Consider the following 57,671-nt stretch of genomic DNA (forward strand, 5'->3'; position numbering starts at 1 on the left):
GGCGGCGATCAGGATCACCAGCAGCATGCCGAGCAGTTCAAGGACGAAAGTCAGCATGCGCGCAGCTCCAGAAGGATGGAGCGAAGAGTGGGATGGTGCATCACGGTGAAGCTCCCGGCCGGTATAAGTACCCATGACCACGCATCTCCCCGGCCGTTGCGGAGATCACGTGGTCAAAGGTCTTGCCAGGCAAAGCTGCTGACGACGCCATGGCCTGCGGGCCAAGTGTGTTGACGTCGCCCCCGTCGCTAAACGGTCGGCTACTCCCCAATGACGCCGCGCATTCTAGCGGATCGGGCGCGTAGCTCAACCCATGTGTCACCAGGTATCGATCAGCGGGCGCTTTTTCCCCTGGCGCGCGGCGGGCTTCGGCGTCGATGCCAGCCCGCGCAGCAGCCAGCGGCGGGTGTCGGCCGGATCGATGACGTCGTCGATCTCCAGGTAGCTCGCCATGTTCAGTCCCTTGCCGTTGCGGTAGGCCGCGGCGACCAGTTTGTCGAACAGTGCCTGGCGCTCCTGGGCGTCTTCCACGGCGGCCAGCTCCTTGGCGTAGCCGAGGCGGATCGCTCCTTCCAGCCCCATGGCGCCGAACTCGCCGCTGGGCCAGGCGACGGTGAACAGGGCGGCGTGGAAGCTGCCAGCGGCCATGGCCTGGGCGCCCAGGCCGTAGCCCTTGCGCAGCACCACGGTGAAGAACGGCACGCTGAGGCTGGCGGCGGTGACGAACATGCGCGAGACGTGGCGCACGGTGCCAGTCTTCTCTGCCTCGAGGCCGACCATGAAGCCGGGGGTGTCGCACAGCGAGATGATCGGCAGGTCGAAGGCGTCGCACAGCTGCATGAAACGTGCGGCCTTGTCGCCGGCCTCGGCATCGATGGCGCCGCCCAGGTGCATCGGGTTGTTGGCGATCAGGCCGAAGGGCTTGCCTTCGATGCGCACCAGCGCGGTGACCATGCCGGCGGCGAAGTGGCGGCGCAGTTCCAGCACCGAGCCGTTGTCGGCCAGTTGCTCGATGACCTGGCGGATGTCGTAGACGCGCAGGCGGTTCTCCGGCACCGCATGGCGCAGCAGGCGCTGGTCAGCGCATTGCCAATCAGTACTGTCGCCCTGGAAGTAGGCGAGGTACTGGCGGGCAATGCGGGTGGCTTCGATCTCGTCCTCCACCAGCACATCGATCACCCCGTTGGCGCTCTGCACGTCGCTGGGGCCGACTTCCTCCGGGGCGAACTTGCCCAGGCCGCCGCCCTCGATCATTGCCGGGCCGGCCATGCCCAGGCTGGTATCGCGGGTGGCGATGATCACGTCGCAGCAGCCCAGCAGAGCCGCGTTGCCGGCGAAGCAGCGACCTGAGACCACGCCCACCAGCGGCACCAGCCCGGAGAGCCGCGCCAGGCCGACGAAGCTCATGTTGTCGAGCCCGGCCACGCCGACGAAATCGGTGTCGCCCGGCCGCCCACCGCCGCCTTCGGCGTAGAGCACCAGCGGGATGCGCCATTGCTCGGCGAGGTGCAGCATGCGGTCGGTCTTCTTGTGGTTCATCACGCCCTGGGTGCCGGCGAACACCGTGTAGTCGTAGGCCAGTACCAGGCAGCGCGCCTTCTCGTCGCCGAACTGCGCAGCATTGATGCTGCCCAGGCCGCTGACCAGGCCGTCGGCGGGGCTGCTGGCGATCAGTTCCTCGACGCTGCGGCGCCGGCGCTGGGCGGCGATGGCCAGCGCGCCATATTCGATGAAGCTGCCGTCATCGAGCAGGTCGGCGAGGTTTTCGCGGGTGGTGCGCTTGCCGATCCGGTGGCGTTTGGCGACGGCATCCGGGCGGCGCTCGTCGAGGCCGATGGCGTGTCGTTCGAGGACTTCGGCGAGGTCGGCGCGGATTGCGTCGAGATCAACGGTGGCGCTGCTTGCATGGTCCTGCGCTTCGATGTCGGCGGGCTCGACGAACAGCAGCGCGTCACCCTCGCCGAGGCTGTCGCCGGGCGTGGCGGCGAGGCTGTGGACGATGCCGCTGGCGCTGGCCTTCACCTCGAATTCCATCTTCATCGCTTCGACCACGGCAATGGTCTGGCCCTGGGCGACGGCGTCGCCAGTGGCCACGTTCAGGCTGACCAGTACGCCAGCGCTGGGCGTGGCCAGCGGGATGCAGCCGGCCGGCGCTGCGCTGCTGCGCTGGGTTTCTGCGGTGGCGCCGGCATGGCTGAAGAAGCGATGCGGATGCGCGTGCTCCTGCGCACCGAGCAGCGTGGGCAGGTGCTCTTCGATGTAGCGGGTGGTGACCAGGTTCTCGGCCACCGCGCTCTGGCGCAGCAGGTTGAGCAGCAGCGGGATGTTGCTGGCCACGCCTTCCAGGCGGAACTCGCAGAGGGCGCGGTAGGCGCGCTGCACCAGCTGTGGATAACCGCCGTTGCCGTGGACGATCAGCTTGGCCAGCAGCGAGTCGTAGCCGGCGCTGTTACGGTAGCCGGCATAACCGTAGCCATCCACGCGCAGGCCGGGGCCGCTGGGCGGCTCGTAGGCGCTGAGGGTACCGCAGGCGAGGTGCGGCGTGCCGTCGCTGGCGAGGCTTTCCAGGTTGATCCGCAGTTGCACGGCGTGGCCGCGCGGTGCGGGGATTTCGGACTGGGTCAGATTCAGCTCGGCCAGACTGGCGCCAGCGGCGATGCGCAGTTGCGCCTGGACCAGATCAATGCCGGTCACCGCTTCGGTGACGGTGTGTTCCACCTGCAGGCGCGGGTTGGCTTCCATGAACACGAAGTCGCCGCTGTCCTCATCGAGGAGGAACTCGAAGGTGCCCAGGCCGCGATAATTCACGGCTTCGGCCAGACGCACGGCGGCGGCGAGAATGGCGCCGCGCAGGCGCGGGTGCAGGTTGGGGCTGGGGGCGATCTCCAGCAGCTTCTGGTTGCGCCGCTGCAGGGTGCAGTCGCGCTCCCACAGGTGGCTGACGACGCGGCCATCGCCGATCACCTGCACCTCGATATGGCGCGCGCGCTGGATCAGCCGTTCGACGTAAAGGCGGTCATCGCCGAAGGCCGCGCGGGCCTCGGCCTGGCAGCGTGCGTAGGCATCGGCGATTTCCTCGACGCTGTGCACAGCGCGCATACCGCGCCCACCGCCGCCGGCCAGGGCCTTGATCATCATGCCGGCGCCGCCGGGCAGTTCACGGAAGAAGCGTTCGGCGTCGTCCTGCGAAGTGGCGCGGTTGCTGCCGGCAGCCAGTGCTACGCCGTGGTCGCGGGCCAGGTCGCGGGCACGGGCCTTGTCGCCGAAGACGTCGAGTGTCTCGGCTGCGGGGCCGACGAAGGTCAGGCCGGCGGCTTCGCAGCGGCGGGCGAACTCGGCGTTCTCTGAGAGGAAGCCGTAGCCCGGATGCACGGCGTCGCAGCCGTGGGCCAGGGCGATATCGATGATCTGCTGCTGGTCGAGGTAGGCGCTGGCGCCGCGGCCCTTGAGGGCGGCTGCCTGATCGGCCTGACGCGTGTGCAGCGAGGTGGCATCGTCTTCGGCGTAGATGGCCTGCGACTGGATACCCAGCTCGGCAGCGGCGCGGGCGATACGGATGGCGATCTCGCCACGGTTGGCGATGAGCAGGCGGGACACGGGCATGGCGATTCCGTTTGTGATTCTTGTGATGGGAATCGCTACATCTTAGGTGGCGGGGCAGGGCGCGGAATCATGTGTTCCGTCGCGAATGCCTGGGGCTTCGCGGGCCTTATGGGCGGAGATGGCGGTGGCTGGGCGAGGTGCCAGCCACCGCGTCGGGGATCACCCGTTGGCTCCACCGCCGCCGCTGTTGTGCTTGAGCAGCTGCAGGGCCTTTTCAGTCTGCGCGATGCAGGTCTTGGTGTTGCCGTCAGCCTGGGCCTGGGCGGCCTTTTCCTGCAGGCGCATGGCCTGCTCCTGGGCCTGGGTGTTGTTGGTGGTGGTTTTCACCGCGTCATCGACCTTCTGCAGGTTGTCGCTGCACAGGTCGGCGGCGAAGGCCGGGGAAGCCAGCAAGGCGGCGGTAATGAGCAGGGCGGCGCGTTTCATGGCAGTACTCCTGTCAACTTGACCGTTGTCGCGGCTCGCTTGAAGCGGGCCGTGAAGGGTGGACTGCCAGGTTTGCCGCCGGGTTCAGGATTATTGGGCGACGCTGGTCGGGAGCTCCACGCACACGCCCAAGCCTGCACCTTCCAGGCCTTCGTGCAGGCTGATGCGGCCGTGGTGGATTTCCACGATGCGCTTGACGATGGGCAGGCCTAGGCCGCTGCCGGGGCTGCTGGAAACGCTCGGGCTGCGGTAGAAACGGGTGAAGATCGCCGCGTGCTCGGCCGGGGCGACCCCCGGACCGTTGTCGCGGACCCAGAGCACCACCTGCTGCTCGTCGCTGCTCAGGGTCACTTCCACGCGGCCGCCTTCGGGGGTGTAGCGCAGCGCGTTGCCCACCAGGTTGGTGAGCATCAGCTCCAGCCAGGGCGCGACGCCCTGCAGGCTCCCTCCCTGGCTGTCGAAGGTCAGGTCGATGCCCTTGTCGATGGCCTGCGGCGCCAGCTCGGCGATGGTGTCCTCGGCCAGCAGACCGAGGTTCACCGGGCGGAAGATTTCATGCAATTCCTCGGCATCCAGGCGCGCCAAAAGGAGAATCTGCTCCATCAGCGCGCTGATGCGTTCGACGCTGCGGCTGACCTGCTGCAGGCCGTGGGCGTGGGCGGCCGGGTCGGAGGAGCGCAGCGCCACCTGGGCATGGGTGCGCAGGCTGGCCAGTGGTGTGCGGATTTCATGGGCGGCGTCGCTGGTCAGCCTGCGCTCGGCCTCCATCGCGGTATTCAGGCGTTCCAGCAGCAGGTTCAGCTCGCTCACCAGGCTGTGCACTTCCACCGGGGCCCGGTTCAGCGCCAGTGGATGCAGGCTGTGGGCGCTGCGGTGGTGCACCTGCTCGATCAGGCTGCGCAGTGGTGCGAGGCCCTGGCGCACGCCGAACCAGACCAGCACGGCAAACAGTGGCAGTGCCAGCAGCAGCGGGAAGAGTGCGCTGAACAGCAGCAGGCGCAGGGTCTTGGAGCGGAAGTGCAGGTCTTCGTAGACCCAGATGCGGATCTGGTCGGCGCCGGAGGACTCGATCTGCAGCACCCGGTAGTTCACGCCGCCCTGCTGCAGGTCGGAGAAGCCCAGTGGCTGGGTGTCCAGGCCCGCGGGCGGGCGCTCGGTAGTCAGCAGGGGTTCGCCCAGGTACCAGATGGAGTAGCCGAGGGTGGCCTCGCGGTGGATCAGAGGCAGGCCTTCGATGGCCTTGCGGCTGCGCGAGAGGATTTCCCCCGGTGGCGTCGGCTCGGCGTCGATGGAGTCGGCGATGTCGACCAGGCTCAGGGCCGCCTGGCCGAAGTCGATCATGTCCTGATCGTAGAGGTGGTTCACCTGCTGGCGGGTCAGGTGGTAGGTGAACAGGCCGGCGACCAGCCAGAGCAGGGAGACGCCGCCGATCAGGGTCAGCAGCAGGCGGCGACTGATGGAGCCGGCGCGGCGTGGCGTGCCGCTCAAGCTCGCGCGGCGCCGTCGGGGCGGTCGATGCCGTAGCCGATGCCGCGCACGGTGCGGATCAGGCTGTTGCCCAGCTTGCGCCGCAGGTGGTGGATGTGGACTTCGATGGCGTTGCTTTCCAGGTCGCCATCCCAGCCGTACAGCGCCTCCACCAGCCGCGCGCGGGAGAGCACCTTGCCGCGCTGTTCCAGCAGCAGGCGCAGCAGGGCGTATTCGCGCGGGGCCAGGTCTACCGGCTCGCCGCTGAGGCTGACCTTGTGGGTGGCCGGGTCCAGCGCCAGTTCGCCGTGCTGCAACAGCGGAATGGCGCGGCCGGTGTGGCGGCGGGTGAGGGCGCGGACTCGGGCGAGCAGCTCGTCGAGGTCGAAGGGCTTGGTCAGGTAGTCGTCGGCGCCGGCGTCCAGGCCGGCAACGCGGTCGGCCACCTTGTCGCGCGCGGTGAGGATCAGCACGGGCGTCAGATCGCCGCGCTTGCGCAGCCCGCGCAGGACTTCCAGGCCGTCCTTGCGCGGCAGGCCGAGGTCCAGCACCAGCAGGTCGAACTCGTCGGTGGCCAAGGCCTGTTCGGCGGCCACGCCATCGCTCACCCAGTCCACGGTGTCGCCTTCCAGGCCCAGGCCGGCGCGGATGCCGTCACCCAGCAACTGGTCGTCTTCTGCCAACAGGATTCTCATCTTGGTCCCCTCAACCATCCGTGAGCAGCAGGATAGCTGGCGTGATGCAGTTAGGGCAGAGGGTGGCAGCGCTCGCTTAACGGGCTGTTAAGACGATTGGTCGATTTCGGCGTGGGGTGAAAGCGATCGCGGACGGAGTCCGCTCCTACGTAAGCCGATGCCTGTAGGAGCGGACTCCGTCCGCGATGCGCCGGCAAGGCCGGCGGTATTTACAGCGGGCGCGCGCGGGTCACGCGGTCCACGAGATAGACCACCCCGCGATAGTCGATGCCGCCGTGGGCGGACAGGCCGATCTCGCAGGTGCGGCTGGTGGAGACGCCTTCCTCGCAGTACTGCACCGCGTCCTTGAGCGTGCGCAGCGAATGCGCGTTCAGCTCGGGCGTGGTGAAGCCCTTGTCGCCGGCGAAGCCGCAGCAGTGGATGCCCTCGGGAATCACCACTTCGCGGGTGCAGCGCTTGACCAGGTCGATCAGCGCCTGGCTTTCGCCCAGATGCTGGGTGCTGCAGGTGACATGCACGGCTACCGGCTTGTCCTGCGGCTGGAAGTCCAGGCGCTCGACCAGATGGGTGCGGATGAACTTCACCGGGTCGTAGATCTTCAGCCGGTCGTCCGCCAGCTCCTGCACCAGGCGCAGGGTGCAGGGGCTGGTGTCGCAGTAGATCGGGTCGAGGCCGCCACGGCTGGCGCGCAGCAGTTGGGCGAGCAACTCGTCGCGCTTGGCATCGGCCTGTTCCTTGTAGCCCTTGGAGGCGAACGGCTGGCCGCAGCAGAGGTTGTCGGCGTTGTCCGGGAAAACCACCTGGTAGCCGGCTTTCTCCAGCAACTGGCGGGTCTTGTCGATCAGCGGCATCTGCTCTTCGTCCGCCGCCGCCGGGCCCATGGCGCGGGATACGCAGGCGGTGAGGTAGACGACGCGCGGCTTGCCGTTATCCACAGTCTGCGAGGCAGCTGCGAGGCGAACCGGCTGCGGCATGGCCGGAGTCCACTGCGGCACACGGCCCTTGCTGGCGTGGCTGACGGACGCACTGAGGCGGGCCAGGCGAGGCGAGCCGAGCACCATGCGCGCGCCGTTGGCAGCGTGCAGCATGAACTTCGCGCCCTTCAGCGCGGTGGCGAAGTTGCGCGCCAGCCAGGTCGCGGTGCCAGCGTGGTGTGCTTCTTCGCCGCGCAGCTTGCGGATCAGCTCGCCGGTGTTGATATTCACCGGGCAGCGCTGGGCACACAGGCCGGTGGCGGCGCAGGTGTCGATACCCTGGTACTGGTAGTCGCGCTCGAGTTCGGTGGTGTCGACGCCGGCACGGCGCTTGGCCTGGATGTCGCGCCACATGACGATGCGCTGGCGCGGGCTGAGGGTCAGCCCCTTGGACGGGCAGACTGGCTCGCAGAAGCCGCACTCGATGCACTTGTCGACGATCTCGTCGGCGGCCGGTAGCGGCTTGAGGTTCTTCAGGTGCAGCTGCGGATCGTCGGTCAGCACCACGCCGGGGTTGAGGATGCCGCTGGGGTCGAGCAGACGCTTCAACTGCCACATCAACTGGTAGGCATCGTGGCCCCATTCCAGCTCGACGAAGGGCGCCATGTTGCGCCCGGTGCCGTGCTCGGCCTTGAGCGAGCCGCCGTATTCGACGGCGACCAGGTGCGCGACGTCGTCCATGAAGGCCGAGTAGCGCGCGATCTGCTCAGGCGATTCGAAGCCCTGGGTGAAGACGAAGTGCAGGTTCCCTTCCAGCGCGTGGCCGAACAGGATGGCTTCGTCGTAGCCGTGCTTGTCGAACAGCTCGATCAGGCGATTCACGCCTTCGGCCAGCTGTTCGACGGGGAAGGTGACGTCCTCGATGATCACCGTGGTGCCGGTCTCGCGCACTGCGCCGACGGCCGGGAAGGTGTCCTTGCGGATGCGCCAGAGCTGGTTGTAGACCACTGGGTCTTCGCTGAAGTCGACCTGCTTCTCCACCGGGTAACCGGCGATGGAGGCGCTGATCTGCGCGAGTTGTTCGTGCAGCAGCGACTCAGTAGCCGCGCGGGATTCGATGAGCAGCGCGCAGGCGCCTTCGGAGAGGCTCTTCACCCACACCGGCATGCCCTGCATGTTTTCCACCGAGCGCAGGCTGCGGCGGTCCAGCAGCTCCACGGCGGACACCGGCTGCTGCTTGAGCACGGTCACGGCCTTGCAGCAGGTCTCCACATCGGGGAAGACGATCAGCGCGCTGGCCTTGTGCGGGTGGTCCGGCACGGTGTCGTAGGTCACCGCGCTGATGAAGCCCAGGGTGCCCTCGGAGCCGACCATCAGGTGGGTGAGGATGTCCAGCGGTTCGTCGTAGTCGACCAGTGCATTCAGCGACAGCCCGGTGGTGTTCTTCAGGCGGTACTTGTGGCGAATCTTCGCGGCCAGTTCGGTGTTGGCTCGGGTCTGCCGGCCCAGCTCGGCGAGCTGGTCGAGCAGTGCGCCATGGCTGTCGCGGAAGGCCGCGACGCTGGCGGGCAGTTCACTGTCCAGCAGCGTGCCGTCGGCCAGCAGCAGGCGCAGGCCCGCCAGGGTGTGGTAGCTGTTCTGCGCGGTGCCGCAGCACATGCCGCTGGCGTTGTTGGCGACGATGCCGCCGATCTTGCAGGCGTTGATCGACGCCGGGTCCGGGCCGATCTTGCGGCCGAAGGGCGCCAGCCAGGCGTTGGCCTGGGCGCCGATGACGCCGGGCTGCAGGCGAATCTGCGTGCCGCCGTCGCGGATGTCGCGGCCGTTCCAGTTGTCACCCAGTACGAGCAGCACCGAATCGCTCACGGCCTGGCCGGATAGGCTGGTGCCGGCGGCGCGGAAGGTCACCGCGACCTGGTTGGCGTGGGCGGACTTGAGCAGGGTGGCGACTTCGTCTTCGCTCTCCACGCGGATCACCAGCTTGGGGATCAGCCGGTAGAAGCTGGCATCGGTGCCGAAGGCCAGGGTCGAGAGCGCATCGTCGAAGCGGCGCTCGCGGGGGATCAGGTGTTCTACCGTGTCGAGGAAAGCGGCAGGGAGGCTCATGGCGGCTCCAGTCATCATCGGTGAGCGTGGACCGCTGGACGGCCCATCGGTGTTCTTTTGGTTCGAACGCGTTGTGGGCACGTTCTTTTCGTAGGAGCGAGCTTGCTCGCGAACCCGGTGGGCACGGAGCTTGGCAGGTTCGCGAGCAAGCTCGCTCCTACAGATGGGGCTCTCAGGCGCCCAGTTCGCGCACCAGCGAGTCACGGGTGATCTCGCCGATGCTCTTGGCGCCGGTGAGCACCATGGCCACGCGCATTTCCTTCTCGAACAGGTCCAGCAGGTTCTTCACGCCGGCTTCGCCGTGGGTCGCCAGGGCGTAGAGGAAGGCGCGGCCTATCAGCACGGTGTCCGCGCCCAGGGCGATCATCCTCACCACGTCGAGGCCGTTGCGGATGCCGGAGTCGGCGAGAATCTTCAGGTCGCCCTTCACCGCGTCGGCAATGGCCGGCAGAGCGCGGGCGCTGGAGAGCACGCCGTCGAGCTGGCGGCCGCCGTGGTTGGAGACGACGATGCCGTCGGCGCCGAATTTCACCGCGTCCTTCGCATCTTCCGGGTCAAGGATGCCCTTGATGATCATCGGGCCATCCCAGAATTCACGGATCCACTCCAGGTCCTTCCAGGAAATCGACGGGTCGAAGTTGGCGCCCAGCCAGCCGATGTAGTCGGCCAGGCCGGTGGGGTTGCCGCGGTACTTGGAAATATTGCCCAGGTCGTGGGGCTTGCCCAGCAGGCCGACGTCGAGGGCCCAGGCCGGGTGGGTCATGGCCTGCCAGACGCGACGCAGCGGCGCGTTCGGCCCGCTCATGCCAGCGTGGGCGTCGCGGTAGCGAGCGCCGGGCACCGGCATGTCGACGGTGAATACCAAGGTCTTCACGCCGGCGGCCTTGGCGCGCTCCAGGGCGTTGCGCATGAAGCCGCGGTCCTTGAGCACGTAGAGCTGGAACCACATCGGCCGGTCGATGGCCGGGGCGACTTCCTCGATGGGGCAGACCGACACCGTGGACATGGTGAAGGGAATGCCTTTCGCGGCGGCCGCTCGGGCTGCCTGTACTTCGCCGCGCCGGGCGTACATGCCGGTCAGGCCGACCGGGGCCAGGGCGATGGGCATGCTCAACGTCTCGTCGAACAGCCGGGTCTCCAGGCTCAGCTCGGACATGTTCTTCAGCACGCGCTGGCGCAGGGCGATTCCGGCCAGGTCGTCGACGTTGTTGCGCAGGGTGCGCTCGGCGTAGGCGCCGCCGTCGGCATAGTGGAAGAGGAACGGTGGCAGCTTGCGTTGGGCTGCGGCGCGGTAATCGGTAGAGGCAGAGATGATCATGGGCGTCTCATCGTTGAGGGACTTGTCGAGGCCTTCACGCTGGCGCGGGTGACCTCGAAAGACCTTAGCTGCTGTACGGACCTCCGCGCCGGGGCGCGGAGCCGGGTCTTGCCTTAGTGCACCAGCATGCCGGTGAAGATATACGCCTGCGCCAGGGTGATCAGACCCACCAGGGCGGCGAACATCAGGCTGTGCTTGAGGGTGAAGCGGAACAGGTCGGATTCCTTGCCGACCATGCCGGTGGCGGCGCAGGCCACGGCGATGGATTGCGGCGAAATCATCTTGCCGGTCACGCCGCCGCTGGTGTTGGCAGCCACCAGCAGGGTGTCATTGACCCCGATCTGGTGCGCGGTGGTGGACTGCAGCGAGCTGAACAGGGCGTTGGAGGAAGTATCCGAGCCGGTCAGGAACACGCCCAGCCAGCCGAGGAATGGCGAGAAGAACGGGAAGGCTGCACCGGTGCCGGCCAGGACCAGCGCCAGGGTGGTGGACATGCCCGAGTAGTTGGTGACGAAGGCGAAGGCCAGCACCATGCCGATGGAGAGGATCGGCCATTTCAGCTCGATCAGGGTCTCCTTGAAGGTGGTCAGACCAGTTTTCGCACCGATGCGCAGGACGATCATCGAGATCACGGCAGAGAGGAAGATCGCGGTGCCGGTGGCGGATACCGGGTCGAGCTTGAACACGGCAGCGATCGGCGTCGGGTTGGCGACGATGGGCGCGGTCTTCACGACCAACTGGTCCAGGTGCGGGATGGCGAAGTTGAACACCAGGCTGTACAGCGCACCGCCCGGAGCGAAGGCCGCCTTGAACGGCTTCAGGGTCCAGATGGTGACCAGCACGGTGAGGATCAGGAACGGCGACCAGGCCTTGAGGATTTCACCGAAGCTGTAGGGCGAAGGCTCGGCCCCACGGGAACCGCTGCCGCCCATGACCGCGGCGCCGCCGGAAGTGGCGACCACTTCGCGCTCGCTGGCTGGCTGCCAGACCTTGAGGAACAGGGTGAGGCAGATCAGGCTGACCAGGGCGGAGGTGATGTCCGGCAGTTCCGGGCCGATGAAGTTGGAGGTGAAGTACTGGGTGATGGCGAAGCTGCCACCGGCGACCAGGGCGGCCGGCCAGGTTTCCTTCACGCCTTTGAGGCCGCCCATCATGAACACCAGCCAGAACGGCACGAGGATCGACAGGAACGGCAGCTGGCGGCCGGTCATCGCGCCGATCTTGAAAGCGTCGATGCCGGTGACCTGGCCCGCGACGATGATCGGGATGCCCAAGGCGCCGAAGGCCACCGGTGCGGTGTTGGCGATCAGGCATAGGCCCGCGGCGTACAGCGGGTTGAAACCCAGGCCGACGAGCAGGGCGGCGGTGATCGCCACCGGCGCGCCGAAGCCCGCCGCACCTTCGAGGAAGGCGCCGAAGGAGAAGCCGATCAGCAGTACCTGCAGGCGCTGGTCGCCGGTGATCGACAGCACTGAGCTGCGGATCACCTCGAACTGGCCGCTCTTGACCGTGAGTTTGTAGAGGAACACCGCCGCGACGATGATCCAGGCGATCGGCCACAGGCCGTAGGCGAAGCCATAGCCGGCGGCGGCGATGGCCATGTCGGCGGGCATGCCGAAGGCGGCGATGGCGATGATGATCGAGAGGGCGAGGGTGATGCTGCCGGCGACGTGGCCCTTGAGGCGGAACACGGCGAGGGCGAGGAAGAAGAACACGATCGGAATGACGGCGACCAGCGCGGACAGGCCGAGGCTGCCGAGCGGGGTGTAAATCTGCTGCCAGGTTTGCATCTGGTTGGCTCCCTAATTGTTTTTGGGTGGAGGGCCTGGTTGCCGGTCGGGCGATTCCGATGCGCTTGTGGCGCGTTGGGCAGACGGTCGACTGATCGCGGCTTGTTGTTTTGGTGAACGGTCTTGCATGCGCTCGTTTCACAAGTGGCTTGTCGCGCAATTCAACTTCCGGTAAATTGGTATGACCAATTTACAAAGTCGAGCGCTCAGGGTAAAAGCCCTGCTGGCGGCATGTCAATTTGCTGCCTTGCGACTTTTGTCGAGCGTGATGCGAAGGAGTGGCTGGCCTTGTGGCTGGCGATAGCGCTGGTCAGATTGCCGCGCACCGCGTAGATCGCGGTCTTGAGCACGATGTCGGAGGAGTTCACCCGCATGAGTTTCGGTCAGGTCAAGCAGCGCCGTTTGTCGGACGATATCGTCGAGCGGCTGGAGGCGATGATCCTCGAGGGCACCCTCAAGGCCGGCGAACGCCTGCCCGCCGAGCGTGTGCTGGCCGAGCAATTCGGCGTCTCGCGGCCGTCACTGCGCGAGGCGATCCAGAAGCTGGGTGCCAAGGGCTTGCTGGTCAGTCGCCAGGGCGGTGGCAACTACGTCAGCGAAGGGCTGGGCTCGATGTTCAGCGATCCGCTGCTGCACCTGCTGGAGAGCAATCCCGAGGCGCAGCGCGACCTGCTGGAGTTTCGCCACACCCTGGAAGGCTCCTGCGCCTACTACGCCGCACAGCGTGCGACCGAGGTCGATCATCAGCGCCTGAAGCAGGCCTTCGATGCACTGCAGGATTGCTATCAGCGCGTGGGCAAGGTCAGCCGTGCGGAAGAGGGCGCGGCGGATGCGGCTTTCCATCTGGCCATCGCCGAGGCCAGCCACAACGCGGTGCTGCTGCACACCATTCGCGGCCTGTTCGACCTGCTCAAGCGCAACGTGGTGACCAACATCGGTGGCATGTACGCCCAGCGTGACGAAACCCGCGAGCAGCTGATGCGTCAGCACCGCGAGTTGTACGAGGCGATTATCGGCGGGCACGCGGAAGCGGCGCGGGAGATTTCCCAGCGGCATATCGACTACGTGCAGGAAGTGCTGGCCGAGGTGCAGGCGAAGGAATTGCGCCTGCAACGGGCCCAGCGACGCCAGGGTGCGGTGGACGCCTGATCGAAGGCGCGCCCTCTTGCGAGGGCGCGACAAGACTCAGTCGTCCTTGCCGTGACGAATGGCGCGCTGGATTTCCCGGTCGGAGTCACGCTCCTTCTCGGTGCCGCGCTTGTCGTACTCTTTCTTGCCCTTGGCCAGTGCGATCTCGCACTTGATCAGGTGCTTCTTCCAGTACATCGAGAGTGCGACGCAGGCGTAGCCTTTCTGCTGCACGGCACCGAACAGCTTGCCCAGCTCGCGCTTGTGCAGCAGCAGCTTGCGCGTGCGCACCGGGTCGGCGATGACGTGGGTGCTGGCAGTGGTCAGCGGCGTGATGTGGCTGCCGAGCAGCCAGGCTTCGCCATCCTTGAGCAGCACGTAGCTGTCCACCAGCTGCGCCTTGCCGGCGCGCAGGCTTTTCACTTCCCAGCCGGCCAGGGCGACGCCCGCCTCGAAGCGCTGCTCGATGAAGTAGTCGTGCAGAGCCTTCTTGTTCTGCGCGATGGTCCCCGAAGGGTGTTTCTTCTGTTTAGCCATAGGCCGCGCATTATAGGGAGTCACTCGCCGCGCCGCTATCGGGACAGCGTGCGACGGCATGCAAGCTTGAGGGTGTGTGGCTAATCTCGGACAATGCGCGCTGTTTTTTTGAGTAGCGGGCGTATGAAATGCCCCACAACCAAGCGAGACGTCTATGAGCACGCATATCCAGCGTTCGGCGCTGCTGCCCTATCCGGCGAAGGCGCTGTACGACCTGGTCAACGATGTGGCGCGCTACCCGGAGTTCCTGCCCTGGTGTTCCGCCTCCACCGTGCTGGAGGAGAGCGATACCGCCATGCGCGCCGAGCTGACCGTGGCCAAGGGCAGCATCACCCAGCGCTTCACCACGCGTAATGTGCTGGTGCCAGGGCAGAGCATCGAGATGAATCTCGAGGAAGGCCCCTTCTCACAGCTGCACGGCGTGTGGACCTTCAAGGCGCTGGGCGACAAGGCCTGCAAGATTTCCCTCGACCTGACCTTCGATTACGCCGGTGCCCTGGTGAAAGCCACCCTCGGCCCGCTGTTCACCCAGGCAGCGAACACCATGGTCGACGCCTTCTGTCAGCGCGCCAAACAGCTGCATGGCTGAATCCGCCAGCATCGCCATCGAAGTCGTCCATGCGTTGCCGGAGAAGCAAGTGCTGTTGCGCCTGAGCGTTCCCCGCGGGACGCGGATGCGCGAAGCGGTGCTGCTGTCGGGCATCGCCGGGCAGTTTCCCGGCCTGGATGTGCAGAGCTGCCCGCTGGGCATCTTCGGCAGGGCGGTAGCTCGGCCCGAAGAGCGTGTGCTGGAGGAGGGCGAGCGGGTGGAAATCTACCGGCCGCTGATCGCCGATCCCAAGGAAGTGCGCAAGCAGCGGGCGGCGCGGGCCAAGGCGGCGCGCGGCTGATTCGCGCGCAGTGCTGATCCTCGTGCGATGCTGATTCTTGCGCGGTGAAAGCGCAGGCAACAAAAAGCCCGGCATTGGCCGGGCTTTTTCGTTGGCGCGAATCCCTTACTGCGGATTCTTGTCCAGCGGTTCCGGAGTCGGGACCGGGACGGTTTCCACCTGGTCGACTTCCTTCTGGATCTGCTCTTCCACGGAGCCGGGCTTGGCCGGTTGCTCCTTGGGCTGTTCGGGCTGCTGCTGTGGAGCTTCCGGGGCCAGCGGCGGGGTAACCCCGTCCTTGCCAAGGATCGACTCGTCGCGGCTGACGCCGGGCATGAAGTCGCCATTCAGGCCGACCAGTTGGTCGTTGGCGCCGAAGAATAGGCTCATGCGCTCCTGCTGGCGCTGACCGCCGCCGGGCTGGATGCTGTAGAGGTAGTCCCAGCGATTGGGGTGGAACGTGTCCACGATCAGGGGGTTGCCCATGATAAACCGCACTTGGCGCCGGGTCATTCCGGGCTTCAACTGGTCTATCATATCCTGCGTTACGACGTTGCCTTGCTGGATGTCGATCTTGTAGACCCCCGGGAACGAGCAACCGGCGAGTGCGGCGAGTCCCAGCCCGAAAGCGAGACTGGTCAGCATGAGCTTGGCGTTTTGCATCAAGGGGTGACTTCCACTATCTTGGCTGGGCGACGAAATCCCGATCATACCTGTATTGAGAGATGCTGCGAAGCATTCAGCGGCGAGAAAGCACACATGGTTGAAAATAGCGAACTGCGCAAAGCCGGACTGAAGGTCACTCTGCCGCGCGTCAAGATCCTGCAAATGCTCGATTCTGCCGAGCAGCGCCATATGAGCGCAGAGGATGTTTACAAGGCGCTGATGGAGGCGGGCGAAGACGTTGGTCTGGCCACCGTCTACCGCGTCCTGACCCAGTTCGAAGCCGCCGGCCTGGTGGTGCGTCACAACTTCGACGGCGGCCATGCCGTCTTCGAACTGGCCGACAGCGGTCACCATGACCACATGGTCTGCGTCGATACCGGCGAAGTCATCGAATTCATGGACTCGGAAATCGAGAAACGCCAGAAGGAGATCGTTCGCGAGCGCGGCTTCGAGCTCGTCGATCACAATCTGGTGCTCTACGTGCGCAAGAAGAAGTAAGCGCACGCAGATGCAGAAACGGCGACCCTCGGGTCGCCGTTTTCGTTTGTGCTGCTTTCTGTAGGAGCGAGCTTGCTCGCGAACCGCATAAGGCCGAGCTCGCGGGTGGCTCTGTTCGCGAGCAAGCTCGGCTCCTACAACCAGTGGACTCAACCTTGTACGGCTGAGTCCACCATCTTGCGGGCGTGGGCCAGGGATTCCTTGGTCAGGTCCACACCGCCGAGCATGCGGGCGATTTCCTCGATGCGCTCGGCCTTCTTCAGGTTGGCCACGGCGGTGCGGGTTTCGCTGGTGTCGCGGTCCTTGTGCACGAACAGGTGCTGGTGGCCCTGGGCGGCAACCTGCGGCAGGTGGGTGACGGTCAGCACCTGGCCGCGATCACCCAGGCGACGCAGCATCTGGCCGACCACTTCGGCGGTGGGGCCGCCGATGCCGACGTCGACTTCGTCGAAGACCAGGGTGGGAGTGCGCGAGGTCTGCGCGGTGATCACCTGGATCGCCAGGCTGATGCGCGACAGTTCGCCGCCCGAGGCCACCTTTGCCAGGCCCTTCAGCGGTTGGCCGGGGTTGGCGCTGACGAGGAAGTCCAGTTGCTCCTGGCCGTTGACCTGCGGTTCATCCGAGGTGGATTCGCGCAGCTCGATGGCGAAGCGCCCGCCGGGCATCCCCAGACGCTGCATCTCCACTTCCACGGCCTTGGCCAGTTTCGGCGCGGCGTCCTGGCGCAGGCGGCTGAGTTCGTCGGCCTTCTCCTGATAGTGGCGGGCGTAGGCGGCCAGTTCGTCGCCCAGGCGCTCCACAGCTTCGTCGTCGGCGTTCAGCGCCTCCAGCTCATCCAGCAGGCGCTGCTGCAGGTCCTGCAGCTCGTGGGGCTGCACGCGGTGTTTGCGCGCAAGGCTGTAGATGGCGTCCATGCGCTCTTCCAGCTGCTGCAGGCGCATGGGGTCGGCGTCGAAGTGATCGACGAAGCGGTTCAATTCGCCGATGGCTTCTTCCACCTGGATCTGCGCGCTGGACAGCAGGTTCACTGCTTCGCCCAGTGCGGCCGGCTGGCTCGGGAAGGCAGTAAGGCGATTGAGGCTGGAGGTCAGTGCCGACAGCACGTTTCCGGCGTCGCTTTCACTGCACAGCTCGACCACCTGGCGGCAGGCGGCGATCAGGCTGCCGGCGTTGCTCTGGGTCTTGTGTTCGGCTTCCAGTGACTCCAGTTCGTTGTCACCCAGGCCGAGGTTTTCCAGCTCTTCCAGCTGGTAGCTGAGCAACTGGTGGCGGGCGCGCTGCTCGTCGCCGTTGCGCGACAGGCGGTCCAGCTCCTGGCGGGTCTGCTTCCAGCGCTGCGCGGCGAGGTGTACCTGGCGCGCCAGGTCCTGGCTGCCGGCGAATTCGTCGAGCAGGCGGCGGTGGGTGTCGGCCTTGAGCAGCGACTGATGCTCGTGCTGGCTGTGGATGTCGATCAGCAGCTCGCCCAGGTGCTTGAGGTCGCCCAGCGGGCAGGGTGTGCCATTGATGTACGCGCGGGAGCGGCCTTCGGCGGTGATCACCCGGCGCAGGATGCACGGGCCGTCCTGTTCCAGGTCGCGCTCGGCGAGCCAGTCGCGGGCTTCGGCAATCGCGCTGACATCGAAGCTGGCGAGAATGTCGGCCTTGTCGGAGCCTGGGCGGACCACGCCGCTGTCGGCGCGGTCGCCCAGGGCGAGGCCGAGGGCGTCGAGCATGATCGACTTGCCGGCGCCGGTTTCGCCGGTGATCACGGTCATGCCGGCGGCGAGCTCGAGATCGAGGTGCTCGACGATGGCGTAGTTGTGCACGGACAGATGAACCAGCATGGGCGGCGGCTCCATAGATAGGTCTGGTTATTTATACAGTATTTTTTGCTGCTGGCAATTCTCCCTCGTCGCCTTTGCGGACTGCCTCTTGGCGTCATGCCCTTGAAGTCGGGAAAAGCCGCCCCATATACACGGCAGAGCCGCGGACCATTGGGTTCGCCTTGTTTTCAAAGGCTTATTTTCTTTTTTAGGAGAGTGGCATGTCTGACGAACAACAGACTCAGGATTCCCAGTTCAACGAGCAGCCGGACACCGGCGCTACCGGGGATCTGAACGCCCGCGTGCTGGAACTGGAAGAACAGGTAGCTGCGGCGAAGGACCAGAGCCTGCGCGCCGTCGCCGAACTGCAGAACGTCCGCCGCCGTGCCGAGCAGGACGTGGAGAAGGCGCACAAGTTCGCCCTGGAGAAATTCGCCGGCGACCTGCTGCCGATCGTCGATACCCTCGAGCGCGCGCTGGAGATGTCGAACCCGGAAGACGAAGTGATCAAGCCGATGCGCGAAGGCATCGAGCTGACGCTGAAGATGTTCCACGACACCCTCAAGCGCTACAACCTCGAGCCGGTCGACCCGCACGGCGAGCCGTTCAACCCTGAACACCACCAGGCCATGGCCATGGAAGAGAGCATTCGTCTCGAGCCGGGCAGCGTGGTCAAGGTGTTCCAGAAGGGCTATCTGCTCAACGGTCGTCTGCTGCGTCCGGCCATGGTCGTGGTCAGCAAGGCACCGGAACAAACTCCGCCTTCGATCGACGAGAAGGCTTGAAATCCACCACCCGGTCCCCATCTGGGTAATCAACCGAGCCAAAGACCCGCAACAGGGTCAGCGCGGAATCTAATTTCTGGAGAGTGAAATATGGGCAAAATCATTGGTATCGACCTGGGGACCACCAACTCCTGTGTGTCCATCCTGGAGAACGGTAACGTCAAGGTCATCGAGAACGCCGAAGGCGCTCGTACCACCCCGTCGATCATCGGCTACGCCAACGACGGCGAAATCCTGGTAGGTCAGCCGGCCAAGCGTCAGGCTGTGACCAACCCGACCAACACCCTGTACGCCGTGAAGCGCCTGATCGGCCGTCGCTTCGAAGAAGAAGTCGTACAGAAAGACATCAAGATGGTGCCGTACAAGATCGTCAAGGCTGACAACGGTGACGCCTGGGTCGAGGCCAAGGGTCAGAAGATGGCTCCGCCGCAGGTCTCCGCCGAAGTCCTGAAGAAGATGAAGAAGACCGCCGAGGATTACCTGGGCGAGCCGGTCACCGAAGCGGTCATCACCGTTCCGGCCTACTTCAACGACAGCCAGCGTCAGGCCACCAAGGACGCCGGTCGCATCGCCGGTCTGGACGTCAAGCGCATCATCAACGAACCGACCGCGGCGGCGCTGGCCTATGGCCTGGACAAGGCCAAGGGCGACCACACCATCATCGTCTATGACCTGGGCGGCGGTACCTTCGACGTTTCCGTGATCGAAATCGCCGAAGTCGATGGCGAGCACCAGTTCGAAGTACTGGCCACCAACGGCGACACCTTCCTCGGTGGTGAAGACTTCGACCTGCGCCTGATCGACTACCTCGTCGAAGAGTTCAAGAAAGAATCCGGCATGGATCTGAAGGGCGACCCGCTGGCCATGCAGCGCCTGAAGGAAGCTGCCGAGAAGGCCAAGATCGAGCTGTCCTCGACCCAGCAGACCGACGTCAACCTGCCGTACGTCACCGCTGACGCTTCCGGCCCGAAACACCTGAACGTCAAGGTTTCCCGCGCCAAGCTGGAATCCCTGGTGGAAGACCTGGTCACCCGCACCATCGAGCCGTGCCGCGTAGCGCTGAAAGACGCCGGCCTGGACGTCTCGAAGATCGACGAAGTGATCCTGGTCGGCGGCCAGACCCGCATGCCGCTGGTACAGAAGACCGTTGCCGAGTTCTTCGGCAAGGAAGCGCGCAAGGACGTCAACCCGGACGAGGCTGTTGCCATGGGTGCTGCCATCCAGGGCGCCGTTCTGGCCGGTGACGTGAAGGACGTGCTGCTGCTCGACGTCACCCCGCTGACCCTGGGTATCGAAACCCTCGGTGGCGTGATGACCGCGCTGATCGACAAGAACACCACCATCCCGACCAAGAAGTCGCAGGTGTTCTCCACTGCCGATGACAACCAGGGCGCCGTGACCATCCACGTTCTGCAGGGCGAGCGCAAGCAGGCCGGCCAGAACAAGTCGCTGGGCAAGTTCGACCTGGCCGACATCCCGCCGGCTCCGCGCGGCGTGCCGCAGATCGAAGTGACCTTCGACATCGACGCCAACGGCATCCTGCACGTTGGCGCGAAGGACAAGGCCACCGGCAAGCAGCAGTCCATCGTGATCAAGGCTTCTTCGGGTCTGTCCGAAGACGAGATCCAGCAGATGGTCCGCGACGCCGAGGCGAATGCCGAGGAAGACCGCAAGTTCGAGGAACTGGCCGCTGCCCGCAACCAGGGTGACGCGCTGGTCCACGCGACTCGCAAGATGGTCACCGAGGCTGGCGACAAGGCCACTGCCGAAGAGAAGGCTGCCATCGACAAGGCGCTGGGCGAGCTGGAAGTTGCCGTGAAGGGCGACGACAAGGCCGAGATCGACGCGAAGATGAATGCGCTGTCCCAGGCATCCACTCCGCTGGCGCAGAAGATGTACGCCGAACAGCCGCAGCCGGGCGCTGCCGCTCAGGGCGAGGCCGCTGACGACAAGGCTGGCGACGATGTCGTCGACGCCGAGTTCGAAGAGGTCAAGGAGAACAAGTAAGCCGCGTGCTTACTTCCGCCCCGGCGCACCGACCAGCGTGTCGGTGCGCATGAAACGTCACGCGGGGGCTTGCTCCCGCGTTGGCGTGTCTGGGGGAAAGGTTTTCAAGGTGCAAAGAATTTATGGCCAAACGTGATTTTTACGAGGTACTGGGTGTCGAGCGCGGCGCCAGCGAAGCGGACCTGAAGAAGGCCTATCGCCGGCTCGCCATGAAGTTCCACCCGGACCGCAATCCCGGCGACAAGGAAGCCGAGGACAAATTCAAGGAGGCCAACGAGGCGTACGAGGTCCTGTCCGACGCCAGCAAGCGTGCGGCCTACGACCAGTACGGCCATGCCGGCGTCGACCCGCAGATGGGTGGCGGCGGGGCGGGCTTCGGTGGCGCGAGCTTCTCGGACATCTTCGGTGATGTCTTCAGCGACTTCTTCGGTGGCAGCGGCGGCCGTGGTGGCTCCCGTGGCGGCCCGGCGCGCGGCGCTGACCTGCGCTACACCCTCGACCTGGACCTGGAAGACGCGGTTCGCGGCACCACCGTGACCATCCGCGTTCCGACCCTGGTCGGCTGCAAGACCTGCAGCGGCAGCGGCGCCAAGCCCGGCACCACGCCGGTCACCTGTACCACCTGCGGTGGTATCGGTCAGGTGCGCATGCAGCAGGGCTTCTTCTCGGTGCAGCAGACCTGCCCGCGTTGCCATGGCAGCGGCAAGATGATCACCGACCCCTGTGGCTCCTGCCACGGCCAGGGCCGCGTGGAAGAGCACAAGACCCTGTCGGTGAAAGTCCCGGCCGGCGTCGATACCGGTGACCGCATCCGCCTCACTGGCGAAGGCGAAGCCGGCGCCCATGGTGGCCCAGCGGGCGACCTGTACGTGGTGGTGAACGTGCGCGAGCACGACATCTTCCAGCGCGACGGCAAGCATCTGTACTGCGAAGTGCCGATCAGCTTCGCCGACGCCGCCCTGGGTGGCGAGCTGGAAGTGCCGACCCTGGATGGCCGCGTGAAGCTGAAGATCCCCGAGGGGACCCAGACCGGCAAGCTGTTCCGCCTGCGCGGCAAGGGCGTTGCCCCGGTGCGTGGTGGTGGTGCGGGCGACCTGATGTGCCGCGTCGTCGTCGAGACGCCGGTCAACCTGGACAAGCGTCAGCGCGAGCTGCTCGAAGAGTTCCGCAATACCCTGCAGGGCAACTCTTCCCACTCGCCCAAGGCCAGTGGCTGGTTCGAAGGCATGAAGCGCTTCTTCGACGATCTTTAACTTCCGCGGCAGGCAGCAGGCGGCAGGCTCCATGAGCTTCACGCCTGTCGCCTGCGGCCTACAGCCTGGAGCTGTTTTTATGCGACGTATAGCCGTTATGGGCGCCGCCGGGCGCATGGGCAAGACCCTGATCGAGGCGGTTCAGCAGACCAATGGCAGTGCCGGCCTGACCGCTGCGGTCGACCGTCCGGACAGCACCCTGGTGGGCGCCGACGCTGGCGAGCTGGCCGGTCTGGGCCGCATCGGCGTGCCGCTGTCGGGTGACCTGGCCAAGGTGGTCGACGAATTCGACGTGCTGATCGACTTCACCCACCCGACCGTGACCCTGAAGAACCTGGAAGTCTGCCGCAAGGCCGGCAAGGCCATGGTCATCGGCACCACCGGCTTCTCCGCGGCGGAGAAGGAACTGCTGAGCGAAGCGGCGAAGGACATCCCGATCGTTTTCGCGGCCAACTACAGCGTCGGCGTGAACCTCTGCCTGAAGTTGCTCGACACCGCCGCCCGCGTTCTGGGTGACGACGTGGACATCGAGATCCTCGAGGCACACCACCGCCACAAGGTCGACGCGCCGTCCGGCACTGCGCTGCGCATGGGCGAAGTGGTTGCCAATGCGCTGGGGCGTGATCTGGAGAAAGTGGCCGTGTACGGTCGCGAAGGCCAGACCGGCGCCCGTCCGCGCGAGACCATCGGCTTCGCCACCGTGCGTGCCGGCGACGTGGTGGGCGACCACACCGTGCTGTTCGCCGCTGATGGCGAGCGTGTGGAGATCACCCACAAGGCGTCGAGCCGGATGACCTTCGCTCGTGGTGCCGTGCGTGCTGCGCAGTGGCTGGATGGGCAGGCCAACGGCCTGTACGACATGCAGGATGTACTCGGCCTTCGCTGAGCGGCATGGCCGTACGTCGTGCAAAAGGTGGACCATGATGTCGCATTTCTGTAAACTACAGCTTTAGTGTGTCCACTAAAAGTAGCGCAGCATGATCACATAAAAAGCGGGATGACTTCTTCTGATGTCATCCCGCTTTTTTACAATCTGCGCACGCCCAGCCAGGCTTGAACTACGGGAGGTCTTCTTGACTAAGCCAGCCATACTTGCACTTGCCGACGGCAGCGTTTTTCGCGGTGACGCCATCGGCGCCGACGGCCAGACCGTCGGAGAGGTGGTGTTCAACACCGCCATGACCGGCTACCAGGAAATCCTCACCGATCCTTCCTACGCCCAACAGATCGTCACCCTGACCTACCCGCACATCGGCAACACCGGCACCACGCCCGAGGACGCCGAGTCGAACAAGGTCTGGGCCGCCGGCCTGATCATCCGTGACCTGCCGCTGCTCGCCAGCAGCTGGCGCGACAAGCAGTCCCTGCCGGACTACCTGAAAGAGAACGGTACTGTTGCCATCGCCGGCATCGATACCCGCCGCCTGACCCGCATCCTGCGCGAGAAGGGTTCGCAGAACGGCTGCATCCTGGTCGGCGACGACGCCACCGAGGAAAAAGCCCTCGAACTGGCGCGCGGCTTCCCGGGCCTGAAAGGCATGGACCTGGCCAAGGTCGTTTCCTCCACCGAGCGCTACGAGTGGCGCTCCAGCGTGTGGAGCCTGGAAACCGACAGCCATCCGGAAATCGCCGCTGCTGATCTGCCGTACCACGTGGTTGCCTACGATTTCGGTGTGAAGCTGAACATCCTGCGCATGCTGGTCGCCCGCGGCTGCCGCCTGACCGTGGTGCCGGCGCAGACTCCGGCCAGCGAAGTGCTCGCCCTGAACCCGGATGGCATCTTCCTCTCCAACGGCCCTGGCGACCCCGAGCCGTGCGACTACGCCATCCAGGCCATCCGCGAGTTCCTCGATACCGAGATCCCGGTATTCGGCATCTGCCTCGGCCACCAGTTGCTGGCCCTGGCCTCCGGCGCCAAGACCCTGAAGATGGGCCACGGCCACCACGGTGCCAACCACCCGGTGCAGGACCTGGATTCGGGCGTGGTGATGATCACCAGCCAGAACCATGGCTTCGCGGTCGACGAAGGCAGCATGCCGGCCAACCTGCGCGCCACCCACAAGTCGCTGTTCGACGGCACCCTGCAGGGTATCGAACGCACCGACAAGGTGGCCTTCAGCTTCCAGGGGCACCCGGAAGCCAGCCCAGGCCCGCACGACGTGGCTCCGCTGTTCGACCGCTTCATCGCGGCGATGGCCGAGCGTCGCTGAGTACGAGCTCGAAGAGGTAGAAGAAGATGATGCCGACCCTGGGAATCACCGACCTCTGGACCTACGTCCTGGGTACGTTGTTCATCGTCCTGCTGCCGGGGCCGAACTCGCTGTTCGTCCTCGCCACTGCCGCCCAGCGCGGCGTGGCCTCGGGCTACCGGGCGGCGAGTGCGGTGTTCCTCGGTGATGCGATCCTGATGTTCCTCTCGGCGCTGGGGATCGCCTCGGTGCTCAAGGCCGAGCCGATGCTGTTCCTGGGGTTGAAGTACGTCGGCGCCGCTTACCTGTTCTATCTGGGGATCGGCATGCTCCGCGGTGGCTGGCAGAAGCTGCGCCACCCGCTGGAGGCGGCCGCCGCGCCGGCCAAGGAAGTGGACGTCAACCAGCCGTTCCGCAAGGCGCTGCTGCTGAGCCTGTCCAACCCCAAGGCGATCCTCTTCTTCATTTCCTTCTTCATCCAGTTCGTCGATCCGGGTTACGCCTACCCCGGCCTGTCGTTCCTGGTGCTGGGTACGATCCTCGAGATCATCAGCGCCCTGTACCTGAGTTTCCTGATTTTCTCCGGTGTGCGTCTGGCGGCCTGGTTCCGTCGGCGGCAACGGCTGGCTGCCGGCGCCTCGAGCGGCGTCGGCGCCCTGTTCGTCGGCTTTGGCGTGAAGCTGGCCAGCGCAACCCTTTCCTGAATATTGCAACGAGAGTCCCATGCCCAAGCGTACAGACATCAAGAGCATCCTGATCCTCGGCGCCGGCCCGATCGTCATCGGCCAGGCCTGCGAGTTCGACTACTCCGGCGCACAGGCCTGCAAGGCCCTGAAGGAAGAAGGCTTCCGTGTCATCCTGGTGAACTCCAACCCGGCCACCATCATGACCGACCCGGCCATGGCCGACGCCACCTACATCGAGCCGATCAAGTGGCAGACCGTCGCCAAGATCATCGAGAAGGAGCGCCCTGACGCGCTGCTGCCGACCATGGGCGGCCAGACCGCTCTGAACTGCGCCCTGGACCTGGAGCGCCACGGCGTGCTCGAGCAGTTCGGCGTAGAAATGATCGGCGCCAACGCCGACACCATCGACAAGGCCGAAGACCGTTCGCGCTTCGACAAGGCCATGCGCGACATCGGCCTGGCCTGCCCGCGCTCGGGCATCGCCCACACCATGGAAGAAGCCTACGGCGTGCTGGAGAAGGTCAACTTCCCGTGCATCATCCGTCCGTCCTTCACCATGGGCGGCACCGGTGGCGGCATCGCCTACAACCGCGAAGAATTCGAGGAAATCTGCACCCGTGGTCTGGACCTGTCGCCGACCAACGAGCTGCTGATCGACGAATCGCTGATCGGCTGGAAGGAATACGAGATGGAGGTTGTCCGCGACAAGAAGGACAACTGCATCATCGTCTGCGCCATCGAGAACTTCGACCCGATGGGCGTGCACACCGGTGACTCGATCACCGTGGCCCCGGCGCAGACCCTGACCGACAAGGAATACCAGATCATGCGCAACGCCTCCCTGGCGGTGCTGCGTGAGATCGGTGTGGAAACCGGCGGTTCGAACGTGCAGTTCGGCATCTGCCCGAACACCGGCCGCATGGTCGTGATCGAGATGAACCCGCGCGTATCGCGTTCCTCGGCACTGGCCTCCAAGGCCACCGGCTTCCCGATCGCCAAGATCGCCGCCAAGCTGGCCGTCGGCTACACCCTGGACGAACTGCAGAACGACATCACCGGTGGCCGCACCCCGGCGTCCTTCGAGCCGGCAATCGACTACGTCGTCACCAAGATCCCGCGTTTCGCCTTCGAGAAATTCCCGAAAGCCGACGCCCGCCTGACCACCCAGATGAAATCCGTGGGCGAAGTCATGGCCATCGGCCGCACCTTCCAGGAGTCCGTGCAGAAAGCCCTGCGCGGCCTGGAAGTCGGCGCCACCGGTTTCGATCCGAAGCTCGACCTGAGCAACCCGGAAGCCGAGAGCATCCTCAAGCGCGAGCTGACCGTGCCCAATGCCGACCGCATCTGGTACGTCGCCGACGCCTTCCGCGCCGGCAAGAGCATCGCCGAAGTCTTCGACCTGACCCGCATCGACGAGTGGTTCCTGGTGCAGATCGAAGACCTGGTCAAGGACGAGGAGCGCGTCAAGACCCTGGGTCTGTCCGCCATCGACCGCGAGCTGATGTACAAGCTCAAGCGCAAGGGCTTCTCCGACGCCCGCCTCGCAACTCTGCTGGGTGTGACCGAGAAGAACCTGCGCAACCATCGCCACAAGCTCAAGGTGCTGCCGGTGTACAAGCGCGTGGACACCTGCGCCGCCGAGTTCGCCACCGACACCGCTTACATGTACTCGACCTACGAGGAAGAGTGCGAAGCCAATCCGTCGACTCGCGACAAGATCATGATCCTGGGCGGCGGTCCGAACCGTATCGGTCAGGGCATCGAGTTCGACTACTGCTGCGTACACGCCGCGCTGGCCATGCGTGAAGACGGTTACGAGACCATCATGGTCAACTGCAACCCGGAGACCGTCTCCACCGACTACGACACTTCCGACCGCCTGTACTTCGAGCCGGTGACCCTGGAAGACGTGCTGGAAATCGTCCGCGTCGAGCAGCCCAAGGGCGTCATCGTGCAGTACGGCGGCCAGACTCCGCTGAAGCTCTGCCGCGCCCTGGAAGAAGCCGGCGTGCCGATCATTGGCACCAGCCCGGACGCCATCGACCGCGCCGAAGACCGTGAGCGCTTCCAGCACATGGTCCAGCGCCTGAACCTGCGCCAACCGGCCAACGCCACCGCGCGCAGCGAAGACCAGGCCCTGGAGCTGTCGAAGAACATCGGCTACCCGATGGTGGTGCGCCCGTCCTACGTACTGGGCGGCCGGGCGATGGAAATCGTCTACCAGGAAGAAGAGCTCAAGCGCTACATGCGCGAAGCGGTGAAGGTCTCCAACGACAGCCCGGTGCTGCTGGACCGCTTCCTCAACTGCGCCATCGAAGTCGACATCGATGCGGTGTGCGACGGCGAGACCGTGGTGATCGGCGCGATCATGCAGCACATCGAACAGGCCGGCGTGCACTCCGGTGACTCCGCCTGCTCGCTGCCGCCGTACTCGCTGCCGGCGCACATCCAGGACGAGATCCGCGAACAGGTCAAGAAGATGGCCCTGGAGCTCGGCGTGGTCGGTCTGATGAACGTGCAGATGGCCGTGCAGGGCGAAGACATCTACGTGATCGAGGTGAACCCGCGCGCATCCCGTACCGTGCCGTTCGTCTCCAAGTGCATCGGCGAGTCGCTGGCCAAAGTTGCGGCCCGCGTCATGGCTGGCAAATCCCTGGCCGAAGTCGGCTTCACCCAGGAGGTGATCCCGCCGTACTATAGCGTCAAGGAAGCGGTGTTCCCGTTCGCCAAGTTCCCCGGCGTCGACCCGATCCTCGGCCCAGAGATGAAATCCACTGGCGAGGTCATGGGTGTCGGCGACAGTTTCGGTGAGGCATTCGCCAAGGCCCAGTTGGGCGCCAGCGAAATCCTGCCGAACGCCGGTTGCGCCTTCATCAGCGTCCGCGAGGACGACAAGCCGCAAGCCGTTCAGGTCGCTCGCGATCTGGTCGCGCTGGGCTTCGAAGTGGTCGCTACCGCCGGTACCGCCAAGGTGATCGAGGCTGCCGGCCTGCCGGTACGTCGTGTGAACAAGGTGACCGAGGGCCGTCCTCACGTGGTCGACATGATCAAGAATGACGAAGTCACCCTGATCATCAACACCACCGAAGGTCGCCAGTCCATCGCCGACTCGTACTCCATCCGTCGTAACGCCCTGCAGCACAAGATCTACTGCACCACCACCATCGCGGCGGGTCAGGCGATCTGTGAGGCGCTCAAGTTCGGTCCCGAGAAGACCGTTCGCCGTCTGCAGGATCTCCATGCAGGGATCAACGCATGAGCAAATTTCCAATGACCGTCCAGGGCGCTCGCGCCCTGGAAGAAGAACTGAAATACCTGAAGACCGTTCTGCGTCCGCAGATCACCCAGGCCATCGCCGAAGCGCGTGAACTGGGCGACCTCAAGGAAAACGCCGAATACCACGCAGCCCGTGAACAGCAGGGCATGTCCGAGGCGCGTATCCGCGACATCGAGGCCAAGCTGTCCAACGCGCAGATCATCGACGTGACCACCATTCCGCACAGCGGCAAGGTGATCTTCGGTACCACCGTGGATATCGCCAACGTCGAGACCGACGAGACCGTGACCTACCAGATCGTCGGCGACGATGAGGCAGACATCAAGAACAGCAAGATCTCGGTCAACTCGCCGATCGCCCGCGCGCTGATCGGCAAGACCGAAGGCGATGCCGTCCTGGTGAAAACCCCGGGTGGCGACGTCGAGTACGAGATCGTTGAAGTCCGTCACGCCTGATCGGCAATCCCTGAACGCAGGCACCATCAGCTGGCTGCTGGCCCAGACATTCTGGGTCGGCGGCCTCTGGTTGCTGCAGTTCGTGGTATTGCCCGCGCTAGACAAGATCGGCCTGGCCCCGCTGCTGGTGGAAACCGTCGCTGACGGTCTGAAGCCACTGCTGCTGGGCTTTGCCGGGTTCTGCGTGCTGCTGCAGGCGCTGGTGCTCTGGCAGGCGCGCGGATTCGCTGCCTTCACCCGTGAAACGCGGGGGCAGTTGCTGCTGACCGTGCTGGTGATGACGGCGGCCTATTTCGTGGTACGCCAGGTCGCGCCGGACGCTCAGCGCTGGCTGCTGTTCAACTACCTGGTGGTGGCGCTGTGCGGGCTGCTGCTGGTGCTGCAACCGACGCCGGGGCGGGAAGGGCGGAGCTGACGCGGCGGAGCCTTGCGGGCTCCGCGCTGCCGGGCTTGACTGTCAGAGGCCGCTGTAGCGGCTGATGTTCGACAGGTTCTTGTTCGGCTTGGGATTGCGACGATAGATCAGCGCCATCTTGCCGATGCTCTGGATCAGTTCGCAGCTGCCGTTCTGGCAGAGTTCGTCGATCAGTGCGCGACGGTCGTCGCGTTCGGCGATGCGGAACTGCACCTTGATCAGTTCATGATCGTTGAGCGCACGTTCAAGCTCGGCCATCACACCTTCCGAAAGACCGTTTTCAGCAACGGTCAATACGGGTTTCAGGTGATGCCCGATAGATTTGAACTGCTTTTTCTGCTCCTGAGAGAGCGCCATAATCTGACCCCTGGGAAAAAAGGCGGATATTCTACCCGAGTTTCGATTATACCGGGATGCCGCTCAGACGAGGTAATACGTGGCCCGTTCCAAGACTAGCCATCGCTGGCTGAAAGAACATTTCGACGATCCGTACGTGAAGATGGCACAGCGCGACGGCTATCGCTCGCGCGCCAGCTACAAGCTGCTGGAAATCCAGGAGAAGGATCGCATCCTGCGCCCCGGCATGACCGTGGTCGACCTCGGCGCGGCGCCGGGCGGCTGGTCGCAGGTCACCAGTCGGGTGATCGGTGACAAGGGCACCCTGATCGCGTCGGACATCCTGCCGATGGACAGCATTCCGGACGTCACCTTCATCCAGGGTGACTTCACCGAGGACGAAGTCTTCGCCCAGTTGCTCGAGGCCATCGGAGAAAATCCGGTAGACCTTGTGATTTCCGATATGGCCCCCAATATGAGTGGATTGCCCGCCGTGGACATGCCTCGTGCGATGTTCCTCTGCGAGCTGGCTCTGGACCTGTGCACCCGCGTGCTGCGTCCGGGGGGCGATTTCCTGATCAAGATTTTCCAGGGTGAGGGTTTCGACGCTTACCACAAGATGGTTCGCGAGAACTTCGAGAAGGTGCAGATGCGCAAACCGCTGTCGTCCCGCGACCGTTCGCGGGAGCAGTATCTGCTCGCACGGGGCTTCCGCGGCGCCTAGACTGGAATGATTGGGCCGGCTTCTGGTCTATGCCTTGCAGGTTTTGCTTGTGCCGGTGAAAACCGGGGTTCATAAAGGGTTACAGACGGCGCCTGCCTGGCGGCGGGCGTTGTGTAGTAATTTTGGCCGGAAGGAGTCTGGCCGTCGTGAGAAGCGGTTTCCAGGGCGGAGCCGGCTTCAGAGGGTAGTCAATTGAACGACATGGCAAAGAACCTGATCCTGTGGCTGATCATCGCGGCGGTACTCGTCACCGTGATGAACAACTTCTCCAGCCCGAGCGAGCCGCAGACGCTCAACTATTCCGACTTCATCCAGCAGGTGAAGGACGGCAAGGTCGAGCGCGTGACCGTCGACGGCTATGTCATCACCGGCAAGCGCCAGGATGGTGACACCTTCAAGACCATCCGCCCGGCCATTCAGGACAACGGCCTGATCGGCGACCTGGTCAATAACAACGTGGTCGTCGAAGGCAAGCAGCCCGAGCAGCAGAGCATCTGGACTCAACTGCTGGTGGCGAGCTTCCCGATCCTGGTGATCATCGCGGTCTTCATGTTCTTCATGCGCCAGATGCAGGGCGGCGGCGGTGGCCGCGGTGGCCCGATGAGCTTTGGCAAGAGCAAGGCCCGCCTGCTCTCGGAAGACCAGGTGAAGACCACCTTCGCCGACGTTGCCGGTTGCGACGAGGCCAAGGAAGAGGTCAGCGAGCTGGTGGAGTTCCTCCGCGATCCGGGCAAGTTCCAGCGCCTGGGCGGTCGTATCCCGCGCGGCGTGCTGATGGTCGGCCCGCCCGGTACCGGTAAGACCCTGCTCGCCAAGGCAATCGCCGGCGAAGCCAAGGTGCCGTTCTTCACCATCTCCGGTTCGGACTTCGTGGAAATGTTTGTCGGCGTGGGCGCCTCGCGCGTTCGCGACATGTTCGACCAGGCCAAGAAGCACGCACCCTGCATCATCTTCATCGACGAGATCGACGCCGTCGGCCGCCATCGTGGCGCCGGCCTGGGTGGCGGTCACGATGAGCGCGAACAGACCCTCAACCAGTTGCTGGTGGAGATGGATGGCTTCGAGATGAATGACGGCATCATCGTCATCGCCGCGACCAACCGTCCGGACGTGCTCGACCCCGCGCTGCTGCGTCCGGGCCGCTTCGACCGCCAGGTGGTGGTCGGCCTGCCGGACATCCGCGGTCGCGAGCAGATTCTCAAAGTGCACATGCGCAAGGTCCCGCTGGGCGACAACGTCGATCCGGCCGTGATTGCGCGCGGCACCCCGGGCTTCTCCGGTGCCGACCTGGCCAACCTGGTCAACGAGGCCTCGCTGTTCGCCGCTCGTTCCAACAAGCGCATCGTCGACATGCGTGAGTTCGAGCTGGCCAAGGACAAGATCATGATGGGCGCCGAGCGCAAGACCATGGTCATGTCCGAGAAGGAGAAGAAGAACACCGCGTTCCACGAAGCTGGCCACGCCATCGTCGGTCGTCTGGTTCCGGAACACGACCCGGTCTACAAGGTTTCCATCATTCCGCGCGGCCGTGCCCTGGGCGTGACCATGTTCCTGCCGGAAGAGGATCGCTACAGCCTGTCCAAGCGCGCCCTGGAAAGCCAGATCTGCTCGCTGTTCGGTGGTCGTATCGCCGAAGAGATGACCCTGGGCTTCGAAGGCGTCACCACCGGTGCTTCCAACGACATCATGCGTGCCACTCAGCTGGCGCGGAACATGGTGACCAAGTGGGGGCTGTCGGAAAAACTCGGTCCGCTGATGTATGCGGAAGAAGAGGGTGAAGTCTTCCTCGGTCGCAGCGCCGGTGGCCAGCACTCCAATATCTCCGGTGAGACCGCCAAGCTGATCGACCAGGAAGTGCGCCGCATCATCGATGACTGCTACGGCATCGCCAAGCGCCTGCTGGAAGATAACCGCGACAAGCTCGACATGATGGCCGACGCGCTGATGAAGTACGAAACCATCGATGCCGACCAGATCGACGACATCATGGCCGGCCGCACTCCGCGCGAGCCGCGTGACTGGCAGGGCGGTAACTCCGGCTCGTCCGGTAACGCCGCTTCGCCGCGCGACGAAGGTCGCCAGGAAAATCCGATTGGCGGGCCCGCCGGCGAACACTGAGAGCACTGAATGAGTTCGTTGTACCACCCGACCCGGTTGCCTTGCGGCAACCGGGTTCTTGATTTAAGCCGCCCGCATGTCATGGGCATCCTCAATGTCACTCCTGATTCCTTCTCCGATGGCGGGCGCTTCAACCAGCTCGAGGTGGCGTTGCGCCACGCAGCGGAAATGGTCGAGGCTGGTGCCACGCTGATCGACATCGGCGGCGAATCTACCCGCCCCGGCGCCCGCGTGGTTTCGCCCACCGAAGAGCTGGAACGTGTCGCGCCGGTGGTCGAGGCCATCGCCCGCGAACTGGATGTGATCATCTCTGTGGATACCTCCACGCCAGCGGTGATGCGCGAGACTGCACGCCTTGGTGCGGGGTTGATCAATGACGTGCGTTCCCTGCAGCGCGATGGTGCCCTGGACGCGGCGGTCGATACCGGCCTGCCGGTGTGCCTGATGCACATGCGCGGCGAGCCGGGGAACATGCAGGACGATCCGCGCTACCCGGATATCCTGCGCGAGGTCCGCGACTTCCTCGAAGAGCGCATCGCGGTCTGCGAAACCGTGGGCATTGCCCGCGAGCGGATCGTGATCGACCCTGGCTTCGGTTTCGCCAAGACCCAGGGCCACAACCTCAACCTGTTCCGGCAGATGGAGCAGTTGCTGGAAATGGGCTGCCCGCTGCTGGTCGGCGTGTCGCGCAAGAGCATGATCGGCCGCGCCCTGGGGCGCGAGGTCGGAGAGAGACTTTATGGCAGCCTTGCCCTTGCCGCGCTGGCGGTGAGCAAGGGGGCCAGCATTATCCGGGTGCACGATGTGCCCCAGACCGTTGATGTAGTGCGAATGATCCACGCGGTGGAAAGCGCAAGAGAAGGAGAGCAGGCATGAGCAGGAAGTATTTCGGCACCGATGGTATTCGTGGTCGCGTTGGCACGCCGCCGATCACGCCGGACTTCGTGCTCAAGCTGGGTTGGGCGGTGGGCATGGCCTTCCGTCAGCAGGGCAAGTGCCGCGTGCTGGTGGGCAAGGACACGCGTATCTCTGGTTATATGTTCGAGTCCGCCCTGGAGGCTGGTCTGTCCGCCGCAGGCGCTGACGTGATGCTGCTCGGCCCGATGCCGACGCCGGGCATCGCCTACCTGACGCGCACCTTCCATGCTGAGGCTGGCATCGTCATCAGTGCTTCGCACAACCCGCATGACGACAATGGCATCAAGTTCTTCTCCGGCCAGGGCACCAAGCTGCCTGACGAAGTCGAGCTGATCATCGAGGAACTGCTCGATGCGCCGATGACCGTGGTCGAGTCTGCCCGCCTGGGCAAGGTTTCCCGGATCAACGATGCTGCGGGCCGCTACATCGAATTCTGCAAGAGCAGCGTGCCGTCGAACACCAGCTTCGCCGGCCTGCGTATTGCCCTGGATTGCGCCCATGGTGCGACCTACAAGATCGCTCCCAACGTGTTCCGTGAGCTGGGCGCCGAAGTCTTCGTCATTGGTGCAGAGCCCAATGGCCTGAACATCAACGACAAGTGCGGCTCCACCCACATGGGCGCGCTGCAGGACGCCGTGCTGGCGCAGCACGCCGATATCGGCATTGCCTTCGACGGTGACGGCGACCGCGTGATGATGGTCGACCACACCGGCGCCATCATCGATGGCGACGAAATCCTCTACCTCATCGCCCGTGACCTGCTCGACCGCGGAAAGCTGCACGGCGGCGTGGTCGGCACGCTGATGAGCAACCTGGGCCTGGAACTGGCACTGCAGGAGCTGAACATCCCGTTCGTGCGCGCCAAAGTTGGCGACCGTTACGTGATGGCCGAGCTGCAGGCCCGCGACTGGCAGCTGGGTGGCGAGAACTCCGGTCACGTGGTCTGCTGCCAGCACACCACCACGGGCGATGCGATTATCGCGGCGCTGCAGGTGCTGATGGCGCTCAAGACTCGTGGCCAGACCCTCGCTGAGGCGCGCATGGGCATCCGCAAGTGCCCGCAGGTGCTGATCAACGTGCGCTTCGCCGGCTCCGATGTCGACCCGCTCGAGCACCCGGCGGTGAAGGAAGCCTGCGCCAAGGTCACCGAGGAAATGGCTGGGCGCGGGCGCGTGCTGCTGCGCAAGTCCGGCACCGAACCGCTGGTTCGAGTGATGGTGGAAGGTGACGAAGAAGGGCGTGTGCGTGCCTATGCCGAGCAGCTGGCAAAAGTCGTTACAGAGGTATGTGCTTGATTTCTCTTGTCAGTTCCAAAAGCGTCGAGTAATATCTGCGCCCACTTTGCTCAGCGAGGTACAGCATGCGTCGACCCTTGGTGGCCGGTAATTGGAAAATGCACGGTACCCGCTCCAGCGTCACGGAGCTGATCAAAGGCCTGCGTCAACTGGCTCTTCCCACGGGTGTCGATGTGGCGGTGTTTCCGCCCTGTCTGTACATCAATCAGGTCGTACAAGGTCTGGATGGAAAGGCGGTTGCCGTCGGTGCGCAGAATTGCGCGGTTGAGCCGATGCAGGGCGCCTTGACGGGCGAGATCGCAGCCAGCCAGTTGGCTGATGCGAGTTGCTCCCTGGTGCTGGTGGGTCATTCCGAACGTCGCCTGATCCTGGGTGAAAGTGATGGAGTGATCAGCCGCAAGTTTGCAGCGGCTCAGTCGTGTGGCCTGGTTCCGATCCTGTGCGTGGGTGAGACTCGCGAGCAGCGTGAAGCGGGCAAGACTCTTGAGGTCGTCGGGCGCCAGTTGGGCTCGGTGATCGAAGAACTGGGTGTCGGGGCTTTCTCCCGCGCCGTTGTGGCTTACGAGCCGGTGTGGGCAATCGGGACGGGGCTGACCGCTTCTCCCGAGCAGGCCCAGGAAGTACATGCGGCGATTCGCGCGCAGATCTCGGCGGAAAACGCAGAGGTGGCCAGCGGCCTTCGCCTCCTGTACGGCGGCAGTGTCAAGGCCGCCAACGCTGTCGAGCTTTTCGGCATGCCGGATATCGATGGGGGGCTCATTGGTGGAGCTTCCCTGAATGCAGATGAGTTCGGTGCGATCTGTCGCGCCGCAGGAAACTGAAGATGCTGGAAACAGTTGTAATCGTGATTCACCTGCTGATGGCGCTGGGTCTGGTTGTGCTGGTCCTGCTTCAGCAGGGCAAGGGCGCCGACGCGGGTGCATCGTTTGGTGCTGGCGCTTCGGGTACTGTTTTTGGTAGCCAGGGTTCGGCTACCTTCCTGAGTCGCTTCACTGCTGTACTGGCTGCAGTTTTTTTCATTACCAGCTTGGGTTTAGCGTATTTTGCTAAAGAAAAAGCTGATATAATTCGTCACGCTGGGCTTCCTGATCCGGCAGTGATGGAGCAGAAGCAGGAACAAGCTCCGGCAGCTAGCGATGTGCCGGGCGCGCAAGGGCAACCTCAAGCCCCTGCAGGCGGTAACGGCGACGTTCCGGCGGCTCCTGAGCAGAAGTAAGCAGGCAAGAGTTTTTGCCGAGGTGGTGGAATTGGTAGACACGCTACCTTGAGGTGGTAGTGGCCATAGGCTGTAGGGGTTCGAGTCCCCTCCTCGGTACCATATACGAAAAGGCCCGCGATGCGGGCCTTTGCGTTTAGGAGTTTCGGTTGACCTTAAAGGGGCTCAGCCGTATAATTTCGCACCAGCTTTGACGCGGGATGGAGCAGTCTGGTAGCTCGTCGGGCTCATAACCCGAAGGTCGTAGGTTCAAATCCTGCTCCCGCAACCAGTATGACAGGGCCCCTTTTCAGGGGCTTTTTGTTAGCTGGACAGTCCGTGCCGCCAGATCAGGGCGGTCCTTAAGGGATGGGCGTTTCGCCCATTTTTTGTTTCTACAGCATACGCGAGGCGATCAGGTGTCGAGCAAGCTAGAACAGTTGCAGGCCTTGTTGGCCCCTGTAGTAGAAGCGCTCGGCTATGAGTGCTGGGGCCTGGAGTACATTTCCCAAGGTCGCCATTCCCTGCTCCGGGTTTATATCGATCGTGCCGAAGGCATCCTGGTCGATGACTGCGAAATCGTCAGTCGTCAGATCAGTGGCATCCTCGACGTGGAAGACCCGATCAGCGGCGAGTACACCCTGGAGGTGTCGTCGCCCGGCATGGATCGGCCGCTCTTCACACTCGAACAGTTCGCCCGTTACGTCGGCGAGCAGGTGAAGATCAAGCTGCGCACGCCCTTCGAAAGGCGTCGCAATTTCCAGGGCATTCTCCGTGGTGTGGAGGAGCAGGATGTGGTGGTCCTGGTGGATGACCATGAATACCTGCTGCCGGTCGACTCGATCGACAAGGCCAACATCATTCCCCGATTTGAGTGAGCCGCCAGAGCGCGGATTCCAATGGATTGAAAGGCGAGGCGTACGATGAGCAAAGAAGTACTGCTGGTTGTTGAGTCGGTATCCAACGAGAAGGGTGTACCGCCTGGCGTGATTTTCGAAGCGCTGGAGCTGGCCCTGGCGACTGCGACCAAAAAGCGTTTCGAGGACGAGGTTGACCTGCGCGTGGAAATCAACCGCGCCAACGGCAACTACGAAACCTTCCGTCGCTGGACCATCGTCGAGGACGAGGACTACTCCAACCCGGCATCGGAACTGACCGTCGAAGACGTGCAGGAAGATCATCCGGGCATGAAGGCCGGCGCGGTCATCGAAGAGAAGATCGAGTCCATCGAGTTCGGTCGTATTGCCGCCCAGACCGCCAAGCAAGTCATCGTGCAGAAGGTCCGCGAGGCCGAGCGCGCCCAGGTGGTCGACGCCTACCGCGAGAAGGTCAACGAGATCATCTCCGGCACCGTGAAGAAAGTGACTCGCGACAACGTGATCGTCGACCTGGGCAACAACGCCGAAGCGCTGCTGGCCCGCGACCAGATCATCCCGCGCGAGACCTTCCGCGTCGGCACCCGCGTGCGTGCCCTGCTGAAGGAAATCCGCAGCGAGAACCGCGGCCCTCAGTTGGTCCTGTCGCGTACCGCGCCGGAAATGCTGATCGAGCTGTTCCGCATCGAAGTACCGGAAATCGCCGAGCAACTGATCGACGTGATGGCCGCCGCCCGTGATCCGGGTTCGCGCGCCAAGATCGCCGTTCGCTCCAAGGACAAGCGTATCGACCCGCAGGGCGCCTGCATCGGTATGCGTGGTTCCCGCGTCCAGGCCGTCTCCGGCGAGCTGGGCGGTGAGCGTGTGGATATCGTCCTGTGGGACGACAACCCCGCGCAATTCGTGATCAATGCCATGGCTCCGGCCGAAGTGGCAGCGATCATCGTCGACGAAGATACCCACACCATGGATATCGCCGTTGCCGAGGACAACCTGGCACAGGCCATCGGCCGCAGTGGCCAGAACGTCCGTCTGGCCAGCCAGCTCACCGGCTGGACCCTGAACGTGATGACCGAGGCCGATATCCAGGCCAAACAGCAGGCTGAAACTGGCGACATCCTGCAGCGCTTCGTCGACGAGCTGGATGTCGATGAAGAACTCGCCCAGGTTCTGGTGGAAGAAGGTTTCACCACCCTGGAAGAGATCGCCTACGTACCGATGGAAGAGATGCTCAGCATCGACGGCTTCGACGAGGACATCGTCAACGAGCTGCGCTCGCGTGCCAAGGACCGCCTGCTGACCAAAGCCATCGCCACTGAAGAGAAACTCGCCGACGCACAACCTGCCGAAGACCTGCTCAGCCTCGATGGCATGACCAAAGAGCTGGCCGTGGACCTGGCGCTGCGTGGCGTAACCACCCGTGAAGATCTTGCCGAGCAGTCTATTGACGATTTGCTCGACATCGACGGCATGGACGAAGAGCGTGCCGGCAAGTTGATCATGGCCGCCCGGGCCCATTGGTTCGAGTAAGCATTCGCGGCCTGAGGAGAGAAGTGCATGACGCAAGTCACGGTGAAAGAACTGGCCAAGACGGTCGATACGCCGGTAGAGCGCCTGCTGCAGCAGATGCGTGAAGCGGGTCTGCCCCATAACGATGCCGAGCAGGTAGTGACCGACAGCGAGAAGCAAGCGCTGCTGGCCCACCTGAAAGGCAACCATGGTGATCGCGCGGAAGAGCCGCGCAAGATCACCCTGCAACGCAAGACCACCTCGACCATCCGGGTCGCTGGCAGCAAGACCGTCAGCGTCGAGGTCCGCAAGAAGAAGACCTACGTCAAGCGCGATCCCGAAGAGATCGAGGCCGAGCGCCAGCGCGAGCTGGAAGAACAGCGCGCCGCTGAAGAAGCTGCTCGCCTGAAGGTCGAGGAAGAAGCCCGTCAGCGTGCTGCCGCAGAAGAGGCTCGCCGTCAGGCGGACGCTGCTCGCCAGACCACTGATGCTGCGCCTGCTGCTGCCGCTCCGGCCGCTGCCCAAGCACCCCGCGCCGCAGCACCTGCTGCCGCTCCGGCTGCCCCGGCCGCTGCCGCTCCTGCTGCGGACGACCGCAAGAAGGACGAAGTGCGCCGCGCTCCCAAGCGTGACGAAGAGGACGAGCGCCGTGATCGCAAGCATGCCCAGCATCGCCCGTCGATCAAGGAAAAGGAAAAGACCACTGCGCCGCGCGTTGTTCGCAGCGGTGGTGGCGACGACGACGACAGCTTTGGCCGTCGTGGCGGTGGCCGCGGCAAGGGCAAGCTGAAGAAGCGTAACCAGCACGGGTTCCAGAGCCCGACAGGACCGATTGTGCGTGAAGTGAATATCGGCGAAACCATCACCGTGGGCGAGCTCGCTGCCCAGATGTCGGTGAAGGGTGCCGAGGTCGTCAAGTTCATGTTCAAGATGGGCACCCCGGTGACCATCAACCAGGTACTCGATCAGGAAACCGCTCAGCTGATCGCCGAAGAGCTCGGCCACAAGGTCAAGCTGGTCAGCGAGAACGCCCTGGAAGAGCAACTGGCCGAATCCCTGAAGTTCGAAGGCGAAGCCGTCTCCCGTGCGCCGGTCGTGACCGTCATGGGCCACGTCGACCACGGCAAGACCTCGCTGCTCGACTACATCCGTCGTGCCAAGGTGGCAGCTGGCGAAGCCGGCGGCATCACCCAGCACATCGGCGCCTACCACGTGGAAACCGACCGCGGCATGGTCACCTTCCTCGATACCCCTGGCCACGCCGCGTTCACCGCGATGCGTGCCCGTGGTGCTCAGGCGACCGACATCGTCATCCTCGTGGTGGCGGCGGACGACGGCGTGATGCCGCAGACCCAGGAAGCCGTACAGCACGCGAAAGCGGCTGGCGTGCCGATCGTGGTCGCGGTGAACAAGATCGACAAGCCCGATGCCAACCCGGACAACATCAAGAACGGCCTGGCCGCTCTGGACGTGATCCCGGAAGAGTGGGGCGGCGATGCTCCGTACGTCCACGTATCCGCCAAGCTGGGTACCGGCGTCGACGAGCTGCTCGAAGCCGTACTGCTGCAGGCTGAAGTACTCGAGCTCAAAGCCACTCCGTCGGCCCCGGGCCGTGGCGTGGTGGTCGAGTCGCGTCTGGACAAGGGCCGTGGCCCGGTAGCCACCGTGCTGGTCCAGGACGGTACTCTGCGTCAGGGCGACATGGTCCTGGTCGGCGTCAACTACGGCCGCGTCCGTGCGATGCTCGACGAGAACGGCAAGCCGATCAAGGAAGCCGGTCCGTCCATTCCGGTCGAGATCCTCGGCCTCGATGGCACCCCGGACGCCGGTGACGAGATGACCGTGGTCGCCGACGAGAAGAAGGCCCGCGAAGTCGCTCTGTTCCGTCAGGGCAAGTTCCGCGAAGTGAAACTGGCTCGTGCCCATGCCGGCAAGCTGGAAAACATCTTCGAGAACATGGGCCAGGAAGAGAAGAAGACCCTCAACATCGTGCTCAAGTCCGATGTCCGTGGTTCGCTGGAAGCCCTGCAGGGCTCGCTCAGCGGCCTGGGCAACGACGAAGTGCAGGTTCGCGTGGTCGGTGGCGGCGTCGGTGGTATCACCGAGTCCGATGCCAACCTGGCGCTGGCCTCCAACGCGGTGCTGTTCGGCTTCAACGTCCGTGCTGACGCCGGTGCGCGCAAGATCGTCGAGTCCGAAGGCCTCGACATGCGTTACTACAACGTGATCTACGACATCATCGAAGACGTCAAGAAAGCCCTGACCGGCATGCTCGGCAGCGATGTTCGCGAGAACATCCTGGGTATCGCCGAAGTGCGTGACGTGTTCCGTTCGCCGAAGTTCGGCGCGGTCGCCGGCTGCATGGTCACCGAGGGTCTGGTGCACCGCAACCGTCCGATCCGTGTACTGCGCGACGACGTGGTCATCTTCGAAGGCGAGCTGGAATCCCTGCGTCGCTTCAAGGATGACGTCTCGGAAGTCCGTGCCGGCATGGAATGCGGTATCGGCGTGAAGAGCTACAACGACGTCCGCGTCGGCGACAAGATCGAAGTGTTCGAGAAGGTCGAAGTCGCTCGTACTCTGTAAGGGTATTCGAGCGTGAACGCAGCGCCCGGGCCGGCTTTTCAGCTGTCCCGGGCGTTTGCCGCTTTCAGACCCGGAGCCTCGCGGCTCGGGTAAGCAGGTTAGAAAAATGGCTAAAGAGTACAGCCGTACCCAGCGTATCGGCGACCAGATGCAGCGCGAACTGGCGCTGCTGATCCAGCGTGAAATCAAGGACCCGCGTCTCGGCCTGGTGACCATCACCGGCGTCGACGTGGCCCGCGACCTGTCCCATGCCAAGGTGTACGTCACCGTGATGGGCCAGGACGACAACGCCGAAGTGGTGAAGCAGAACACCAGCATCCTCAACGATGCTGCCGGCTTCCTGCGCATGCAACTGGGCAAGGCGATGAAGCTGCGCACCGTGCCGCAACTGCACTTCAGCTACGACGCCAGCATCCGCCGTGGTGCCGAGCTGTCGGCGCTGATCGAGCGCGCGGTGGCTGCCGATCGTCGCGGCGGCGATTCCGAGGAGTAACGCGTGGCCCAGGTGAAACGCATTCGCCGTGCAGTCAACGGTGTGCTGATTCTCGACAAGCCCCTGGGCATGAGCTCCAACCAGGCGCTGCAGAAGGTGCGCTGGCTGCTCAATGCCGAGAAGGCCGGCCACACCGGCAGCCTCGATCCGCTGGCCACCGGCGTGCTGCCGCTGTGCTTCGGCGAGGCGACCAAGTTCTCCCAGTACCTGCTCGATGCCGACAAGGCCTACGAGACCATCGCCCTGCTGGGCACCACGACCACCACCGGAGATGCCGAAGGTGAGGTGCTCGAGCAACGCGAAGTGACCGTCGGTCGGGAAGCCATCGAGGCCCAGTTGCCGCGCTTCCGTGGCGACATAGAGCAGGTGCCGCCGATGTACTCGGCACTGAAGAAGGACGGCCAGCCGCTGTACAAGCTGGCCCGTGCAGGAGAGGTAGTGGAGCGCGAGGCGCGTTCTGTTACTATTGCGCGCCTGGAAATGCTCGCGTTCGAGTCGCCCCGTGCGACCCTGGCGGTTTCCTGCAGCAAGGGCACCTATATTCGCACCCTGGTCGAAGACCTCGGCCGCGAACTGGGTTGTGGCGCACACGTCGCCGCCCTGCGCCGGACTCAGGCCGGGCCGTTCCAGCTGCACCAGTCGGTGACGCTGGAGGAGCTCGAGAAAGTCCATGCCGAGGGTGGCAACGAAGCCCTCGACCGTTTCCTGCTGCCGGTGGATGCCGGCCTGGAGCACTGGCCGCTGCTGCAGTTGTCCGAGCACAGCGCCTATTACTGGCTGCATGGTCAGCCGGTACGCGCCCCGGATATGCCGAAGTTCGGCATGCTGCGGGTGCAGGATCATGAAGGCCGTTTCATCGGTATCGGTGAAGTGGTCGAAGACGGGCGCCTGGCGCCGCGTCGACTGATTCGGTCCTAAGACCGAAACCGAGGGTGGCTGTCAGCAGGCACGGTCACTCCTCTTATTATGAACACAGGGAGAAGTCCCTGGCCTGTTACCTCAGAGGAAGCCCCATCATGGCACTGAGCGTCCAAGAAAAAGCCCAGATCGTTAACGAGTACAAGCAAGCTGAAGGCGACACCGGTTCCCCGGAAGTGCAGGTTGCACTGCTGTCCGCCAACATCAACAAGCTGCAGGACCACTTCAAGGCCAACGGCAAAGACCACCACTCCCGTCGTGGCCTGATCCGTATGGTTAACCAGCGTCGTAAGCTGCTGGACTACCTGAAGGGCAAGGACACCTCTCGTTACAGCGCCCTGATCGGTCGCCTGGGCCTGCGTCGCTAAGACGGCAAGCCTGAAGTGGGAAGCTGGGAGTCCGGGGTCGATGGGCGGTTTATACCGCTCATCGGCCCTGGCTCCCGGCTTTCTCGCTTTTACAGGGAATGAAAACGGGTCCGACTCCCGGCATTTCCACAATTTCCCCCAAGGCAACTAAAGAGAAGGTAGAGAAACCGTGAACCCGGTAATCAAGAAATTCCAGTTCGGTCAGTCGACCGTAACCCTCGAGACTGGCCGCATCGCCCGCCAGGCCACCGGTGCCGTCCTGGTCACCATGGACGACGTCACCGTGCTCTGCACCGTCGTCGGCGCCAAGCAGGCCGACCCGAGCAAGAGCTTCTTCCCGCTCTCCGTGCACTACCAGGAGAAGACCTACGCAGCCGGCCGCATCCCCGGTGGTTTCTTCAAGCGTGAAGGCCGTCCTTCCGAGAAGGAAACCCTGACTTCGCGCCTGATCGACCGTCCGATCCGCCCGCTGTTCCCGGAAGGCTTCATGAACGAAGTGCAGGTTGTCTGCACCGTCGTTTCCACCAACAAGAAGTCCGATCCGGACATCGCTGCCATGATCGGCACCTCCGCCGCCCTGGCGATCTCCGGCATTCCGTTCGCCGGCCCGATCGGCGCTGCCCGCGTTGGCTTCCACCCGGAAATCGGCTACATCCTCAACCCGACCTACGAGCAGCAGCAGAGCTCCAGCCTCGACATGGTCGTGGCCGGTACCTCCGACGCCGTGCTGATGGTTGAATCCGAAGCCGACGAGCTGACCGAAGACCAGATGCTGGGCGCCGTTCTGTTCGCCCACGAAGAATTCCAGGCCGTTATCCGCGCCGTTGCCGAACTGGCAACCGAAGCCGGCAAGCCGACCTGGAACTGGTCCGCCCCGGTCGAGAACACCGCCCTGGTCAACACCATCAAGGCCGAGTTCGGTGCTGCCATCTCCGAGGCTTACACCGTCACCATCAAGCAGGACCGTTACGCGGCCCTGGACGCCCTGCGCGAGCAGATCGTCGCCAAGTTCGCCGGTGAAGGCGAAGGCCAGTTCTCCGCTGGTGAAGTCAAGGAAGTCTTCGGCCTGCTGGAATACCGCACCGTCCGCGAGAACATCGTCAACGGCAAACCGCGTATCGACGGCCGCGACACCCGCACCGTGCGTCCGCTGCGTATCGAAGTCGGCGTACTGGGCAAGACCCACGGTTCGGCGCTGTTCACCCGTGGCGAAACCCAGGCTCTGGTCGTTGCCACCCTCGGCACCGCCCGTGACGCCCAACTGCTCGACACCCTCGAAGGCGAGCGCAAAGACCCCTTCATGCTGCACTACAACTTCCCGCCGTTCTCGGTAGGCGAGTGTGGCCGCATGGGCAGCGCTGGTCGTCGTGAAATCGGCCACGGCCGTCTGGCCCGCCGCAGCGTCGCTGCCATGCTGCCGACCCAGGACGAGTTCCCCTACACCATCCGCGTCGTTTCCGAGATCACCGAATCCAACGGTTCCAGCTCCATGGCTTCCGTTTGCGGTGCTTCCCTGGCTCTGATGGACGCCGGTGTTCCGGTCAAGGCGCCGGTTGCCGGTATCGCCATGGGCCTGGTGAAGGAAGGTGACAAGTTCGCCATCCTGACCGACATCCTGGGTGACGAAGACCACCTGGGCGACATGGACTTCAAGGTCGCCGGTACCGACAAGGGCGTAACCGCCCTGCAGATGGACATCAAGATCAACGGCATCACCGAAGAGATCATGGAGATCGCCCTGGGCCAGGCCCTGGAAGCTCGCCTGAACATCCTCGGCCAGATGAACCAGATCATCGCCGCCCCGCGCGCCGAGCTGTCGGAAAACGCTCCGACCATGATCCAGATGAAGATCGACACCGACAAGATCCGCGACGTCATCGGCAAGGGCGGCGCCACCATTCGCAGCATCTGCGAAGAGACCAAGGCCTCGATCGACATCGAGGACGATGGCAGCGTGAAGATCTACGGCGAAACCAAGGAAGCTGCCGAGGCCGCCAAGCAGCGCGTCCTGGGTATCACCGCGGAAGCCGAGATCGGCAAGATCTACGTTGGCAAGGTCGAGCGCATCGTCGACTTCGGTGCCTTCGTCAACATCCTGCCGGGCAAGGATGGTCTGGTGCACATCTCGCAGATCAGCGACAAGCGCATCGACAAGGTCACCGACGTTCTGCAGGAAGGCCAGGAAGTCAAAGTCCTGGTTCTCGACGTGGACAACCGTGGCCGCATCAAGCTGTCCATCAAGGACGTAGCCGCTGCTGAAGCCTCTGGCGTGTAAGCGAACGGTGAAATGAAAGAGGGCCCCTTGCGGGCCCTCTTTTTTTGCCTGGAGAATGCGCCATTCGCCGATCTCGCTCCAAGGATGCCCCGAGATGGACAAGCGTTACTGTCACTACCACAGTGCCCAGCCCGCGACCTGGCAATGCCAGCCCTGCGAGCGTCATTACGGCGACTGCTGCATTCCCCTCAATGCTGACGCTCCGGAGTACGCGCCGGCGTGTCCCCTGTGCCGGGGCCATCTGCGCTTCCTTGGCGCGGCGAATACCGCGCAGCCCTTCTGGGAGCGCCTGCCGAAGTTCTTCGCCTATGCCTTCCAGACCGGGCCGCTGGCGTTCTGCGCGCTGCTGGCGTTGGCCTGTGTGTTCATGCCGGCAATGTTCGTACTGTGGATCGCGCTGCTCAGCGTGGCGACCAAATACCTGCACAGCGTGATCGAAGCGGCGAGCTTCGGCGGCCAGGACGCCCCGGGCCTGCTGGAAGCGTTCAGCGCCGACAGCCTGCGGACCTTCTTCCAGCAGCTGGCGGTGTTCCTGATCGCCCTGGTGCTGCTGTGGATCGCGGCGGACTTCCATAGCGAGGCGATCTACTGGGCCGCCAACATCGGCATCATGCTGGTGCTGCCGGCGAGCATCATCCGCCTGTCTCTGGACAAGAGCCTGGGCGCGGCGCTCAGCCCCGCCGAGGTTGGCCAGGTGATCGCCGCCATGGGCTGGCGTTACCTGATCCTCTGTGTGTTCCTGTTCATCCTCTGGCAGTCGCCGACCTACGTTGGCTGGCTGCTGTCCCACGGCTTGCCGCGGGTGGTGATGGTGCCCGTGGTGGCCGGGCTGACCGGGTATTTTGCCGTGGTGATGTGCGCCATGATGGGGTACGCCGTGTTCCAGTATCAGGGCGAGCTGGGCTATGTCTCTGCCGGAGAGGATGCTCCTGCCGGCTTTGCCGCGCCTGAGTGGCACCGCCGCAAGGCGCTGGCCGAGGCCGAGGTGCGAGTCAAGGAAGGACAGACTGGCGCTGCCCTGGAGATCCTCCTGGCGGCCCTGCGCGAAGGCCGCCAGGACCTCAAGCTCAACGAGCGTTACCACCAGCTGTTGTTTGCCACCAACGATCGGGCGGAATGCCTGAATCACCTGCCGCACTACCTGGGGCTGGCCAGCCGGCTGAATCCGCAACTGGCCGCCAGTGCCTTCCTCAACGCCCGGCAATTGCAGGCGGATTACCTGCCGGAAGACCCGACAGTGTGTGAGCGCCTCGCCGAGGTGCTGCTGCAGCGGCACAAGGCCCGGGAAGGCCTGAGCCTGCTGCGCAACCTGCACAAACGCTTCCCGGACTATCCGGGCATCCCCCGTGCGTACCTGCTGGCGGCGCGCGGCTTCTCCGAGGAGCTCGGCCAGGTGGAACCGGCCCAGCAACTGCTGGCCTTCATCCGCCAGCGCTATCCGGCCTTCGAGCAGATGGGCGAAGTAGTGCAACTGGAAGCGGTGCTCGCCAAGCTGGGCAAGAAGTCCGGTTGAAGACCATGCAACTTGCATGAAGCGCAGCGGCTCGGTTTGCAAACTGCAAGCGAGTGGTGATTTTGAATGATTGTTAAGTGGCTGATTTTTAAGGTTTTTACTGAATTTAAAAAACTGGCACAGGGCTTGCGATAGTTCTAGTGCAACTGCTGCCAGGCACGGGCCGCAGTTTTCCAATAATTCAGGAGAAACCGCCATGAAACGTTTCAACAAACTGGCTCTTGCCGCTGCCACCGCAACCGCCCTGAGCTTCTCGTTCGCCAACACGGTGTTCGCCCAGCCGACGACCCTGGCCGCTAACGAGACAGTTCAGAAAACCGAAGAGGCGGTCTCTGATACCTGGATCACCAGCAAGGTGAAGTCCTCGCTGATTGCCAACAAGGACATCAGCGGTACCAACATCAAGGTCGAAACCAACAAGGGCGTGGTTTCCCTCTCCGGTAATGTCAAGACCGACGCCGAGAAGGAACTGGCCATCCAGACCACCAAAGGCATCAAGGGCGTGACCGCTGTCTCCGCCGATGGCCTGAAGTCGGTCGAATAAGGTCACCTGATCTCGCCCATCCCAACCTTCAGAGGAGGATCGCCATGAACACTGACGTCATCAAAGGCAAGTGGAAGCAGCTGTCCGGTACGCTCAAGGAGAAGTGGGGCAAGCTCACTGACGATGACCTGCAGGCGGCAGACGGACACGCCGAATACCTGGTTGGTAAACTGCAGGAGCGCTACGGCTGGACCCGCGAAAAAGCGGAAGACGAAGTCCGCGACTTCAGCCGCCGCCTGTAGCGCCCGACCTCACGGATGACCCAAGCCCCGCCGGCCTGCCGGCGGGGCTTTTTCATGGGCGGATCAGGGCGCGAGGTGCTGCTGGTAGATGGTCAATTGCTGGGTCGGTTCGGCCTGCGGATAGTGCTGGCGTAGGAACCGCGATAGTTCGCGCACGCCCTGCAGGTCCTGGCGCGGGCCAATCTGCTTGGCGAGTTGCAGGGTCAGGCCGGGTAGCGGTTCGGGCAACTGGCCGGAGCGCGCCAGGCGCCGCCAGCAGTTCAGCGCCAACGCCGATTCATTGCGCTGCAGCAGCTTGCGCAGCAGGTGCAACTGGATCGTCGGGTGCACGAGCAGGCCAGCGTCGTTGGCGGCACTTTCTTCCGCCAGCCGGCGCAGCAGCGCATCGGCCGCCGGGGAGGGGGGCAGGGCGAACAGCTGCTTGAGGGTCTCGCTCATCAGGGCGCGGTCCTGGCGGCCCTTGGCGACCCCGTAGAGGCGCTCTACCAGCACCGGCTGGCCGGGGAACTGGCGCAGCAGTTCCGGGCCACGGGCGGCGGCCTGGTCGAGGGCGAAGCGGCCGATCTGCTCGTCCAGCGAAGCGAGGGCGCGCTTGAACGGTGCCTCCGGGTCTTCCTTGGCCAGGTAGGCCTCGTCCACCGGCATCCGGCCCAGCTGGCGAGGCAGCCAGACCGCGAGGAAGCCCGACACCAGCCCGCCGATGTGAGCGTAGTAGTTCACGTGGTCGGTGGCGCGCAGCAGGCCGTACAGCTCCTTGCCCAGCCACAGCGGCAGGATCCACAGCGCCGGCGCTCGGAAATAGCCCAGCAGTGGCCCCAGCCAGTAGAAGAAGCGGATGCGCCGCAGGCCGTAGACACCGATGTACATGCCCATCAGGCCGGAGATGGCACCCGACGCGCCGATGCCGGGTACCCAGGACGGATCCAGCGCCCACCACAGCAGCCCGGAGCAGAGGCCGCTGAACAGGTACAGGCCCAGGTACATCGCCCGCCCCAGCGCTGCCTCCAGGGCGAAGCCGAAGATGAACAGGAACAGCATGTTGCCGGCCAGGTGCCAGAAGCTGCCATGCAGGAACATCGAGCCGAACAGGCCGACCACCGTGAAACGCTCGGGCACGAAGCCGAAGCGCAGGCTGCTGGTCTGGTCGCGTGCGGCTTCGGCACGGGAGCGTGAGGCCTGCCAGGTCGAATCCTGCTGGAATGCGGGTAGGGCGCGTAGTTCGTGGCCGAATTCGAGGTCCGCCAGAAGTAGCCACGCCAGCTGTTGGCGGGGCAGGGCTTCCAGGCCGCGGCGCTGATCAGCCTGCAGGCGTTCGCGACGCTCCAGCGAGGCGCTGAACAGCGGGCGCTCGCGGCTGAGCAGGTCCTGGTCGAGGTAGATGCGCACCGCTTCTTCGCGGCGGGCGCTGTCGCCGCTCTGGTAACCGAAGTAGATGAGTACGTTGAGCAGGATCAGCAGCAGCGTGATGACCGGAGGCTTCTTCCAGTCCAGCGGATGCTCGGCGGGGACTATGACCATGGCGACCCGTCCTTGGCCCGAATGGCTTGAGTGCGTGATGGTGGGAGGAGGAAAGAGCGGGCGAGACTAGCACCTCGCCAGCAGGGCTGTCAGTTGCCGCTGCGTTTGCTCTGGATGTCGCTGAGTCGGTTGCCCTCGAAGCGCACGAAATACAGCATGCCGCTCCACGGCCCGTAGATCCATTCTTCCACGGCGACTTCCATGCTTTCGCCGTAGCGCTGGCCGGGCACCTGCTTGTAGCCGAGGAAGGAGCGGCTGACCGGGTCGCCGCAGCGGCTGAGCACGTCACTGCTGACGTCGCCGGTGCTGATCAGCTTGCTGTTGCAGCGCAGGCTGGCGGCCTGGGTATCGAGGCTGGCGAGGGAAAGCGGTAGCAGGAGGGCCGCCAGGCGCAGTGCGAGGGTCGTCTTCAATTGCGTTTGAACTCGATGCTTTTCAGCTTGTTGGCTTCGAAGGTGAGGATGTAGCTGGTGCCATTGCGCGGGCCGTACACCCACTCCTCGACCCGGTACTCGCGGCGGTCGTAGCCGCTGAGGGTGTAACCGACTTCATCGCGGTGGTCCGGCGCGCCGCACTTCTGCTCGACTTCCCAGGCGCGGTCACCGGCGTTGATCAGCGAACTGCCGCAGCGCATGCTTTCGGCCTGGGCGCCCGCCGCGCAGAGCAGCAGGGCGCAGGACGTCCAGGTCAGGGCTTTCATCGAACGACTCCTTATTCGCTGTCGAGGTGGAGCTGGGTGGCCACTTTGCCACCATTCTCCGCTTCGCCGAAGCTGACGTCGATGAGATAGATACGGTCGTCACCCAGGCCGCCCTTGCTGACCAGGTAGTCCTTGATCTGGGTGCCACGTTCCTGGCCGAGCTTGCGCAGCAGCAACTGGCTGTCGCTCCAGGAGTCGAGCACGGCCTGGCGCATCTTCGCCGAGCGCTCGTCCTTGCTGAGGTCCTGCCATTCTGCCGGCGGCTGCTTCTTCAGACGCGAGCGGTAAACGCCTTCGAGCAGGATCGGCTGCAGGTCCTCCGGCACTTCCAGCTGGCTGGCGTCGCTGGGCACCTTGTCGCCGCGCCGTTGCAACATGCTGTAGTAGTTCTTCTGGTATTCCTGCTGCAGGCGCTTGTCGGCCAGCAGCGGACCGTCGCTGGCCGCGGCGGCGACGCCTTCGACCTCCAGCTTCAATGCCGGGCGTTGCTTGAGCGCAGCGGCGAGCTTGTCGAGGTTGCCCTGGGCGCTGGCGTCCAGTTCGCTGGAGCCGGGGGCGAAGACCACGTTGCTCAGGTCCGGCCCGCCACCGCCGCTGGCGAGGCCGGCGATGAAGTTGAACGGCGCCTGCACCGCGCGCACCACCAGGTTGCGCAGGGTCTGCCAGACGATGGGCATGACGCTGAACTGCGGATTGTTCAGGTCGCCTTCCACCGGCAGCTGGATGTCGATGTTGCCGTTGGCGTCCTTGAGCAGGGCGATTGCCAGTTTCACCGGCAGGTCCACTGCGTCCGGGCTGTCGACCTTCTCGCCCAGCTGCAGGTGTTCCACCAGTACCTTGTTGTCGGCCTTGAGCTTGCCCTGGGTGATCTGGTAGTGCAGGTCGAGGTTCAGCCGGCCCTTGCGGATGCGGTAGCCGGCGAACTTGCCGGAGTAGGGCGTCAGGGTGGTCAGCTCGACGCGCTTGAAGCTGGTGGCGATGTCCAGTTTCTCCAGCGGCGAGAAGGGGTTGAGGCTGCCCTTGATGGTCACCGGCGCGTACTTGTCGACCTTGCCCTTGATGTCCACCGAGGCCGGGCTCGGGTTGCGGTTGTCGATGGTGCCGATCTCGCCGGCCAGTTGCTGGATGGCGGTGGCGAAGTCCGGGCGCAGGGTCAGGTCGGCGAAGTTGGCCGAGCCGTTGTTGATCTTCACCCCGCCGATGCGGATGCCCAGCGGCTTGCTGTCGCCGCCTGCGCTGCTGCCTTTCGCCGGCGCCGAGGCGGAATCCGGTTGCGGGATGATCAGCTCGCTGACGTTGGTGCTGCGGTCTTCGTTGATGATGAAGCGCGCGTAGGGTTCCTCCAGCGACACAGTCTGGATCACCAGGCTGTCGCCGTGCTTGTAGGCCAGGCCGTCGAGGGTCAGCTTGGTCCACTTCACGAAGTCGCGGCTCTTGAGGGTGTCCAGCGTGTGCAGCTGGGTGACCTGGGCGCTGCCGTTGACGCTGAAGGCCAACGGGTCGGTGCCCTTGAGATCGACGTCGAGGTCGCTGGAGAGCATGCCGCTGCGCAGCTCAAGGCGAATGAATGGGTCGATGTACGCCTGGGCGACACGCAGGTCGATGTCGCGGGTCGCGACTTTCAGCTTGGCGCTGACCGGGTTGGGAATGACCTGGCCGCTGGCTTCGATCTGCCCACGCTGGCCGAGGCCGGTCTTGAGCTTGAGTTGCAGCGGCGCGGTCAGGCCGCTGTCGAGATTCTGCAGGTCCAGGTCCAGGGGGCCGATCTCCAGGGCCACCGGCTTGGCGGGCACGCGGTCGGCCAGGTGCGCCTTGTAGCCGCGCAGCTGGGTGTCGCGCAGGATCACGTGCCAGGGTTTGGCCGGTTCGGCGGGAGCGGCATCCTGGGTGGCGGCGGGCGCCTGTGCGGTCTTCTCGGCTGCGGCGGGTTTGGCTGGTTGTGCTGGCTTGGCGTCGGCAGGAGCCTGGGCTGTTTCGGGAGCCTTGGCTGCTTCGGCGGGCTTGGCTTCGACGGGTTTGTCATCGACGGGTTTCGCGGCGACGGCGGGTTTGCTGTCTGCCACTGGCTCCTTGGTCGGCTCGCCTGGGGTATTGGCAGCGGCCAGTTGCTCGTCGACGGCGGGCTTGGCGGCATCGGCCGGAGCAGCCTGCGCCTGCGGCGAGGGTTCTTCCGGTCGCTTGTAGGGTTTGAAGTTGGCGAAGAGTTCCTGCCAGTCCAGCTGGCCGTTCTTTTCCCGTGCGGCCCAGGCTTCCAGGCCCTGGCTACGGATCTGGCCGACCACCACCTGCTGCTTGGCGAGGTCCAGGGTGGTTTCGGCGACGTCCAGGCTGGCGAGCTTGGCCAGCGGCTTGCCCTCCGGCGAGCTGAGGTCGAGGTCGCGCAGCTTGATCGCAGCCTTGTCCAGCAGCAGCTGGGTGCCCTTGGACAGATCCAGCTGGTAGTCGGAGGCGAGGCTCAGCACGCCGTTGTTCAGGTTCAGCGGAGCGTTGTCGCGCACGTAGGGCCACCAGGCCTTCAGCGGTACGCCATCGAGGGTGAAGCTGCCCTTGGAGGCGAACGGCACGATGCTCAGGTCGCCTTTCCAGTCGAGCTTGCCGCCGTGCGGGCCGGTAGCGACCAGGGTCATTTCGGCGCCGTCCTCGGGCAGGGTGCTGAGGTTGTGCAGCTCGAAGCCCATCGGATCGAAGACGAACTCCACCGGCTCGCTGGGGCGGCGGTCGAGGAAGTGCAGGCTGCCGTCGGCCAGGCGGATGCGGTCGATGCGCAGGGGGAAGGGCTGGCTCGGCTCCTCCTGCGCGGGAGCGGGTTCGCTGGGCGGCAAGTTGAACAGGCGGGTCAGGTTGAGCGTGCCGTTTTCGGCGAAGAGCAGTTCGGTGTGCGGCGCGTCGAGTTCGACGTCGGCCAGGTGCAGCCTGCGCTTCCACAGGCTGTCCAGTTCGAGGTTGGCGTAGAGGCGCTGGAAGCGCACCTGCTCCTGGCCGTCCTGGCCCAGATGCAGCCCCCACAAGGTCAGTTCCAGGCTGAACGGGTTGAATTCGATGCGCTCCAGGCGTGCAGGAACGCTCGCGTACTTCGCCAGTTGCTGATTGGCCACGCGCAGGCCCACGCCGGGAATGATCAGGAAGCCCAGCAGGCAATAGAAGAGAAATAACAGCAGGAGCGCGCCGAGAGCGCGTTTCAATCCTTTGGGCATGGCGAATGTCGTTTCCGTCTTGACGTGCCGGGAAAGTATGGCACGGCTGGGCTTCTTCGATCCGATTGCCGCCTCTCGGCGCTTACTTCATGGTTGCCGGTCAGTCATTGAGGCGATGGGTGCGGGCGAACTCCACGAGATCGACGAGACTGTCGAGGTTCAGTTTCTCCAGGATGCGCGTCTTGTAGGTGCTGACGGTCTTCTGGCTGAGGAACAGCTCCTCGGCGATGTCCTTGTTGCTCATGCCGCGCACCAGACTGCGCAGCACCACCAGCTCGCGTGGCGTCAGGCTGGATACCGGGTCGGCGTTCTTGTCGATGCTCAGGGCCTTTTCCGGGAAGCAGCGATAACCGGATACCAGCATGCGCGCCGCGTTGAGAATGGCGCTGGTGTCCTTGTTCTTGCTGACGAACCCGTGGGCGCCCGCGGCTTCGACCTTGCCCGAGTACAGACGTTCATCCTGCGAGCTGAGCACCAGCAGGCGAATGTTCTCGTCAAAGATGTGGATGCGCGCCAGCAGGTCCAGACCATCCATGCCCGGCAGGTTGAGGTCCAGGATCACCAGATCCGGACGTTCCTTGCGCACGGCGTCCAGCCCGCTGTGGCCATCGTCGGCTTCACGAACCACATCGAATTGCGAATCCTGTTCGAGCAGCGAACGGATCGCCAAACGCATCGCGGGGTGGTCCTCGATCAGCACGACACGCTTCTTCATAGTTAACTCCCTGAGTCAGAACAATTGCGCGCATTGATCTTGAAGATAGACCACCTGATCAACTCGATACGGAATATTCCTATGCGTAGGAAGCAAAGTTTGAGGGCCGTCAATTTCGCAGGGGAACCAGTGCTCAGCGGGCTCACAGACTTGCTGTGCAGTGGCAACTCTGCACAGCAAGCTCCTCGTCGTCAGCGTTGCAGGGCCAGGGCGACGCCTTGCCCACCCCCGATACAGAGCGTCGCAAGGCCTTTTTTCGCATCGCGGCGGAGCATTTCGTGGAGCAGCGTCACCAGCACGCGGCAGCCCGACGCCCCGATCGGATGGCCCAATGCAATAGCGCCTCCGTTCACATTCACCTTGGCCGCGTCCCAACCCAGCTCCTTGCCCACCGACAGTGCCTGGGCGGCGAAAGCTTCGTTGGCTTCGATCAGATCCAGCTCGGCGAGCTGCCAGCCAGCCTTGTCCAGGCAGCGGCGCGTGGCGGTCACCGGGCCGATACCCATGATCGCCGGGTCGACCCCGGCATTGGCGTAGGCGGCGATTCGCGCCAGTACCGGCAGGCCCAGTTCGGCGGCCTTGGCGGCGCTCATCAGCAGCACGGCGGCGGCGCCGTCGTTGAGGGTGGAGGCGTTGCCGGCAGTGACGCTGCCGTCCTTCTTGAACGCCGGCTTCAGCTTGCCCAGGGACTCGGCGGTAGTGCCGGCGCGCGGCTGCTCGTCGGTGTCGAAACGCAGTGGCTCACCCTTGCGCTGGGGGATTTCGATGGTGGTGATCTCCGCCTTGAAGCGGCCGGCGGCAATGGCCTCGCTGGCCTTGCGCTGGGACTCGGCGGCGAAGGCGTCCTGCTCCTCGCGGCTGATGCCGCACTTCTCCACCAGGTTCTCGGCGGTGATGCCCATGTGGTAGTCGTTAAAGGCGTCCCACAGGCCGTCCTCGATCATGCTGTCGATCAGCTTCGCGTGGCCCATGCGCAGGCCGGTGCGGGCGCCGGGCATGACGTAGGGCGCCAGGCTCATGCTCTCCTGGCCGCCGGCGATGATGATGTCGGCGTCGCCGCAGCGGATCGCCTGGGTGGCCAGGTGCAGCGCCTTGAGGCCGGAGCCGCAGACCTTGTTGATGGTCATGGCCGGTACGCTGACCGGCAGGCCGGCGGCGATGGCGGCCTGGCGCGCGGGGTTCTGGCCGGCGCCGGCGGTGAGGGTCTGGCCGAGGATCACTTCGTCGACCCTGGCCGGGTCCAGCTTCGCCTGCTGCAGCAGGCTGCGGATCACCGCGGCGCCCAGTTCGTGGGCCGGCAGCGCCGACAGCGAGCCCTGGAAGCTGCCGATGGCGGTACGGGTGGCAGCGACGATGACGACTTCTTGCATGACACGAATCCTCTGGCGGAAGCGGCGGTGCCGCAGCGAAGCCCCATGGTTGCACAGGCGGCTGCGCTCTCACCACACTCCGAACCGGGTGGTCACGCTCTAGCGCAGTGGCGGCAGCCCCATGCGTCGGCGCGCGCGGTGCAGCGAGCCGTTGCGCACCGCCCAGCGCAGCAGCGGCACGCTGCGCTTGACGCTGGAACGGATCAGCTGGCGCTGCAGGCTGCCCAGGGACAGGCCCAGCTGGTCGGTCGCCCACTCCGGCAGCAGGTCGATGCCGGCGCGCATCATCAGCATGCCGAAAGGTTTGGCGAGGAAGCTCGGCGCCGGCGCGTTGAACAGCACGCTGACGACTTCGCGGGTGCGCTCGTCGTAGCGCAATTGCGGGCGCATTCGCTGCAGGTAGGCGGCGACCTCCGCCCGCGAACGCGGTACGTTGCGCGCGCCCAGGCGCTCGGCGATCAGGGCGATCTCGTCGTAGTAGCGGTCCTGTTCCTCGCCGGAAAGGCCGGGGTTGAGATAGCGCAGGTGCGAAGCGAGGAAGCAGCTGACCTCGGCGACATGGACCCAGGTCAGCAGGTCCGGATCGCTGGCGGCGTAGGTGCTGCCGTCAGGCAAGGTGCCGTGCACGTTGTCGTGGATGCGCTTGACGCGCTCGATCAGCTTCTCGGCGTCGCCTTGTGAGCCGTAGGTGGTGGCGGAGATGAACTGGCCGGTACGGCGCAGGCGGCCGAGCATGTCGGCGCGGAAATTGGAGTGGTCCCAGACGCCACCCAGCGCAGCCGGGTGGAGCATCTGCAGGAGCAGGGCGCTGATGCCGCCGATCAGCATCGAACTGAAGTCGCCGTGGACCTTCCAGCTGACGGAGTCGGGGCCGAACAGGCCGGGGTCACCCTTGGGCGATTCGAAATCGACCCCGCCCAGGGCGAGGCCGGTCAGGCTCAGTACCTGGCTTTCGATATGACGGCGAACGGTTTCCATAAGGCGAGCTGCAAGCCTCAAGCTGCAAGTGGTGCACTGCGTTCAGCTTAACCGCAGCCGCTCCCGCTTGCAGCCTGCCGCCGCCTCTTACCGATTCAGGCGGTTGTCGATCAGCCCCTGGACCACGCTGGGGTCGGCCAGGGTCGAGGTATCGCCGAGGTTGTCCAGCTCGTTGCAGGCGATCTTGCGCAGGATGCGTCGCATGATCTTGCCCGAGCGGGTCTTCGGCAGGCCCGGCGACCACTGCAGCATCTCCGGCTTGGCGAAGCTGCCGATCTCCTTGCTCACCAGCGCCAGCAGTTCCTGCTTGAGCGCATCGCTCGGCTCGACGCCGTTCATGGTGATGACGAAGGCGTAGATGCCCTGGCCCTTGAGATCGTGCGGATAACCCACCACCGCCGCCTCGGCGACCGCGTCATGCAGCACCAGGGCGCTTTCCACCTCGGCGGTGCCGATGCGGTGGCCAGAGACGTTGATCACGTCGTCCACGCGGCCGGTGATCCAGTAGTAGCCGTCCTCGTCGCGGCGCGCACCGTCGCCGGTGAAGTAGTAGCCGGGATAGGGCTTGAAGTAGGTGTCGATCATCCGCTGGTGGTCGCCGTAGACGCTGCGGATCTGGCTCGGCCAGCTGGCCTTGATCGCCAGCACGCCGGAGCCGGGTCCGTCGATTTCCTTGCCCTGCTCATCCAGCAGCACCGGCTGCACGCCGAAGAACGGGCGGGTGGCCGAGCCGGGCTTGAGATCGGTCGCGCCGGGCAGCGGGGTGATCAGGATGCTGCCGGTCTCGGTCTGCCACCAGGTGTCGACGATGGGGCAGCGTTTCGCGCCGACCACCTCGTAGTACCACTCCCAGGCTTCCGGGTTGATCGGCTCGCCCACCGAACCGAGCAGGCGCAGGCTGCTGCGCTCGGTCTTCTGCACCGGGGCGTCGCCTTCGCGCATCAGTGCGCGAATGGCGGTCGGCGCGGTGTAGAAGATGTTCACCTGATGCTTGTCGATTACCTGCCAGAAGCGCGAGGCGTCCGGGTAGTTCGGCACGCCCTCGAACATCAGGGTGGTGGCGCCGTTGGCCAGCGGGCCGTAGACGATGTAGCTGTGCCCGGTGACCCAGCCGACATCCGCGGTGCACCAGTAGATGTCGCCGTCGTGGTAGTCGAACACGTACTTGTGGGTCATCGCCGCGCCCAGCAGGTAGCCGCCGGTGGTGTGCAGCACGCCCTTGGGTTTGCCGGTGGAGCCGGAGGTGTAGAGGATGAACAGCGGGTCCTCGGCGTCCATCGGCTCCGGCGCGCAGTCCTCGCTGGCCTCGCGCAGGGCCTCGTGGTACCAGAGGTCGCGGCCTTCGACCCAGGGGATCTCGCCCTGGGTGCGCTCGACCACCACCACGGTGGAGACGTTCGGGCAATCGGCCAGGGCCTTTTCCACGTTCTTCTTCAGCGGGACGTACTTGCCGCCGCGCACGCCTTCGTCGGCAGTGATCACGGTGCGGCAGTCGGCATCGTTGATGCGGTCGCGCAGGGCGTCGGGGGAGAAGCCGCCGAACACCACCGAGTGGACCGCGCCGATCCGTGCGCAGGCCAGCATGGCGTAGGCCGCCTCGGGGATCATCGGCATGTAGATGCAGACCCGGTCGCCTTTCTGCACGCCGCGGCTCTTCAGCACGTTGGCCAGGCGGCAGACGTGGCTGTGCAGCTTGCGGTAGGTGATGTTGGCGGACTCGGCTGGATTGTCGCCTTCCCAGATGATCGCCACCTGTTCGCCGCGCTGTTCCAGATGGCGGTCGATGCAGTTGTAGGTGACGTTGAGCTGGCCGCCCTTGAACCAGGTCGCCTGGCCCTTCGCCAGGTCGCCGTGGTGCACCGATTGCCAGGGCTTGAACCAGTCGAGGAAGGCCTTGGCCTGCTCGCCCCAGAAGGTATGCGGGTCGTCTACCGACTGCTGGTAGAGGCGCTGGTAGGCATCGTTGTCGAGCAGGGCGCGCTTGCGCACGGCCTCCGGCACGGGGTGAAGGCTGATCTCATGCATGGGGAATCCTTGTTGTTGTTTAGCCGAGATGCCCTCAAGGGTGCATGCAAGGCCAGGCGGGTTCAAGGGTTGTCCATGTTGTTTCGACGTGCCTGGAGCGAGGAACGTTCCGGCGACGAGTACTCCAGCTGGGCGGCGACCAATCGGCGCGTCGGCTCGCCGTAGCGGGTGGCAATGGCGGCGAGGCTGGATTCGAGGTTCTGCAGGGCATTGCCGCTGGGTCGCGGCAGTTCGGGCAGGGCGTCCGCCTGCTCTGGCAGGAATTGCAAACCTCCTGCGCTGGTGACTGGCTCTGCGGCCTTACCCAGCACCTCGCTGCGGAAGGTGCGGGCCCAGGCATCCACTTCCAGCGCCAGGCTCACTTCGTCGAAGC

The 57,671-nt window shown here is 64.5% G+C and carries 50 protein-coding genes, 2 tRNA genes and 1 riboswitch (2 of these 53 running past the window's edge); of the genes, 31 read left to right on the forward strand and 21 right to left on the reverse strand.

Features of this window, described 5'->3' with window-relative positions; translation table 11 throughout:
* From QO207_RS05045 to QO207_RS05080, 8 genes are all read right to left on the reverse strand, one after another.
* Positions 1-57 carry the beginning of a sodium:calcium antiporter gene (locus QO207_RS05045; protein WP_301531466.1) on the reverse strand. Its footprint begins 957 nt before the window's first position, so only the first 57 of its 1,014 coding nucleotides appear in the window; the start codon lies at positions 55-57; the stop codon falls past the left edge of the window.
* Between the two features lie 52 nt (positions 58-109).
* Positions 110-281: riboswitch (yybP-ykoY riboswitch) on the reverse strand.
* 37 nt (positions 282-318) lie between these two features.
* Entirely contained in the window at positions 319-3,603 is a 3,285-nt protein-coding gene (locus QO207_RS05050; RefSeq protein ID WP_301531467.1) for a carboxyl transferase domain-containing protein, read from the reverse strand.
* 159 nt (positions 3,604-3,762) lie between these two features.
* On the reverse strand, positions 3,763-4,029 hold the full coding sequence (locus tag QO207_RS05055; protein WP_301531468.1) for a hypothetical protein: 267 nt from the start codon (positions 4,027-4,029) through the stop codon (positions 3,763-3,765).
* A gap of 90 nt (positions 4,030-4,119) precedes the next feature.
* Positions 4,120-5,517, reverse strand: a complete 1,398-nt coding sequence (locus QO207_RS05060) for a HAMP domain-containing sensor histidine kinase (protein ID WP_301531469.1) — start codon at positions 5,515-5,517, stop codon at positions 4,120-4,122.
* Positions 5,514-6,191: a response regulator gene (locus QO207_RS05065; RefSeq protein ID WP_301531470.1), complete on the reverse strand. Its 678-nt coding sequence runs from the start codon at positions 6,189-6,191 to the stop codon at positions 5,514-5,516. Before QO207_RS05065 ends, QO207_RS05060 begins: the two co-directional genes overlap by 4 nt.
* 209 nt (positions 6,192-6,400) lie before the next feature.
* Positions 6,401-9,211: an FAD-binding and (Fe-S)-binding domain-containing protein gene (locus QO207_RS05070; protein ID WP_301531471.1), complete on the reverse strand. Its 2,811-nt coding sequence runs from the start codon at positions 9,209-9,211 to the stop codon at positions 6,401-6,403.
* Positions 9,212-9,383: 172 nt separating this feature from the next.
* Positions 9,384-10,529 (reverse strand): FMN-dependent L-lactate dehydrogenase LldD, encoded by a 1,146-nt coding sequence (gene lldD, locus QO207_RS05075; protein ID WP_301531472.1) that lies wholly within the window; start codon positions 10,527-10,529, stop codon positions 9,384-9,386.
* 113 nt (positions 10,530-10,642) lie between these two features.
* On the reverse strand, positions 10,643-12,319 hold the full coding sequence (locus QO207_RS05080; protein WP_301531473.1) for a lactate permease LctP family transporter: 1,677 nt from the start codon (positions 12,317-12,319) through the stop codon (positions 10,643-10,645).
* Positions 12,320-12,691: 372 nt separating this feature from the next.
* On the opposite strand from QO207_RS05080, the gene QO207_RS05085 reads away from it, so the two are divergent.
* Positions 12,692-13,468: an FCD domain-containing protein gene (locus tag QO207_RS05085; RefSeq protein ID WP_045216708.1), complete on the forward strand. Its 777-nt coding sequence runs from the start codon at positions 12,692-12,694 to the stop codon at positions 13,466-13,468.
* A 36-nt stretch (positions 13,469-13,504) separates the two neighbouring features.
* On the opposite strand, the gene smpB is transcribed toward QO207_RS05085, so the two are convergent.
* Positions 13,505-13,984 carry an SsrA-binding protein SmpB gene (smpB, locus tag QO207_RS05090; RefSeq protein ID WP_017518965.1) on the reverse strand — a complete coding sequence of 160 codons (480 nt, stop codon included), beginning with the start codon at positions 13,982-13,984 and terminating at the stop codon, positions 13,505-13,507.
* Between the two features lie 154 nt (positions 13,985-14,138).
* Here smpB and QO207_RS05095 point away from each other — a divergent pair, with 154 nt between their 5' ends.
* Positions 14,139-14,573 (forward strand): type II toxin-antitoxin system RatA family toxin, encoded by a 435-nt coding sequence (locus QO207_RS05095; RefSeq protein WP_253445285.1) that lies wholly within the window; start codon positions 14,139-14,141, stop codon positions 14,571-14,573.
* Positions 14,566-14,874 (forward strand): RnfH family protein, encoded by a 309-nt coding sequence (locus QO207_RS05100; protein ID WP_301531474.1) that lies wholly within the window; start codon positions 14,566-14,568, stop codon positions 14,872-14,874. The genes QO207_RS05095 and QO207_RS05100 overlap by 8 nt, the downstream gene beginning before the upstream one ends.
* A gap of 105 nt (positions 14,875-14,979) precedes the next feature.
* On the opposite strand, the gene QO207_RS05105 is transcribed toward QO207_RS05100, so the two are convergent.
* Positions 14,980-15,516, reverse strand: coding sequence for an outer membrane protein assembly factor BamE (locus QO207_RS05105; protein WP_301531475.1), 537 nt, complete (start codon positions 15,514-15,516; stop codon positions 14,980-14,982).
* A 96-nt stretch (positions 15,517-15,612) separates the two neighbouring features.
* Between QO207_RS05105 and fur the strand changes: the two genes are divergently transcribed.
* A complete protein-coding gene (fur, locus tag QO207_RS05110) occupies positions 15,613-16,017 on the forward strand; it encodes a ferric iron uptake transcriptional regulator (RefSeq protein ID WP_015478949.1) in 405 nt (134 codons plus the stop codon).
* A gap of 149 nt (positions 16,018-16,166) precedes the next feature.
* On the opposite strand, the gene recN is transcribed toward fur, so the two are convergent.
* Positions 16,167-17,843, reverse strand: coding sequence for a DNA repair protein RecN (gene recN / locus QO207_RS05115; protein ID WP_301531476.1), 1,677 nt, complete (start codon positions 17,841-17,843; stop codon positions 16,167-16,169).
* Between the two features lie 200 nt (positions 17,844-18,043).
* On the opposite strand from recN, the gene grpE reads away from it, so the two are divergent.
* The 9 genes from grpE (at position 18,044) to QO207_RS05160 (ending at position 28,889) form a co-directional block, all read left to right on the forward strand.
* Positions 18,044-18,607 (forward strand): nucleotide exchange factor GrpE, encoded by a 564-nt coding sequence (gene grpE / locus QO207_RS05120; protein ID WP_081520689.1) that lies wholly within the window; start codon positions 18,044-18,046, stop codon positions 18,605-18,607.
* Positions 18,608-18,697: 90 nt separating this feature from the next.
* Positions 18,698-20,614, forward strand: coding sequence for a molecular chaperone DnaK (dnaK, locus tag QO207_RS05125; RefSeq protein ID WP_301531477.1), 1,917 nt, complete (start codon positions 18,698-18,700; stop codon positions 20,612-20,614).
* Between the two features lie 122 nt (positions 20,615-20,736).
* Positions 20,737-21,867 (forward strand): molecular chaperone DnaJ, encoded by a 1,131-nt coding sequence (dnaJ, locus tag QO207_RS05130; protein ID WP_081520691.1) that lies wholly within the window; start codon positions 20,737-20,739, stop codon positions 21,865-21,867.
* Between the two features lie 79 nt (positions 21,868-21,946).
* The gene (dapB, locus tag QO207_RS05135) at positions 21,947-22,753 is read left to right on the forward strand and encodes a 4-hydroxy-tetrahydrodipicolinate reductase (RefSeq protein ID WP_081520692.1); all 807 of its coding nucleotides are present in this window, start codon (positions 21,947-21,949) and stop codon (positions 22,751-22,753) included.
* A gap of 187 nt (positions 22,754-22,940) precedes the next feature.
* On the forward strand, positions 22,941-24,077 hold the full coding sequence (carA, locus tag QO207_RS05140; protein WP_301531478.1) for a glutamine-hydrolyzing carbamoyl-phosphate synthase small subunit: 1,137 nt from the start codon (positions 22,941-22,943) through the stop codon (positions 24,075-24,077).
* A 29-nt stretch (positions 24,078-24,106) separates the two neighbouring features.
* Positions 24,107-24,760 carry a leucine efflux protein LeuE gene (gene leuE, locus QO207_RS05145; RefSeq protein ID WP_026079047.1) on the forward strand — a complete coding sequence of 218 codons (654 nt, stop codon included), beginning with the start codon at positions 24,107-24,109 and terminating at the stop codon, positions 24,758-24,760.
* A 19-nt stretch (positions 24,761-24,779) separates the two neighbouring features.
* Positions 24,780-28,001, forward strand: coding sequence for a carbamoyl-phosphate synthase large subunit (gene carB, locus QO207_RS05150; protein ID WP_301531479.1), 3,222 nt, complete (start codon positions 24,780-24,782; stop codon positions 27,999-28,001).
* Positions 27,998-28,474 carry a transcription elongation factor GreA gene (greA, locus tag QO207_RS05155; RefSeq protein WP_017518953.1) on the forward strand — a complete coding sequence of 159 codons (477 nt, stop codon included), beginning with the start codon at positions 27,998-28,000 and terminating at the stop codon, positions 28,472-28,474. The genes carB and greA overlap by 4 nt, the downstream gene beginning before the upstream one ends.
* Before the next feature lie 10 nt (positions 28,475-28,484).
* Entirely contained in the window at positions 28,485-28,889 is a 405-nt protein-coding gene (locus QO207_RS05160) for a DUF4149 domain-containing protein (RefSeq protein ID WP_301531536.1), read from the forward strand.
* 42 nt (positions 28,890-28,931) lie between these two features.
* Here QO207_RS05160 and QO207_RS05165 read toward each other — a convergent pair whose 3' ends face one another.
* Positions 28,932-29,246 (reverse strand): YhbY family RNA-binding protein, encoded by a 315-nt coding sequence (locus QO207_RS05165; protein ID WP_301531480.1) that lies wholly within the window; start codon positions 29,244-29,246, stop codon positions 28,932-28,934.
* 79 nt (positions 29,247-29,325) lie between these two features.
* Here QO207_RS05165 and rlmE point away from each other — a divergent pair, with 79 nt between their 5' ends.
* From rlmE to QO207_RS05255, 18 genes are all read left to right on the forward strand, one after another.
* Complete coding sequence (rlmE, locus tag QO207_RS05170) at positions 29,326-29,949, forward strand: 23S rRNA (uridine(2552)-2'-O)-methyltransferase RlmE (protein ID WP_045216738.1); 624 nt, start codon at positions 29,326-29,328, stop codon at positions 29,947-29,949.
* 201 nt (positions 29,950-30,150) lie between these two features.
* Positions 30,151-32,067: an ATP-dependent zinc metalloprotease FtsH gene (ftsH, locus tag QO207_RS05175; protein WP_138214228.1), complete on the forward strand. Its 1,917-nt coding sequence runs from the start codon at positions 30,151-30,153 to the stop codon at positions 32,065-32,067.
* 9 nt (positions 32,068-32,076) lie between these two features.
* Positions 32,077-32,943, forward strand: a complete 867-nt coding sequence (folP, locus tag QO207_RS05180) for a dihydropteroate synthase (protein WP_301531481.1) — start codon at positions 32,077-32,079, stop codon at positions 32,941-32,943.
* Entirely contained in the window at positions 32,940-34,280 is a 1,341-nt protein-coding gene (gene glmM, locus QO207_RS05185) for a phosphoglucosamine mutase (RefSeq protein ID WP_301531482.1), read from the forward strand. Before folP ends, glmM begins: the two co-directional genes overlap by 4 nt.
* 65 nt (positions 34,281-34,345) lie before the next feature.
* On the forward strand, positions 34,346-35,101 hold the full coding sequence (gene tpiA / locus QO207_RS05190; protein WP_301531483.1) for a triose-phosphate isomerase: 756 nt from the start codon (positions 34,346-34,348) through the stop codon (positions 35,099-35,101).
* A 2-nt stretch (positions 35,102-35,103) separates the two neighbouring features.
* The gene (secG, locus tag QO207_RS05195) at positions 35,104-35,496 is read left to right on the forward strand and encodes a preprotein translocase subunit SecG (RefSeq protein ID WP_017518945.1); all 393 of its coding nucleotides are present in this window, start codon (positions 35,104-35,106) and stop codon (positions 35,494-35,496) included.
* Positions 35,497-35,512: 16 nt separating this feature from the next.
* Positions 35,513-35,598 (forward strand) — tRNA-Leu (locus QO207_RS05200).
* Positions 35,599-35,690: 92 nt separating this feature from the next.
* Positions 35,691-35,767: transfer RNA gene (locus tag QO207_RS05205), tRNA-Met, on the forward strand.
* A gap of 127 nt (positions 35,768-35,894) precedes the next feature.
* Positions 35,895-36,353, forward strand: coding sequence for a ribosome maturation factor RimP (rimP, locus tag QO207_RS05210; RefSeq protein ID WP_045216751.1), 459 nt, complete (start codon positions 35,895-35,897; stop codon positions 36,351-36,353).
* A 45-nt stretch (positions 36,354-36,398) separates the two neighbouring features.
* Positions 36,399-37,880: a transcription termination factor NusA gene (gene nusA, locus QO207_RS05215; protein WP_301531484.1), complete on the forward strand. Its 1,482-nt coding sequence runs from the start codon at positions 36,399-36,401 to the stop codon at positions 37,878-37,880.
* 27 nt (positions 37,881-37,907) lie between these two features.
* Positions 37,908-40,445: a translation initiation factor IF-2 gene (gene infB / locus QO207_RS05220; protein WP_301531485.1), complete on the forward strand. Its 2,538-nt coding sequence runs from the start codon at positions 37,908-37,910 to the stop codon at positions 40,443-40,445.
* A gap of 106 nt (positions 40,446-40,551) precedes the next feature.
* Positions 40,552-40,938: a 30S ribosome-binding factor RbfA gene (gene rbfA, locus QO207_RS05225; protein ID WP_045216758.1), complete on the forward strand. Its 387-nt coding sequence runs from the start codon at positions 40,552-40,554 to the stop codon at positions 40,936-40,938.
* 3 nt (positions 40,939-40,941) lie between these two features.
* The gene (truB, locus tag QO207_RS05230; RefSeq protein ID WP_301531486.1) at positions 40,942-41,856 is read left to right on the forward strand and encodes a tRNA pseudouridine(55) synthase TruB; all 915 of its coding nucleotides are present in this window, start codon (positions 40,942-40,944) and stop codon (positions 41,854-41,856) included.
* A 98-nt stretch (positions 41,857-41,954) separates the two neighbouring features.
* A complete protein-coding gene (rpsO, locus tag QO207_RS05235; RefSeq protein WP_045216763.1) occupies positions 41,955-42,224 on the forward strand; it encodes a 30S ribosomal protein S15 in 270 nt (89 codons plus the stop codon).
* A gap of 169 nt (positions 42,225-42,393) precedes the next feature.
* Positions 42,394-44,499 carry a polyribonucleotide nucleotidyltransferase gene (gene pnp / locus QO207_RS05240; protein WP_301531487.1) on the forward strand — a complete coding sequence of 702 codons (2,106 nt, stop codon included), beginning with the start codon at positions 42,394-42,396 and terminating at the stop codon, positions 44,497-44,499.
* A 94-nt stretch (positions 44,500-44,593) separates the two neighbouring features.
* A complete protein-coding gene (locus tag QO207_RS05245; RefSeq protein ID WP_301531488.1) occupies positions 44,594-46,012 on the forward strand; it encodes a hypothetical protein in 1,419 nt (472 codons plus the stop codon).
* A 196-nt stretch (positions 46,013-46,208) separates the two neighbouring features.
* Positions 46,209-46,556: a BON domain-containing protein gene (locus tag QO207_RS05250; RefSeq protein WP_301531489.1), complete on the forward strand. Its 348-nt coding sequence runs from the start codon at positions 46,209-46,211 to the stop codon at positions 46,554-46,556.
* 44 nt (positions 46,557-46,600) lie between these two features.
* Positions 46,601-46,798 (forward strand): CsbD family protein, encoded by a 198-nt coding sequence (locus tag QO207_RS05255; RefSeq protein ID WP_301531490.1) that lies wholly within the window; start codon positions 46,601-46,603, stop codon positions 46,796-46,798.
* Between the two features lie 63 nt (positions 46,799-46,861).
* Here the strand turns inward: QO207_RS05255 and QO207_RS05260 are convergent, their stop codons facing one another.
* The 9 genes from QO207_RS05260 to QO207_RS05300 form a co-directional block, all read right to left on the reverse strand.
* A complete protein-coding gene (locus tag QO207_RS05260; RefSeq protein WP_301531491.1) occupies positions 46,862-48,316 on the reverse strand; it encodes a rhomboid family intramembrane serine protease in 1,455 nt (484 codons plus the stop codon).
* A gap of 89 nt (positions 48,317-48,405) precedes the next feature.
* Entirely contained in the window at positions 48,406-48,729 is a 324-nt protein-coding gene (locus QO207_RS05265) for a DUF2845 domain-containing protein (RefSeq protein WP_301531492.1), read from the reverse strand.
* The gene (locus QO207_RS05270; protein WP_301531493.1) at positions 48,726-49,016 is read right to left on the reverse strand and encodes a DUF2845 domain-containing protein; all 291 of its coding nucleotides are present in this window, start codon (positions 49,014-49,016) and stop codon (positions 48,726-48,728) included. The genes QO207_RS05265 and QO207_RS05270 overlap by 4 nt, the downstream gene beginning before the upstream one ends.
* Before the next feature lie 11 nt (positions 49,017-49,027).
* Positions 49,028-52,210 (reverse strand): DUF748 domain-containing protein, encoded by a 3,183-nt coding sequence (locus QO207_RS05275; RefSeq protein WP_301531494.1) that lies wholly within the window; start codon positions 52,208-52,210, stop codon positions 49,028-49,030.
* Positions 52,211-52,310: 100 nt separating this feature from the next.
* Positions 52,311-52,925 carry a response regulator transcription factor gene (locus QO207_RS05280; protein WP_301531495.1) on the reverse strand — a complete coding sequence of 205 codons (615 nt, stop codon included), beginning with the start codon at positions 52,923-52,925 and terminating at the stop codon, positions 52,311-52,313.
* A gap of 191 nt (positions 52,926-53,116) precedes the next feature.
* Entirely contained in the window at positions 53,117-54,295 is a 1,179-nt protein-coding gene (locus tag QO207_RS05285; RefSeq protein WP_301531496.1) for an acetyl-CoA C-acetyltransferase, read from the reverse strand.
* A 99-nt stretch (positions 54,296-54,394) separates the two neighbouring features.
* Positions 54,395-55,273, reverse strand: coding sequence for an oxygenase MpaB family protein (locus tag QO207_RS05290; protein WP_301531497.1), 879 nt, complete (start codon positions 55,271-55,273; stop codon positions 54,395-54,397).
* An 87-nt stretch (positions 55,274-55,360) separates the two neighbouring features.
* Positions 55,361-57,298: an acetate--CoA ligase gene (gene acs / locus QO207_RS05295; protein ID WP_301531498.1), complete on the reverse strand. Its 1,938-nt coding sequence runs from the start codon at positions 57,296-57,298 to the stop codon at positions 55,361-55,363.
* A gap of 62 nt (positions 57,299-57,360) precedes the next feature.
* A protein-coding gene (locus QO207_RS05300; RefSeq protein ID WP_301531499.1) for a DJ-1/PfpI family protein crosses the window boundary here: on the reverse strand, positions 57,361-57,671 show its end. Its footprint extends 775 nt past the window's final position; only the last 311 of its 1,086 coding nucleotides appear in the window; its start codon lies off the right edge, out of view; its stop codon occupies positions 57,361-57,363.

Origin of the sequence: Pseudomonas sp. CAN1 (genome assembly GCF_030462585.1) — a bacterium.
GTDB lineage: Bacteria > Pseudomonadota > Gammaproteobacteria > Pseudomonadales > Pseudomonadaceae > Pseudomonas.

Coding starts and splice junctions, on each gene's coding strand:
- lldD (WP_301531472.1), bottom strand. CDS start 10,529: ATGATCATCTCTGCCTCTACCGATTACCGCGCCGCAGCCCAACGCAAG.
- dnaJ (WP_081520691.1), top strand. CDS start 20,737: ATGGCCAAACGTGATTTTTACGAGGTACTGGGTGTCGAGCGCGGCGCC.
- acs (WP_301531498.1), bottom strand. CDS start 57,298: ATGCATGAGATCAGCCTTCACCCCGTGCCGGAGGCCGTGCGCAAGCGC.
- infB (WP_301531485.1), top strand. CDS start 37,908: ATGACGCAAGTCACGGTGAAAGAACTGGCCAAGACGGTCGATACGCCG.
- greA (WP_017518953.1), top strand. CDS start 27,998: ATGAGCAAATTTCCAATGACCGTCCAGGGCGCTCGCGCCCTGGAAGAA.
- QO207_RS05105 (WP_301531475.1), bottom strand. CDS start 15,516: ATGCAAAACGCCAAGCTCATGCTGACCAGTCTCGCTTTCGGGCTGGGA.
- QO207_RS05290 (WP_301531497.1), bottom strand. CDS start 55,273: ATGGAAACCGTTCGCCGTCATATCGAAAGCCAGGTACTGAGCCTGACC.
- folP (WP_301531481.1), top strand. CDS start 32,077: ATGAGTTCGTTGTACCACCCGACCCGGTTGCCTTGCGGCAACCGGGTT.
- QO207_RS05260 (WP_301531491.1), bottom strand. CDS start 48,316: ATGGTCATAGTCCCCGCCGAGCATCCGCTGGACTGGAAGAAGCCTCCG.
- QO207_RS05065 (WP_301531470.1), bottom strand. CDS start 6,191: ATGAGAATCCTGTTGGCAGAAGACGACCAGTTGCTGGGTGACGGCATC.
- QO207_RS05275 (WP_301531494.1), bottom strand. CDS start 52,210: ATGCCCAAAGGATTGAAACGCGCTCTCGGCGCGCTCCTGCTGTTATTT.
- QO207_RS05050 (WP_301531467.1), bottom strand. CDS start 3,603: ATGCCCGTGTCCCGCCTGCTCATCGCCAACCGTGGCGAGATCGCCATC.
- dnaK (WP_301531477.1), top strand. CDS start 18,698: ATGGGCAAAATCATTGGTATCGACCTGGGGACCACCAACTCCTGTGTG.
- carB (WP_301531479.1), top strand. CDS start 24,780: ATGCCCAAGCGTACAGACATCAAGAGCATCCTGATCCTCGGCGCCGGC.
- rbfA (WP_045216758.1), top strand. CDS start 40,552: ATGGCTAAAGAGTACAGCCGTACCCAGCGTATCGGCGACCAGATGCAG.
- QO207_RS05100 (WP_301531474.1), top strand. CDS start 14,566: ATGGCTGAATCCGCCAGCATCGCCATCGAAGTCGTCCATGCGTTGCCG.
- QO207_RS05270 (WP_301531493.1), bottom strand. CDS start 49,016: ATGAAAGCCCTGACCTGGACGTCCTGCGCCCTGCTGCTCTGCGCGGCG.
- QO207_RS05285 (WP_301531496.1), bottom strand. CDS start 54,295: ATGCAAGAAGTCGTCATCGTCGCTGCCACCCGTACCGCCATCGGCAGC.
- glmM (WP_301531482.1), top strand. CDS start 32,940: ATGAGCAGGAAGTATTTCGGCACCGATGGTATTCGTGGTCGCGTTGGC.
- QO207_RS05055 (WP_301531468.1), bottom strand. CDS start 4,029: ATGAAACGCGCCGCCCTGCTCATTACCGCCGCCTTGCTGGCTTCCCCG.
- QO207_RS05095 (WP_253445285.1), top strand. CDS start 14,139: ATGAGCACGCATATCCAGCGTTCGGCGCTGCTGCCCTATCCGGCGAAG.
- QO207_RS05250 (WP_301531489.1), top strand. CDS start 46,209: ATGAAACGTTTCAACAAACTGGCTCTTGCCGCTGCCACCGCAACCGCC.
- secG (WP_017518945.1), top strand. CDS start 35,104: ATGCTGGAAACAGTTGTAATCGTGATTCACCTGCTGATGGCGCTGGGT.
- tpiA (WP_301531483.1), top strand. CDS start 34,346: ATGCGTCGACCCTTGGTGGCCGGTAATTGGAAAATGCACGGTACCCGC.
- QO207_RS05085 (WP_045216708.1), top strand. CDS start 12,692: ATGAGTTTCGGTCAGGTCAAGCAGCGCCGTTTGTCGGACGATATCGTC.
- ftsH (WP_138214228.1), top strand. CDS start 30,151: ATGGCAAAGAACCTGATCCTGTGGCTGATCATCGCGGCGGTACTCGTC.
- dapB (WP_081520692.1), top strand. CDS start 21,947: ATGCGACGTATAGCCGTTATGGGCGCCGCCGGGCGCATGGGCAAGACC.
- QO207_RS05280 (WP_301531495.1), bottom strand. CDS start 52,925: ATGAAGAAGCGTGTCGTGCTGATCGAGGACCACCCCGCGATGCGTTTG.
- grpE (WP_081520689.1), top strand. CDS start 18,044: ATGTCTGACGAACAACAGACTCAGGATTCCCAGTTCAACGAGCAGCCG.
- nusA (WP_301531484.1), top strand. CDS start 36,399: ATGAGCAAAGAAGTACTGCTGGTTGTTGAGTCGGTATCCAACGAGAAG.
- leuE (WP_026079047.1), top strand. CDS start 24,107: ATGCCGACCCTGGGAATCACCGACCTCTGGACCTACGTCCTGGGTACG.
- QO207_RS05070 (WP_301531471.1), bottom strand. CDS start 9,211: ATGAGCCTCCCTGCCGCTTTCCTCGACACGGTAGAACACCTGATCCCC.
- fur (WP_015478949.1), top strand. CDS start 15,613: ATGGTTGAAAATAGCGAACTGCGCAAAGCCGGACTGAAGGTCACTCTG.
- QO207_RS05255 (WP_301531490.1), top strand. CDS start 46,601: ATGAACACTGACGTCATCAAAGGCAAGTGGAAGCAGCTGTCCGGTACG.
- QO207_RS05080 (WP_301531473.1), bottom strand. CDS start 12,319: ATGCAAACCTGGCAGCAGATTTACACCCCGCTCGGCAGCCTCGGCCTG.
- recN (WP_301531476.1), bottom strand. CDS start 17,843: ATGCTGGTTCATCTGTCCGTGCACAACTACGCCATCGTCGAGCACCTC.
- QO207_RS05165 (WP_301531480.1), bottom strand. CDS start 29,246: ATGGCGCTCTCTCAGGAGCAGAAAAAGCAGTTCAAATCTATCGGGCAT.
- smpB (WP_017518965.1), bottom strand. CDS start 13,984: ATGGCTAAACAGAAGAAACACCCTTCGGGGACCATCGCGCAGAACAAG.
- rpsO (WP_045216763.1), top strand. CDS start 41,955: ATGGCACTGAGCGTCCAAGAAAAAGCCCAGATCGTTAACGAGTACAAG.
- QO207_RS05245 (WP_301531488.1), top strand. CDS start 44,594: ATGGACAAGCGTTACTGTCACTACCACAGTGCCCAGCCCGCGACCTGG.